The 56,078-nt window shown below is 70.3% G+C and carries 51 protein-coding genes and 4 tRNA genes (1 of these 55 running past the window's edge); 12 read left to right on the top strand and 43 right to left on the bottom strand.

The annotated features are described in order from the left end of the window. From rplC to ACZ5CZ_RS22800, 18 genes are all read right to left on the bottom strand, one after another. Nucleotides 1–345 carry the 5' portion of a 50S ribosomal protein L3 gene (gene rplC / locus ACZ5CZ_RS22885; RefSeq protein ID WP_014674369.1) on the bottom strand. Its footprint begins 300 nt before the window's first position, so 345 of the gene's 645 nt are visible here — the first part of the coding sequence; the start codon lies at nucleotides 343–345; its stop codon lies off the left edge, out of view. A gap of 16 nt (nucleotides 346–361) precedes the next feature. Further along, on the bottom strand, nucleotides 362–670 hold the full coding sequence (gene rpsJ, locus ACZ5CZ_RS22880) for a 30S ribosomal protein S10 (protein ID WP_003948644.1): 309 nt from the start codon (nucleotides 668–670) through the stop codon (nucleotides 362–364). Nucleotides 671–1,098: 428 nt separating this feature from the next. After that, the gene (locus ACZ5CZ_RS22875; RefSeq protein WP_468945508.1) at nucleotides 1,099–4,125 is read right to left on the bottom strand and encodes a glycosyl hydrolase 115 family protein; all 3,027 of its coding nucleotides are present in this window, start codon (nucleotides 4,123–4,125) and stop codon (nucleotides 1,099–1,101) included. A gap of 117 nt (nucleotides 4,126–4,242) precedes the next feature. Further along, nucleotides 4,243–5,223, bottom strand: a complete 981-nt coding sequence (locus ACZ5CZ_RS22870) for a hypothetical protein (protein ID WP_468945506.1) — start codon at nucleotides 5,221–5,223, stop codon at nucleotides 4,243–4,245. Nucleotides 5,224–5,347: 124 nt separating this feature from the next. Beyond that, entirely contained in the window at nucleotides 5,348–6,541 is a 1,194-nt protein-coding gene (gene tuf / locus ACZ5CZ_RS22865; RefSeq protein WP_385843348.1) for an elongation factor Tu, read from the bottom strand. 158 nt (nucleotides 6,542–6,699) lie between these two features. Continuing rightward, nucleotides 6,700–8,826, bottom strand: a complete 2,127-nt coding sequence (gene fusA / locus ACZ5CZ_RS22860) for an elongation factor G (protein ID WP_385843347.1) — start codon at nucleotides 8,824–8,826, stop codon at nucleotides 6,700–6,702. Nucleotides 8,827–8,865: 39 nt separating this feature from the next. After that, on the bottom strand, nucleotides 8,866–9,336 hold the full coding sequence (rpsG, locus tag ACZ5CZ_RS22855; protein WP_003998848.1) for a 30S ribosomal protein S7: 471 nt from the start codon (nucleotides 9,334–9,336) through the stop codon (nucleotides 8,866–8,868). A gap of 2 nt (nucleotides 9,337–9,338) precedes the next feature. Next, nucleotides 9,339–9,710, bottom strand: coding sequence for a 30S ribosomal protein S12 (gene rpsL, locus ACZ5CZ_RS22850; protein WP_003948652.1), 372 nt, complete (start codon nucleotides 9,708–9,710; stop codon nucleotides 9,339–9,341). A 501-nt stretch (nucleotides 9,711–10,211) separates the two neighbouring features. Beyond that, nucleotides 10,212–14,111 carry a DNA-directed RNA polymerase subunit beta' gene (locus ACZ5CZ_RS22845; RefSeq protein ID WP_385843346.1) on the bottom strand — a complete coding sequence of 1,300 codons (3,900 nt, stop codon included), beginning with the start codon at nucleotides 14,109–14,111 and terminating at the stop codon, nucleotides 10,212–10,214. A gap of 102 nt (nucleotides 14,112–14,213) precedes the next feature. Further along, nucleotides 14,214–17,699, bottom strand: a complete 3,486-nt coding sequence (gene rpoB, locus ACZ5CZ_RS22840; RefSeq protein ID WP_385843345.1) for a DNA-directed RNA polymerase subunit beta — start codon at nucleotides 17,697–17,699, stop codon at nucleotides 14,214–14,216. Nucleotides 17,700–18,269: 570 nt separating this feature from the next. Next, complete coding sequence (gene rplL / locus ACZ5CZ_RS22835) at nucleotides 18,270–18,659, bottom strand: 50S ribosomal protein L7/L12 (RefSeq protein WP_086697259.1); 390 nt, start codon at nucleotides 18,657–18,659, stop codon at nucleotides 18,270–18,272. Between the two features lie 111 nt (nucleotides 18,660–18,770). Next, nucleotides 18,771–19,301 carry a 50S ribosomal protein L10 gene (gene rplJ, locus ACZ5CZ_RS22830; RefSeq protein ID WP_385843344.1) on the bottom strand — a complete coding sequence of 177 codons (531 nt, stop codon included), beginning with the start codon at nucleotides 19,299–19,301 and terminating at the stop codon, nucleotides 18,771–18,773. A gap of 432 nt (nucleotides 19,302–19,733) precedes the next feature. Continuing rightward, nucleotides 19,734–20,687 (bottom strand): SCO4651 family lipoprotein, encoded by a 954-nt coding sequence (locus ACZ5CZ_RS22825; RefSeq protein WP_468945501.1) that lies wholly within the window; start codon nucleotides 20,685–20,687, stop codon nucleotides 19,734–19,736. A gap of 164 nt (nucleotides 20,688–20,851) precedes the next feature. Further along, entirely contained in the window at nucleotides 20,852–21,577 is a 726-nt protein-coding gene (rplA, locus tag ACZ5CZ_RS22820) for a 50S ribosomal protein L1 (RefSeq protein WP_450788705.1), read from the bottom strand. A gap of 102 nt (nucleotides 21,578–21,679) precedes the next feature. Continuing rightward, the gene (gene rplK / locus ACZ5CZ_RS22815; protein ID WP_031167035.1) at nucleotides 21,680–22,114 is read right to left on the bottom strand and encodes a 50S ribosomal protein L11; all 435 of its coding nucleotides are present in this window, start codon (nucleotides 22,112–22,114) and stop codon (nucleotides 21,680–21,682) included. Between the two features lie 169 nt (nucleotides 22,115–22,283). Then, a complete protein-coding gene (nusG, locus tag ACZ5CZ_RS22810; RefSeq protein WP_468945497.1) occupies nucleotides 22,284–23,138 on the bottom strand; it encodes a transcription termination/antitermination protein NusG in 855 nt (284 codons plus the stop codon). An 80-nt stretch (nucleotides 23,139–23,218) separates the two neighbouring features. Beyond that, on the bottom strand, nucleotides 23,219–23,506 hold the full coding sequence (secE, locus tag ACZ5CZ_RS22805; RefSeq protein ID WP_385843340.1) for a preprotein translocase subunit SecE: 288 nt from the start codon (nucleotides 23,504–23,506) through the stop codon (nucleotides 23,219–23,221). A 106-nt stretch (nucleotides 23,507–23,612) separates the two neighbouring features. Further along, a tRNA-Trp gene (locus tag ACZ5CZ_RS22800) sits at nucleotides 23,613–23,685 on the bottom strand. A gap of 262 nt (nucleotides 23,686–23,947) precedes the next feature. On the opposite strand from ACZ5CZ_RS22800, the gene ACZ5CZ_RS22795 reads away from it, so the two are divergent. Together ACZ5CZ_RS22795 and ACZ5CZ_RS22790 are read left to right on the top strand one after the other, a co-directional pair. Further along, a complete protein-coding gene (locus ACZ5CZ_RS22795; RefSeq protein WP_450788707.1) occupies nucleotides 23,948–25,171 on the top strand; it encodes a pyridoxal phosphate-dependent aminotransferase in 1,224 nt (407 codons plus the stop codon). Nucleotides 25,172–25,297: 126 nt separating this feature from the next. Next, nucleotides 25,298–26,338, top strand: a complete 1,041-nt coding sequence (locus ACZ5CZ_RS22790) for an adenosine deaminase (RefSeq protein ID WP_468945492.1) — start codon at nucleotides 25,298–25,300, stop codon at nucleotides 26,336–26,338. Between the two features lie 40 nt (nucleotides 26,339–26,378). Here the strand turns inward: ACZ5CZ_RS22790 and ACZ5CZ_RS22785 are convergent, their stop codons facing one another. Beyond that, nucleotides 26,379–26,996 (bottom strand): TetR/AcrR family transcriptional regulator, encoded by a 618-nt coding sequence (locus tag ACZ5CZ_RS22785; protein WP_385843337.1) that lies wholly within the window; start codon nucleotides 26,994–26,996, stop codon nucleotides 26,379–26,381. Nucleotides 26,997–27,139: 143 nt separating this feature from the next. Between ACZ5CZ_RS22785 and ACZ5CZ_RS22780 the strand changes: the two genes are divergently transcribed. Further along, entirely contained in the window at nucleotides 27,140–27,769 is a 630-nt protein-coding gene (locus ACZ5CZ_RS22780; RefSeq protein ID WP_468945489.1) for an NAD(P)-dependent oxidoreductase, read from the top strand. A 15-nt stretch (nucleotides 27,770–27,784) separates the two neighbouring features. On the opposite strand, the gene ACZ5CZ_RS22775 is transcribed toward ACZ5CZ_RS22780, so the two are convergent. From ACZ5CZ_RS22775 to ACZ5CZ_RS22735, 9 genes are all read right to left on the bottom strand, one after another. Then, nucleotides 27,785–28,840 (bottom strand): UDP-N-acetylmuramate dehydrogenase, encoded by a 1,056-nt coding sequence (locus ACZ5CZ_RS22775; RefSeq protein WP_468945486.1) that lies wholly within the window; start codon nucleotides 28,838–28,840, stop codon nucleotides 27,785–27,787. Nucleotides 28,841–29,081: 241 nt separating this feature from the next. Next, nucleotides 29,082–30,539, bottom strand: a complete 1,458-nt coding sequence (locus ACZ5CZ_RS22770) for an MFS transporter (protein ID WP_385843334.1) — start codon at nucleotides 30,537–30,539, stop codon at nucleotides 29,082–29,084. Nucleotides 30,540–30,622: 83 nt separating this feature from the next. Further along, nucleotides 30,623–31,192 (bottom strand): TetR/AcrR family transcriptional regulator, encoded by a 570-nt coding sequence (locus tag ACZ5CZ_RS22765; protein WP_468945482.1) that lies wholly within the window; start codon nucleotides 31,190–31,192, stop codon nucleotides 30,623–30,625. Nucleotides 31,193–31,314: 122 nt separating this feature from the next. After that, complete coding sequence (locus ACZ5CZ_RS22760) at nucleotides 31,315–31,743, bottom strand: MaoC family dehydratase (RefSeq protein WP_385843332.1); 429 nt, start codon at nucleotides 31,741–31,743, stop codon at nucleotides 31,315–31,317. A 7-nt stretch (nucleotides 31,744–31,750) separates the two neighbouring features. After that, complete coding sequence (locus ACZ5CZ_RS22755; protein WP_385843331.1) at nucleotides 31,751–32,203, bottom strand: FAS1-like dehydratase domain-containing protein; 453 nt, start codon at nucleotides 32,201–32,203, stop codon at nucleotides 31,751–31,753. 114 nt (nucleotides 32,204–32,317) lie between these two features. Next, nucleotides 32,318–32,482, bottom strand: a complete 165-nt coding sequence (gene rpmG / locus ACZ5CZ_RS22750; RefSeq protein ID WP_003948671.1) for a 50S ribosomal protein L33 — start codon at nucleotides 32,480–32,482, stop codon at nucleotides 32,318–32,320. A 90-nt stretch (nucleotides 32,483–32,572) separates the two neighbouring features. Then, nucleotides 32,573–32,645 (bottom strand) — tRNA-Met (locus ACZ5CZ_RS22745). A 46-nt stretch (nucleotides 32,646–32,691) separates the two neighbouring features. After that, nucleotides 32,692–32,764, bottom strand: a tRNA-Thr gene (locus tag ACZ5CZ_RS22740). A gap of 71 nt (nucleotides 32,765–32,835) precedes the next feature. After that, entirely contained in the window at nucleotides 32,836–32,973 is a 138-nt protein-coding gene (locus tag ACZ5CZ_RS22735) for a hypothetical protein (protein ID WP_385843330.1), read from the bottom strand. Between the two features lie 180 nt (nucleotides 32,974–33,153). On the opposite strand from ACZ5CZ_RS22735, the gene ACZ5CZ_RS22730 reads away from it, so the two are divergent. Together ACZ5CZ_RS22730 and ACZ5CZ_RS22725 are read left to right on the top strand one after the other, a co-directional pair. Then, the gene (locus tag ACZ5CZ_RS22730; RefSeq protein ID WP_468945477.1) at nucleotides 33,154–34,428 is read left to right on the top strand and encodes an amidohydrolase family protein; all 1,275 of its coding nucleotides are present in this window, start codon (nucleotides 33,154–33,156) and stop codon (nucleotides 34,426–34,428) included. A gap of 96 nt (nucleotides 34,429–34,524) precedes the next feature. Beyond that, entirely contained in the window at nucleotides 34,525–35,181 is a 657-nt protein-coding gene (locus ACZ5CZ_RS22725) for an SDR family oxidoreductase (protein ID WP_468945474.1), read from the top strand. A gap of 61 nt (nucleotides 35,182–35,242) precedes the next feature. Here the strand turns inward: ACZ5CZ_RS22725 and ACZ5CZ_RS22720 are convergent, their stop codons facing one another. Together ACZ5CZ_RS22720 and ACZ5CZ_RS22715 are read right to left on the bottom strand one after the other, a co-directional pair. Continuing rightward, nucleotides 35,243–35,455: a hypothetical protein gene (locus ACZ5CZ_RS22720; RefSeq protein WP_468945471.1), complete on the bottom strand. Its 213-nt coding sequence runs from the start codon at nucleotides 35,453–35,455 to the stop codon at nucleotides 35,243–35,245. A gap of 41 nt (nucleotides 35,456–35,496) precedes the next feature. Beyond that, nucleotides 35,497–35,721 carry a hypothetical protein gene (locus ACZ5CZ_RS22715; protein ID WP_385843326.1) on the bottom strand — a complete coding sequence of 75 codons (225 nt, stop codon included), beginning with the start codon at nucleotides 35,719–35,721 and terminating at the stop codon, nucleotides 35,497–35,499. A gap of 323 nt (nucleotides 35,722–36,044) precedes the next feature. Here ACZ5CZ_RS22715 and ACZ5CZ_RS22710 point away from each other — a divergent pair, with 323 nt between their 5' ends. Next, on the top strand, nucleotides 36,045–36,614 hold the full coding sequence (locus tag ACZ5CZ_RS22710; RefSeq protein ID WP_385843325.1) for a DUF4232 domain-containing protein: 570 nt from the start codon (nucleotides 36,045–36,047) through the stop codon (nucleotides 36,612–36,614). Between the two features lie 143 nt (nucleotides 36,615–36,757). On the opposite strand, the gene ACZ5CZ_RS22705 is transcribed toward ACZ5CZ_RS22710, so the two are convergent. Beyond that, a tRNA-Tyr gene (locus tag ACZ5CZ_RS22705) sits at nucleotides 36,758–36,839 on the bottom strand. A gap of 225 nt (nucleotides 36,840–37,064) precedes the next feature. On the opposite strand from ACZ5CZ_RS22705, the gene ACZ5CZ_RS22700 reads away from it, so the two are divergent. Continuing rightward, nucleotides 37,065–37,556, top strand: coding sequence for a YajQ family cyclic di-GMP-binding protein (locus tag ACZ5CZ_RS22700; protein WP_385843324.1), 492 nt, complete (start codon nucleotides 37,065–37,067; stop codon nucleotides 37,554–37,556). Nucleotides 37,557–37,651: 95 nt separating this feature from the next. Then, nucleotides 37,652–38,905 carry an APC family permease gene (locus tag ACZ5CZ_RS22695; protein WP_468945467.1) on the top strand — a complete coding sequence of 418 codons (1,254 nt, stop codon included), beginning with the start codon at nucleotides 37,652–37,654 and terminating at the stop codon, nucleotides 38,903–38,905. Nucleotides 38,906–38,912: 7 nt separating this feature from the next. On the opposite strand, the gene ACZ5CZ_RS22690 is transcribed toward ACZ5CZ_RS22695, so the two are convergent. The 12 genes from ACZ5CZ_RS22690 to ACZ5CZ_RS22635 all read right to left on the bottom strand — a co-directional run bounded on the left by ACZ5CZ_RS22690 (nucleotide 38,913) and on the right by ACZ5CZ_RS22635 (nucleotide 50,441). Further along, a complete protein-coding gene (locus tag ACZ5CZ_RS22690) occupies nucleotides 38,913–39,302 on the bottom strand; it encodes a YccF domain-containing protein (RefSeq protein WP_385843322.1) in 390 nt (129 codons plus the stop codon). After that, on the bottom strand, nucleotides 39,299–40,162 hold the full coding sequence (htpX, locus tag ACZ5CZ_RS22685; protein ID WP_385843321.1) for a zinc metalloprotease HtpX: 864 nt from the start codon (nucleotides 40,160–40,162) through the stop codon (nucleotides 39,299–39,301). Before htpX ends, ACZ5CZ_RS22690 begins: the two co-directional genes overlap by 4 nt. Nucleotides 40,163–40,360: 198 nt before the next feature. Continuing rightward, a complete protein-coding gene (locus tag ACZ5CZ_RS22680) occupies nucleotides 40,361–41,884 on the bottom strand; it encodes an NADH-quinone oxidoreductase subunit N (RefSeq protein WP_468945462.1) in 1,524 nt (507 codons plus the stop codon). Then, nucleotides 41,881–43,455 (bottom strand): NADH-quinone oxidoreductase subunit M, encoded by a 1,575-nt coding sequence (locus ACZ5CZ_RS22675; RefSeq protein ID WP_385843319.1) that lies wholly within the window; start codon nucleotides 43,453–43,455, stop codon nucleotides 41,881–41,883. Before ACZ5CZ_RS22675 ends, ACZ5CZ_RS22680 begins: the two co-directional genes overlap by 4 nt. A gap of 6 nt (nucleotides 43,456–43,461) precedes the next feature. After that, nucleotides 43,462–45,456 carry an NADH-quinone oxidoreductase subunit 5 family protein gene (locus tag ACZ5CZ_RS22670; RefSeq protein WP_468945457.1) on the bottom strand — a complete coding sequence of 665 codons (1,995 nt, stop codon included), beginning with the start codon at nucleotides 45,454–45,456 and terminating at the stop codon, nucleotides 43,462–43,464. Next, nucleotides 45,453–45,827, bottom strand: a complete 375-nt coding sequence (gene nuoK / locus ACZ5CZ_RS22665; RefSeq protein ID WP_385843317.1) for an NADH-quinone oxidoreductase subunit NuoK — start codon at nucleotides 45,825–45,827, stop codon at nucleotides 45,453–45,455. Before nuoK ends, ACZ5CZ_RS22670 begins: the two co-directional genes overlap by 4 nt. Continuing rightward, on the bottom strand, nucleotides 45,827–46,468 hold the full coding sequence (locus ACZ5CZ_RS22660) for an NADH-quinone oxidoreductase subunit J family protein (RefSeq protein ID WP_385843316.1): 642 nt from the start codon (nucleotides 46,466–46,468) through the stop codon (nucleotides 45,827–45,829). The genes nuoK and ACZ5CZ_RS22660 overlap by 1 nt, the downstream gene beginning before the upstream one ends. Continuing rightward, a complete protein-coding gene (locus ACZ5CZ_RS22655; RefSeq protein ID WP_385843315.1) occupies nucleotides 46,465–47,016 on the bottom strand; it encodes a NuoI/complex I 23 kDa subunit family protein in 552 nt (183 codons plus the stop codon). The genes ACZ5CZ_RS22660 and ACZ5CZ_RS22655 overlap by 4 nt, the downstream gene beginning before the upstream one ends. A 2-nt stretch (nucleotides 47,017–47,018) precedes the next feature. Continuing rightward, the gene (locus ACZ5CZ_RS22650; RefSeq protein ID WP_385843314.1) at nucleotides 47,019–47,987 is read right to left on the bottom strand and encodes a complex I subunit 1/NuoH family protein; all 969 of its coding nucleotides are present in this window, start codon (nucleotides 47,985–47,987) and stop codon (nucleotides 47,019–47,021) included. Then, nucleotides 47,984–49,441 (bottom strand): NADH-quinone oxidoreductase subunit C, encoded by a 1,458-nt coding sequence (locus tag ACZ5CZ_RS22645; protein ID WP_468945448.1) that lies wholly within the window; start codon nucleotides 49,439–49,441, stop codon nucleotides 47,984–47,986. Before ACZ5CZ_RS22645 ends, ACZ5CZ_RS22650 begins: the two co-directional genes overlap by 4 nt. Then, a complete protein-coding gene (locus tag ACZ5CZ_RS22640) occupies nucleotides 49,438–50,031 on the bottom strand; it encodes an NADH-quinone oxidoreductase subunit B (protein ID WP_385843312.1) in 594 nt (197 codons plus the stop codon). The genes ACZ5CZ_RS22645 and ACZ5CZ_RS22640 overlap by 4 nt, the downstream gene beginning before the upstream one ends. Next, nucleotides 50,022–50,441, bottom strand: a complete 420-nt coding sequence (locus ACZ5CZ_RS22635) for an NADH-quinone oxidoreductase subunit A (protein WP_385843311.1) — start codon at nucleotides 50,439–50,441, stop codon at nucleotides 50,022–50,024. Before ACZ5CZ_RS22635 ends, ACZ5CZ_RS22640 begins: the two co-directional genes overlap by 10 nt. Nucleotides 50,442–50,716: 275 nt before the next feature. On the opposite strand from ACZ5CZ_RS22635, the gene ACZ5CZ_RS22630 reads away from it, so the two are divergent. The 4 genes from ACZ5CZ_RS22630 to ACZ5CZ_RS22615 all read left to right on the top strand — a co-directional run. After that, nucleotides 50,717–51,907, top strand: a complete 1,191-nt coding sequence (locus tag ACZ5CZ_RS22630) for a sensor histidine kinase (RefSeq protein ID WP_468945444.1) — start codon at nucleotides 50,717–50,719, stop codon at nucleotides 51,905–51,907. A gap of 137 nt (nucleotides 51,908–52,044) precedes the next feature. Next, on the top strand, nucleotides 52,045–53,430 hold the full coding sequence (locus ACZ5CZ_RS22625) for a sensor histidine kinase (protein WP_468945441.1): 1,386 nt from the start codon (nucleotides 52,045–52,047) through the stop codon (nucleotides 53,428–53,430). Between the two features lie 137 nt (nucleotides 53,431–53,567). Continuing rightward, nucleotides 53,568–54,227 carry a LuxR C-terminal-related transcriptional regulator gene (locus ACZ5CZ_RS22620; protein ID WP_467546203.1) on the top strand — a complete coding sequence of 220 codons (660 nt, stop codon included), beginning with the start codon at nucleotides 53,568–53,570 and terminating at the stop codon, nucleotides 54,225–54,227. Between the two features lie 298 nt (nucleotides 54,228–54,525). After that, nucleotides 54,526–56,078: 2-oxoacid:acceptor oxidoreductase subunit alpha (locus tag ACZ5CZ_RS22615; protein WP_468945437.1), on the top strand; the 1,553-nt coding region annotated here is incomplete at its 3' end.

Below are 56,078 nucleotides of genomic sequence, written 5' to 3'. Positions count from 1 at the left end.
GCCGGTCACGTCGACCTTCACGCCGGCCTCGAACACCTCAGCGGTGATCTCCTGGCCCAGCGTGTACTCGGAGGCGTCCGCGGTGCGGATCTCGACGAGGTGGCGACGGGGGGTGACGTCGGCCTTGGCGAAGTGGCCCTTGAGGGGCTTGTTCACCTTGCGCGGGTCGATCTCGCCGAAGGCGATCTGAACGGACTCGTAGCCGTCGACGTCGTTGGTACGGACCTGGGTGACGACATTGGGGCCGGCCTTGACGACGGTGACCGGAACAACACGGTTGTTCTCGTCCCACACCTGCGTCATGCCGAGCTTCTCGCCCAGGATGCCCTTGATCTGCTTAGCCATTCTCAGCTCACCAGCCTCAGAGCTTGATCTCGATGTCGACACCGGCCGGGAGGTCGAGTCGCATCAGAGAGTCAACGGTCTTGGGGGTGGGGTCGAGAATGTCGATCAGGCGCTTGTGCGTGCGCATCTCGAAGTGCTCGCGCGAGTCCTTGTACTTGTGCGGCGACTTGATGACGCAGTACACGTTCTTCTCAGTGGGCAGCGGCACCGGGCCCGCGACCGACGCACCAGTGCGGGTCACCGTCTCGACGATCTTCTTCGCCGAGGAGTCGATGACCTCGTGGTCGTAGGCCTTGAGCCGGATGCGGATCTTCTGTCCCGCCATGGCTACTCAGTAGTCCTGTCTCTCTACAGCTCTGGAACCTGGTGTTCCTTTGACTTTCGCCGACCCACGCGGTCGGGCGTGTCGCGTTCCCGCTGACACAGATGTCCCTTGTTCGAACATCCCTTGTCTTGGGGAAGAGGTTCACCGGGTGCCTGGCCGGTGCCGCACCACACTTCCCGGAAGATTCCCGTACGTCCGCCCCAGCGCTGCCATGTGGCAGTTAAGGCGACGAGTACTGTGGGACTCGCTTCCGGTCCTCCCGGCGGGAGGCGCGCAGCATCAACACTCGACCGAGCAACTCGGACAGTCTGCCATATGGGGCACCCTCGATGCCAATCGAGCCGAAGAGATTACCCCGAGAGTGACGTAGGTCAAACCGAAGGCCGGTCCGGGCGCGGCTCGGGGTCGGCCCGGGCTCGGCCCGGGGGTCAGATCCGCCGGCTCTCGACCGGGCCCAGATACAGCTCCGGCAGCCCGCCCGTGTCGATCAGCAGCCGCTGGACCACCACCGTGGGGTCCACCATCCAGAATTTCAGCCGGTGCACGACACCCGGTCCCACCGCGTGCCGGGTGGCGGTGCGGTTGATGTTGTCCGAGGTGTTGCGGGCCCACACCGCGTTCAGGGCGCCGTCGTCCGCGCCCGCCGTGATGTCCACCGTACGGACCGGGCCGTCGTCGAGGGAGACGCCGTAGCGCAGGCCGGACACCTTGGGCACGGCCGGGTTGCGGGGGGACAGCAGGGCCCAGACGGTCACCTCGGTGTCCGGCTCCGACACCAGGCTCACCTCGTACTCCAGGCGCGGCGAGGAGCCGCCCGGGGCCCGGGAGGGGGCCGTCACCGGCCACGGGGTCATGCCCGCGCCCGTGCGGCCGATGCCCTCGATGCGGCGCCACCGCCCGACCGCCCGGTCGTAGTGGTCCGCGTCGATCGCCACATAGCCGCCGGCCTCCACGAAGCCCCGCAGGCCCCGGGCGGCCGGGCGGACGGCCACACAGCGCACCGGGACCGACGCGCCCGCGCCGCTCACCGTGAGCGTGCCTTCGGCGCGGCCGGCCGGGGCCCGGGACCAGTCGACGCGGACCTCCAGCCGGACCTGCTGCTCGACGCGGCCCGCCGGGTGGTCCACCCGCAGCCAGGGGACCGAGGAGGACACCCGGTAGTCGAAGGGGGTCCCGCCCCGGTTGAAGACCTCCAGGTACTGCTGGGGGCGGGTCTGGTACGGGCTGAACTCCGGCAGCACCGCCTCCCCCAAGGCGCCCCCCGGCCACCACTGGCCCGCGTCCTCCGCGCCGTCCACCGACACCCCCAGCCGGGCGTCCGGGGGCAGCTGGATGCGGCGTACGGCGGGGAAGAGGACGTCCGGCAGGGCCACGTTGTCCTTCTCCGGCTGCTGCCAGCCCGCGTTCGGGCCGTAGCGGTCGACGTCGCCGTAGTCGATGTGCGGCTGGGTCTGGAAGCCCTGCCATTTCCCGTTCGCCACACGGGAGTTGAAGCGGTCGGCCAGGGCGAGGTCGCGGGCGAAGGCGGCCTCCGCCCGGGCCGCGCGGTCGTTCGTCGCCGCCCGGCCCTGCCCGGCGAACAGCAGGTTCGTGAACTCCGCCGAGCGCAGCGCGTACAGGTTCGCGGTCGCCGTCACCTCGTAGCCGACCAGCTCGAACCAGGCGTCCTGCCGCTCCGGCGGCAGCCGGCGGGCGATGCGCTCGGCGCGGCCGCCCAGCTCCTGCCACTCCTCGGTCACCCGCTCCAGCTCCCGGTGCGCGAAGCGGTACGGGGTCTGCCGGTCGTCGTAGACCACCTGGCTGTCGGCGGAGAGCGTGATACGGCGGTTCAGCAGCTCCGGCTTGCGGCGGGCCTGGAGCCGGCCGTACTCCGCCAGCACCGCGGCGATGTCATGGGCCGACGCCTCGCCGAAGTTCTGCCGGGCGTAGCGCCGCTCCCACTCCCCCAGCCGTTCCAGGGGCCAGCGGTCGGGGTCCCAGGCGTAGCTCAGGAAGAACTCGGTCGGCAGCTCGTTGCCCTTGAGATCGCCGACGTTCGCCACCCACAGGCCGTGGTTGCCGTACGCGTGCGCCTGGTGGAGCTGGTCCCAGACGTTGCGGAGGTTGGCCGTGTCGACCCACTTGTAGTTGCGGCCGGCCCCGACGTAGTCGAAGTGGTAGTAGAGGCCGTAGCCGCCGCTGCGGGGGCTGTCCGGGTGCTTCCGGATGTTTCCCCAGTTGTCGTCCGTGAGGACCACCGTGACGTCGTCGGGGGCGCGCAGACCGCGGTCCCAGTAGCGCTGGACCTCCTTGTAGAGGGTCCAGACCTGCGGGGTCTCGGCGGCCGGCCGGCCGGTCACCTCCTCGATGATCCGGCGCTGGTCGTCGATGATCTGCTGCATCAGCTCGATGCCGTCGCCGTCGGGCAGGCCGATGTCGCCGTTGCCGCGCATCCCGAGGGTCACCACGCCCTCGAAGCCCTGGTCCACCATGCGCTGGATGCCGGCTCGCCAGTAGGCCCGCAGAGCGTCCGCGTTGCGGCGGTACGACCACTCCCCCGTGCCCCCGTAGGGGTCGTGGCCGGGGCCGGCGTGCCGGTTCCACTCCTCGATGCCCCGCATCATCGGCGCCTCGTGGGAGGTGCCCATGACCACGCCGTACTCCGCCGCCCTCCGGTGGTTGTCCGGGTCGTCCTCGGCGAAGGCCCGGCCCCACACCGCCGGCCAGAGGTAGTTGCCCTTCAGCCGCAGCAGGACCTCGAAGACCTTGGCGTAGAAGGCGGAGTTGAAGCCGTTGGGATATCCCGGCGCCTTGCCCGGTCCGAAGTACGCCGGGGCCCAGGTGCCGAGGGCCGGGTTCTCGTCGTTGATGAAGAAGCCCCGGTATTTCACCCGGGGGGTGCCCTGGGTGAAGCGTCCAGGGCGCACCCAGACCCCGGTGCGCCGCACCGGCGGCACGTCGTCCCACCAGTGCCAGGGCGAGACTCCGATGCCGTACGAGACGTCGTACGCCCCGAAGATCGTGCCCCGTGGATCGCTGCCCGCGACGACGAACGCCCGCTCCACCCCGGGCAGCGGATGCTCCACGACGGTCTGGAGCGAGGTCTCCCAGCCGCCCCGGACCCCGGTCACGTCCAGCTTTCCGGAGCGGACCAGGCCGTCGATCAGCGGGCTGCGGCCGATCGTGCCGAGCAGCACGGGGAAGCGGCCGATGGTGGTGCCGGGGCGGACGCCGGTCACGCGCTCGAGGTCGTCGCGGAGGTCAGATGCGACCCGTACGACGCCGGGGTGGTCGTCGGGGCTGACCACCACGGGGGCGCCGACCAGCGAGAAGGCGCCGCCGGTGAAGGAGATGTACGCCCCGGGGTCGGTCACCGTCAGGTCCGCGGCCCCTCCCTGGGCCCGGGCGGTCCCCGAGGTCAGCACGGGCACGGCGGCCAGTCCCGCCCCCAGCACCGTTCTGCGCGCCACGGACATGCGTCCCCTCCCTCTGCACGGCCTCTATTTGCCAAGTGGCATGACAAATAGTGAAGGGAGGGGGCGGTGGGGGGAATGGGTCGGCGGCGCCGAATAGTTTCGAAGCGCGGCGGCCGCTCAGGGGCCGTCCGGCACCAGGTTGTTGGCGCTGAGCAGGCCGCCGCCCGCCGGCAGCCCGATCGCGGTGCGCAGCGTGCCGACCGCCGGTTCCCGCACCGACACGGTCAGGGTGTAGGCCGGCTGCCCGGTGATGGTGTTCGAGGAGTCCGTCGGGATCCGCAGGCCCTCCGTCACCGTCTCGGCGTCGTACCCGGGGCACAGGGCCGTCAGCGGGAGGGTGATCTCGCCGCCGCCACCGTCCGTGACGTCGATGTGCTGCCGGTCGGCGCCGCCGGCCTTCCCGGGGGCGGCCCAGGTGACGGGCAGGCCGTGCGCCCCGGCGACCAGGCCGTGCGGGCCCTCGATCTCCACCGCGACGCCCTCGCCGTGCAGATCGCGGGAGAGCACCAGCGGGCGGTGGGTGCCCGGCGCGAAGAGCAGCCCGATGCCGAAGCTGCCGGGCGTCCGGCCGGACAGCTTCTCGTAGCCGTAGGAGCCGAGCGTCAGCTGCGGGCCGGGCTGTCCTTCGGCGGACTGCGGGGCGGGCGCGGAGGCGGCCGCGGGCAGCGGGAAGTAGTGGTAGCCCTGCTCGCCGCAGTGGGCGCCGTCGGTGACACCGCCGCCGGGCAGTGCGACGGCCCTGGCCGGGCCGGACTCGGCCGAGTCGCTCCCGTCGTCCCAGGAGAGCAGCCCCCACTGCCAGGCGCCGTACAGCAGTACGGCCGCGGCGACCAGCCAGGGGACCACGGCCTGGAGCACCTCGCGCGGCGACGGCCGTGCGGGGCGCCGGGGCCTCGGCCGCGCGTCGGCCGCGGACGCGGACCTCTCGCGGAGCCTGCGGGCCACCATCCGGGCGCGCGCCGACGGCTCCTTCGGCGCGGCGGACCCGTCGTCCTCGGCCGCGGCGCGCAGGAACGCGGCCCACTGCTCGTCGGGTATGGAGGACCGGAAGGAGTCCGGGCCCTCGTCGGGGCCTTCGGCGGGCGGGACGGTATTCACAGGGAGAACCGTAAGGGTTCAAGGTGACGCGGACATGCGAAGAGGCCCGTACGACCGGAGTCGTACGGGCCTCTCACAGGTCAGAAGACCTTCAGGTCAGTCAGTGACCTCAAGCAAGCGGAACTTACTTGACGATCTTGGTGACCTGGCCGGCGCCCACGGTGCGACCACCCTCACGGATGGCGAACTTCAGGCCCTCCTCCATGGCGATGGGCTGGATGAGCTGCACCGACATCTCGGTGTTGTCACCCGGCATGACCATCTCGGTGCCCTCGGGGAGGGTCACAACGCCCGTCACGTCCGTGGTACGGAAGTAGAACTGCGGACGGTAGTTGTTGAAGAACGGCGTGTGGCGGCCACCCTCGTCCTTGGACAGGATGTAGGCCTGCGCCTCGAACTCGGTGTGCGGGGTGACCGAGCCCGGCTTGATGATGACCTGGCCGCGCTCGACGTCCTCGCGCTTGATACCGCGGAGCAGCAGACCGACGTTCTCACCGGCCTGGCCCTCGTCGAGCAGCTTGCGGAACATCTCGATGCCGGTGACCGTGGTGGTGGTCTTCTCGGTCTTGATGCCGATGATGTCGACGGTCTCGTTGACCTTGAGGACACCACGCTCGATACGGCCGGTGACGACGGTGCCACGACCGGTGATCGTGAAGACGTCCTCGATCGGCATCAGGAACGGCTTGTCGACGTCGCGCTCCGGCTCCGGAATCGCGGTGTCGACGGCGTTCATGAGGTCCAGGACGGACTGGGTCCACTGGGCGTCGCCCTCGAGCGCCTTCAGCGCCGAGACCTTGACGACCGGGACGTCGTCGCCCGGGAACTCGTACTCGGAGAGGAGCTCACGGACCTCGAGCTCGACGAGCTCCAGGATCTCCTCGTCGTCCACCATGTCGGCCTTGTTCAGGGCGACGACGATGTACGGAACGCCGACCTGGCGGGCCAGGAGCACGTGCTCCTTGGTCTGCGGCATCGGGCCGTCGGTGGCGGCGACCACCAGGATCGCGCCGTCCATCTGCGCGGCACCGGTGATCATGTTCTTGATGTAGTCCGCGTGACCCGGGCAGTCGACGTGGGCGTAGTGACGCGCCTCGGTCTGGTACTCGACGTGCGCGATGGAGATGGTGATACCGCGCTGACGCTCCTCAGGAGCCTTGTCGATGTTGTCGAACGGGGTGGCCTCGTTCAGGTCCGGGTACGCGTCGTGCAGCACCTTGGTAATGGCGGCCGTGAGGGTCGTCTTACCGTGGTCGATGTGACCGATGGTGCCGATGTTGACGTGCGGCTTAGTCCGCTCGAACTTCGCCTTCGCCACTGGGGTCCTCCTGTGGAGTGGTTCTGTACGCCTTACTTCATCGGCGCCAGGTGATCTTTGCTGTAAAGGCCCGGAACCCGGGGGCATTCCGTCCGCGATTGCGGGGGAATGCCCCTGGAGGCTCCGGAGTCAAGCCTACGGCGTGGGAACGCGGAGCGTTACTCGCCCTTGGCCTTCGCGATGATCTCCTCGGCGACGTTCCGCGGAACCTCGGCGTAGGAGTCGAACTGCATCGAGTAGCTTGCGCGACCCGACGTCTTGCTGCGGAGGTCGCCGACGTAGCCGAACATCTCCGACAGGGGCACGAGGCCCTTCACGACGCGGGCACCGGCCCGCTCCTCCATGGCCTGGATCTGGCCACGGCGGGAGTTGATGTCGCCGATGACCTCGCCCATGTAGTCCTCGGGCGTGGTGACCTCGACGGCCATCATCGGCTCGAGCAGCACGGGGCTGGCCTTGCGCGCGGCCTCCTTGAAGGCCTGCGAACCGGCGATCTTGAAGGCGAGCTCGGAGGAGTCGACCTCGTGGTAGGCGCCGTCGTGGAGGATGACACGGACACCGGTCATCTCGTAGCCGGCGAGGATGCCGAACTGCATGGCCTCCTGCGCACCGGCGTCGACCGAAGGGATGTACTCCTTCGGGATACGACCACCGGTCACCTTGTTCACGAACTCGTACGAGGTGTCGCCACCCTCGAGCGGCTCGATGCCGATCTGCACCTTCGCGAACTGACCGGTACCACCGGTCTGCTTCTTGTGGGTGTAGTCGACGCGCTCGACGGCCTTGCGGATCGTCTCGCGGTACGCCACCTGCGGCTTGCCGACGTTGGCCTCGACCTTGAACTCACGGCGCATGCGGTCGACCAGCACCTCGAGGTGCAGCTCGCCCATACCGCCGATGATGGTCTGGCCGGTCTCCTCGTCCGAGTGGACCTGGAAGGACGGGTCCTCCTCGGCCAGGCGCTGGATCGCGACGCCGAGCTTCTCCTGGTCGCCCTTCGACTTGGGCTCGATGGCGACCTGGATGACCGGCGCCGGGAAGTCCATGGACTCCAGGATGACCGGGTTCTTGTCGTCGGACAGCGTCTCACCGGTGGTGGTCTGCTTCAGGCCCATGACGGCGACGATGTCGCCGGCGCCCACCGACTCGATCTCCTCACGCTTGTTGGCGTGCATGCGGTAGATCTTGCCGATGCGCTCCTTCTTGCCCTTGACGGAGTTCAGCACGGCGGTGCCGGACTCCAGGCGGCCGGAGTACACGCGGACGAAGGTGAGCTTGCCGAGGTGCGGGTCGCTCATGATCTTGAACGCCAGCGCCGACAGCGGCTCGTCGTCGGACGGCTTGCGCTTGACGACCTCCTCCGGGTCGTTGACCGCGTGGCCCTCGATGGCCTCGATGTCAACGGGGGAAGGCAGGTAGCGCACGACCGCGTCGAGCAGGGGCTGGACGCCCTTGTTCTTGAACGCGGTACCGCAGAACACCGGGGTGATGGTGGTGCCGGTGCCCTTGCCGGACGCGATGGTGATACGACGGATCGCGGCGTACAGCTGCTCCTCGGTGGGCTCCTGGCCCTCCAGGAACAGCTCCATGATCTCTTCGTCGTTCTCGGCGACGGCCTCGACCAGCTTGCCGCGCCACTCCTCGGCGGCCTCGACATGCGTGTCCGGGATGTCGACGACGTCGTACATCTCGCCCTTGGTCGCCTCGGCGGACCACACGAGCGCCTTCATGCGGACCAGGTCCACGACGCCCTTGAAGTCGGCCTCGGCACCGATCGGGAGCTGCATGACGATCGGCTGCGCGCCCAGGCGGTCGACGATCATGTCGACGCAGCGGTGGAACTCGGCACCGGTGCGGTCGAGCTTGTTGACGAAGCAGATACGCGGAACGCCGTAGCGGTCCGCCTGACGCCACACGGTCTCGGACTGCGGCTCGACGCCGGCGACGCCGTCGAACACCGTCACGGCACCGTCGAGCACACGCAGGGAACGCTCCACCTCGACGGTGAAGTCGACGTGACCCGGGGTGTCGATGATGTTGATGGTGTGGTCGACGTTCTCCAGCGGCCAGTGGCAGGTGGTGGCAGCAGAGGTGATCGTGATGCCACGCTCCTGCTCCTGCTCCATCCAGTCCATGGTGGCAGCGCCGTCGTGGACCTCACCGATCTTGTAAGACACACCGGTGTAGAACAGGATCCGCTCGGTGGTGGTCGTCTTGCCCGCGTCGATGTGGGCCATGATGCCGATGTTGCGCACCTTGGCCAGGTCAAGCGAAGTGGTAGCCATAAGGCTTCAGTCTTCTCTCGGTCTCGATGTGGACTGCGACTACCAGCGGTAGTGCGCGAAGGCCTTGTTGGACTCGGCCATCTTGTGCGTGTCCTCGCGCTTCTTGACGGCCGCACCGAGGCCGTTCGAAGCGTCGAGAAGCTCGTTGAGCAGACGCTCGGTCATGGTCTTCTCGCGACGGGCGCGGGAGTAGCCGACGAGCCAGCGCAGCGCCAGGGTGTTGGCACGGCCGGGCTTGACCTCGACCGGGACCTGGTAGGTGGCGCCACCGACACGGCGGGACTTGACCTCGAGGGTCGGCTTGATGTTCTCAAGAGCGCGCTTCAGCGTGATGACCGGGTCGTTGCCGGTCTTCTCGCGCAGGCCCTCCATGGCGCCGTAGACGATGCGCTCGGCGGTGGAGCGCTTGCCGTTCAGCAGCACCTTGTTGATCAGGGAGGTCACCAGAGGAGAACCGTAGACCGGGTCGATGATGACCGGGCGCTTCGGGGCGGGGCCCTTACGAGGCATTCTTACTTCTCCTTCTTGGCGCCGTAACGGCTGCGAGCCTGCTTGCGGTTCTTGACACCCTGGGTGTCGAGCGAACCGCGGATGATCTTGTAGCGAACACCCGGCAGGTCCTTCACACGGCCGCCGCGCACGAGCACGATGGAGTGCTCCTGCAGGTTGTGTCCCTCACCCGGAATGTAAGCGGTGACCTCGATGCCACTGGTCAGACGCACACGCGCGACCTTACGCAGGGCCGAGTTCGGCTTCTTCGGGGTGGTCGTGAACACACGCGTGCAGACGCCACGACGCTGAGGGGAACCCTCGAGTGCGGGCGTCTTGTTCTTCTCGACCTTGTCCTGCCGGCCCTTACGGACCAGCTGCTGGATCGTAGGCACTACTTCTCCGGTTTCTGTGTGCCGATAGGTACAGCTAACCTGGAACGTCGCCGACCCACGCGGTCGGGTGTGTCGAATCCGTCAGGCCCTTGCCGCCAGGCGAAAAGGGGCACGGATTACGGTGGCCGATCACGGCTCGCTGCACGGAGTGAAGGCACGCGCAAGAGCCAGGGCACACCCCAGGCACAAGGTCTGAGCGTACCTACCTCATTCGCTGCGGTCAAAACAAATGGAACCGACCCCGCGCCAGGCTGCGGCCGCTGTCAAGGGCGCGTACCTTAGTCGATCTTCGTTCCGGCCGCCCCAGCCCCTCCGGCCGCCTCAGCCCCCCGGCCGCCCCCGACGACCTCGCCGGACCTCCGGGCCGCCCTGGAGCGGCTGGAGGCTGCACAGCGGGCCGGTACGGACACCTCCTGGGCGCCCGGGAGTCCCACCGAACCCCACCGAACGCCGAAGGGCGGCCACCCCCGTACGGGAGTGACCGCCCTTCATGCTGCTCGCTTACTGGTTGTACGGACCGTAGTCGTAGTCCTCCAGCGGAACGGCCTGGCCGGAGCCGGTGCCGAACGGCGAGTAGTCGATGTCGTCGTAGCCGACGGCCGAGTACATCGCGGCCTTGGCCTCCTCGGTCGGCTCGACCCGGATGTTGCGGTAGCGGGACAGACCCGTACCGGCCGGGATGAGCTTACCGATGATGACGTTCTCCTTGAGGCCGATGAGGCTGTCGGACTTGGCGTTGATCGCCGCGTCCGTCAGAACTCGGGTCGTCTCCTGGAAGGAGGCGGCCGACAGCCAGGACTCCGTCGCCAGCGAGGCCTTGGTGATACCCATCAGCTGCGGACGACCGGAGGCCGGGTGACCGCCCTCCTGGACCACACGACGGTTCTCGGTCTCGAACTTCGAGCGCTCGACCAGCTCACCGGGCAGCAGCTCGGCGTCGCCGGACTCGATGATCGTCACGCGGCGGAGCATCTGCCGGATGATGATCTCGATGTGCTTGTCGTGGATCGACACACCCTGCGAGTTGTAGACCTTCTGGACCTCGCCGACCAGGTGGACCTGGACGGCACGCTGACCCAGGATGCGCAGCACGTCGTGCGGGTTGGTGGCACCCACGGTGAGCTGCTGGCCCACCTCGACGTGCTCGCCCTCGCGGACCAGGACCTTGGCGCGCTTCGAGATCGGGTACGCCGTCTCGTCGCTGCCGTCGTCCGGGGTGACGACGATCTTCTTGGTCTTCTCGGTCTCCTCGATCCGCACGCGGCCGGAGGCCTCGGAGATCGGGGCGACACCCTTCGGGGTACGGGCCTCGAAGAGCTCGACGACACGCGGCAGACCCTGGGTGATGTCGTCACCGGCCACACCACCGGTGTGGAAGGTACGCATCGTCAGCTGGGTACCGGGCTCACCGATGGACTGGGCGGCGATGATGCCGACCGCCTCACCGATGTCCACCAGCTTGCCGGTGGCCAGCGAACGGCCGTAGCACATCGCGCAGGTGCCGACGGCGGACTCGCAGGTCAGGACCGAACGGGTCTTGACCTCCTCGACGCCACGGGCGACCAGCTCTTCGATGAGCACATCGCCCAGGTCGGTGCCGGCCGGGGCCAGCACCTGGCCGTCGACCACGATGTCCTCGGCGAGGCAGCGCGCGTACACGGAGGTCTCGACGTCCTCCGCCTTGCGCAGCACGCCGTCCTCGTCGCGCCCGGCGATGCGCAGACGCAGACCACGGTCGGTGCCGCAGTCCTCCTCGCGGATGATGACGTCCTGGGAGACGTCGACCAGACGACGGGTGAGGTAACCCGAGTCGGCGGTACGCAGAGCGGTGTCCGCCAGACCCTTACGGGCACCGTGCGTGGAGATGAAGTACTCCAGCACGGACAGGCCCTCACGGAAGGACGCCTTGATCGGACGCGGGATGGTCTCGTTCTTCGCGTTCGACACCAGACCACGCATACCGGCAATCTGACGCATCTGCATCATGTTGCCTCGGGCACCCGAGTTCACCATCATCGAGACCGGGTTGGTCTTCGGGAAGTTCGCGTTCATGGCCTCGGCAACCTCGTTGGTCGCCTTGGTCCAGATCGCGATGAGCTCCTGGGTGCGCTCTTCCTTGGTGATCAGACCGCGCTCGTACTGCTTCTGGACCCGCTCGTCCTGCGCCTCGTAGCCGCGGACGATCTCCTTCTTCGCGTCGGGGACGACGACGTCGGAGATGGCCACGGTGACACCGGAACGGGTGGCCCAGTAGAAGCCGGCCGCCTTCAGGTTGTCGAGCGTCGCCGCCACGATGACCTTCGGGTAGCGCTCGGCGAGGTCGTTGACGATCTCGGAGAGCTGCTTCTTGCCGACCTCGTAGTCGACGAACGGGTAGTCCTCGGGCAGCAGCTCGTTGAAGAGCGCGCGGCCCAGCGTGGTGTTCAGGCGGAAGCTGTCACCCTGCTGCCACTCCGGCTCGCCCTCCTCGCGCACCGGCGGGGTCCAGCCGCGCGGCGGGATGGTGCCCACCGGGAAGCGGATGTCCACGCGCGACTGGAGCGACAGCTCGCCGGCGTCGAACGCCATGATCGCCTCGGCCACGGACGCGAACGAACGGCCCTCGCCCTTGACGTTGCGCATCTCGCCGTCGGTGGTGAGGAAGAACAGACCGAGGACCATGTCCTGGGTCGGCATCGTCACCGGACGGCCGTCGGCCGGCTTGAGGATGTTGTTCGAGGACAGCATCAGGATGCGGGCCTCGGCCTGCGCCTCCGCGGACAGCGGCAGGTGCACGGCCATCTGGTCACCGTCGAAGTCCGCGTTGAACGCGGTGCAGACGAGCGGGTGGATCTGGATGGCCTTGCCCTCGACCAGCTGCGGCTCGAAGGCCTGGATGCCGAGGCGGTGCAGGGTGGGCGCACGGTTCAGCAGCACCGGGTGCTCGGCGATGACCTCTTCGAGGACGTCGTACACCACGGTGCGGCCGCGCTCGACCATGCGCTTGGCCGACTTGATGTTCTGCGCGTGGTTCAGGTCGACCAGGCGCTTCATCACGAACGGCTTGAAGAGCTCCAGCGCCATCGCCTTCGGCAGACCGCACTGGTGCAGCTTCAGCTGCGGACCGACGACGATCACGGAACGCGCCGAGTAGTCGACACGCTTACCGAGCAGGTTCTGACGGAATCGACCCTGCTTACCCTTCAGCATGTCGCTGAGGGACTTCAGCGGACGGTTGCCGGGGCCCGTGACCGGGCGGCCGCGGCGGCCGTTGTCGAAGAGCGCGTCCACGGCCTCCTGGAGCATGCGCTTCTCGTTGTTCACGATGATCTCGGGCGCACCGAGGTCGAGAAGGCGCTTCAGGCGGTTGTTGCGGTTGATGACACGGCGGTACAGGTCGTTCAGGTCGGAGGTCGCGAAGCGGCCACCGTCCAGCTGCACCATCGGACGCAGGTCCGGCGGGATGACCGGGACGCAGTCCAGGACCATGCCCTTGGGGCTGTTGGACGTCTGGAGGAACGCGGAGACGACCTTCAGCCGCTTGAGGGCACGGGTCTTCTTCTGGCCCTTGCCGGTGCGGATGATCTCGCGGAGCTTCTCGGCCTCCTCCTCGAGGTCGAAGGACTCCAGGCGCTTCTGGAGCGCCGCGGCACCCATCGAGCCGTCGAAGTACGTGCCGAAGCGGTCGCGCAGCTCGCGGTAGAGCAGCTCGTCGCCCTCGAGGTCCTGGACCTTGAGGTTCTTGAACCGGTTCCACACCTCGTCGAGGCGGTCGATCTCGCGCTGCGCACGGTCGCGCAGCTGCTTCATCTCGCGCTCGGCACCCTCGCGCACCTTGCGGCGCACGTCGGCCTTGGCGCCCTCGGCCTCCAGCTCGGCCAGGTCGGACTCGAGCTTCTTGGCGCGGGCCTCGAGGTCGGCGTCGCGGCGGTTCTCGATCTGCTGGCGCTCCACCGAGACATGCGCCTCCAGGGAGGGCAGGTCGCGGGTACGGCGCTCCTCGTCGACGTACGTGATCATGTACGCCGCGAAGTAGATGACCTTCTCCAGGTCCTTCGGGGCGAGGTCCAGCAGGTAGCCCAGCCGGGACGGGACGCCCTTGAAGTACCAGATGTGGGTCACGGGAGCGGCCAGCTCGATGTGGCCCATCCGCTCACGGCGCACCTTGGCGCGCGTGACCTCGACGCCACAGCGCTCGCAGATGATGCCCTTGAAGCGGACACGCTTGTACTTGCCGCAGTAGCACTCCCAGTCCCGGGTAGGACCGAAGATCTTCTCGCAGAAGAGTCCGTCCTTTTCGGGCTTCAGGGTGCGGTAGTTGATGGTCTCGGGCTTCTTGACCTCGCCGTGGCTCCACTGACGGATGTCGTCAGCGGTGGCCAGGCCGATCCGGAGCTCGTCGAAGAAGTTGACGTCGAGCACTATGCGTCAATCCCTCTCAGGGTCGAAAGTCTGTGGTCTGAAACGGGGGCCTGGGGGTCGGCGGGGGCCTCACACGGTGGCGAGGCCCCTACCGGACTCCCGTCAGACCTCTTCGACGCTGCTCGGCTCGCGCCGGGACAGGTCGATACCGAGCTCCTCCGCAGCGCGGAAGACGTCCTCGTCGGTGTCGCGCATCTCGATGGACATACCGTCGCTGGACAGCACCTCCACGTTCAGGCAGAGCGACTGCATCTCCTTGATGAGCACCTTGAAGGACTCGGGGATGCCGGGCTCGGGGATGTTCTCGCCCTTGACGATGGCCTCGTAGACCTTCACGCGGCCGGTGACGTCGTCGGACTTGATGGTCAGCAGCTCCTGGAGGGCGTACGCGGCGCCGTAGGCCTCGAGGGCCCACACCTCCATCTCACCGAAGCGCTGGCCACCGAACTGCGCCTTACCACCCAGCGGCTGCTGGGTGATCATCGAGTACGGACCGGTCGACCGGGCGTGCAGCTTGTCGTCGACCAGGTGGTGCAGCTTCAGGATGTACATGTAGCCGACCGAGATCGGGTCCGGGAACGGCTCACCGCTACGGCCGTCGAACAGCCGCGCCTTGCCGGACGGGAGCACCATGCGCTCGCCGTCGCGGTTCGGGATGGTGTGCTGCAACAGACCCGCCAGCTCGTCCTCGCGGGCACCGTCGAAGACCGGGGTCGCGACGTTGGTGCGCGGGGCGACCTTGTCGGCGCCGATCGCCTGGAGGCGCTGGGCCCACTCGTCCGCGAGGCCGGAGACGTCCCAGCCGCGGCTGGCGAGCCAGCCGAGGTGGATCTCCAGGACCTGTCCCGGGTTCATTCGGGACGGCACACCCAGCGGGTTGAGGATGATGTCGACCGGGGTGCCGTCCTCCAGGAACGGCATGTCCTCGATCGGCAGGATCTTGGAGATGACACCCTTGTTGCCGTGACGGCCGGCGAGCTTGTCACCGTCGGTGATCTTGCGCTTCTGCGCGACGTAGACGCGGACCAGCTGGTTCACGCCCGGCGGCAGCTCGTCGCCCTCCTCGCGGTCGAAGACGCGGACGCCGATGACCTTGCCGGTCTCGCCGTGCGGCACCTTCAGCGAGGTGTCACGGACCTCACGGGCCTTCTCACCGAAGATCGCGCGCAGCAGGCGCTCCTCGGGGGTCAGCTCGGTCTCACCCTTCGGGGTGACCTTGCCGACGAGGATGTCGCCGGCGATGACCTCGGCACCGATGCGGATGATGCCGCGCTCGTCGAGGTCGGCGAGGACCTCCTCGGAGACGTTCGGGATGTCCCGGGTGATCTCCTCGGGGCCGAGCTTGGTGTCACGGGCGTCGACCTCGTGCTCCTCGATGTGGATCGAGGAGAGGACGTCGTCCTGCACGAGGCGCTGCGACAGGATGATCGCGTCCTCGTAGTTGTGACCCTCCCACGGCATGAACGCCACGAGCAGGTTCTTGCCGAGGGCCATCTCGCCGTTCTCGGTGGCCGGGCCGTCGGCCAGTACCTGGCCGGTGATGACGCGGTCGCCCTCGTTGACGATGACCTTCTGGTTGACCGAGGTGCCCTGGTTGGACCGGGAGAACTTGGCCAGGCGGTACGTGATGTACGTGCCGTCGTCGTTGGCGGTGGTGATGTAGTCCGCGGAGACCTCCTGGACCACACCGTCCTTCTCGGCCTTGACCACGTCGCCGGCGTCGACCGCGGAGCGGTACTCCATGCCGGTGCCGACGAGCGGGGCCTCCGACTTAATCAGCGGCACGGCCTGACGCATCATGTTCGCGCCCATGAGGGCACGGTTGGCGTCGTCGTGCTCGAGGAAGGGGATCATGGCGGTCGCGACCGACACCATCTGGCGCGGCGAGACGTCCATGTAGTCCACGTCCTCGGGGCCGACGTAGTCGACCTCGCCGCCACGGCGGCGGACCAGCACGCGGGCCTCGGCGAAGTGGAGCTCGTCCGTCAGCGGCGCGTTGGCCTGCGCGATGACGAAGCGGTCCTCCTCGTCGGCGGTCAGGTAGTCGACCTCGTCGGTGACGACACCGTCGACGACCTTGCGGTACGGCGTCTCGATGAAGCCGAAGGGGTTGATCCGGCCGTACGAGGCGAGCGAGCCGATCAGACCGATGTTCGGGCCTTCCGGCGTCTCGATCGGGCACATGCGGCCGTAGTGCGAGGGGTGCACGTCACGGACCTCGAAGCCGGCCCGCTCACGGGAGAGACCACCCGGGCCGAGGGCGTTCAGACGACGCTTGTGCGTCAGCCCCGACAGCGGGTTGTTCTGGTCCATGAACTGGGACAGCTGGCTGGTGCCGAAGAACTCCTTGATGGAGGCGACGACCGGCCGGATGTTGATCAGGGTCTGCGGCGTGATCGCCTCGACGTCCTGGGTGGTCATGCGCTCGCGCACGACGCGCTCCATACGGGCGAGACCCGTACGGACCTGGTTCTGGATCAGCTCGCCGACGTTACGGATACGACGGTTGCCGAAGTGGTCGATGTCGTCGGTCTCGACCATGATCGTGCGACCGCTGGCGGTCACCGTCTCGGTCTCGCCGGCGTGCAGCTGCACCAGGTACTTGATGGTGGCGATGATGTCGTCGGTGGTGAGCACACCGGCGTCCAGCGGCTCGTCCGCACCGAGCTTCTTGTTGACCTTGTAGCGGCCGACCTTGGCCAGGTCGTAGCGCTTCGGGTTGAAGTACAGGTTCTCCAGCAGCGTCTGCGCGGCCTCACGCGTGGGGGGCTCGCCCGGACGCAGCTTGCGGTAGATGTCGAGCAGCGCGTCGTCCTGGCCCTGGGTGTGGTCCTTCTCCAGGGTGGCGCGCATGGACTCGTACTCGCCGAACTCCTCGAGGATCTGCTCGGTGGTCCAGCCGAGCGCCTTCAGCAGAACGGTGACCGACTGCTTGCGCTTGCGGTCGATGCGGACACCGACCATGTCGCGCTTGTCGATCTCCATCTCCAGCCAGGCACCCCGGGACGGGATGATCTTGGCGGAGAAGATGTCCTTGTCGGACGTCTTGTCGATGGAGGAGTCGAAGTAGACACCGGGGGAACGGACCAGCTGCGACACCACGACACGCTCGGTGCCGTTGATGACGAAAGTGCCCTTGTTCGTCATGAGCGGGAAGTCGCCCATGAAGACCGTCTGGGACTTGATCTCACCGGTCTCGTTGTTGGTGAACTCGGCGGTGACGAAGAGCGGGGCGGCGTACGTGAAGTCGCGCTCCTTGCACTCGTCGATCGAGTTCTTCGGCGGCTCGAAGCGGTGGTCCCGGAACGTCAGCGACATCGACCCCGAGAAGTCCTCGATCGGGGAGATCTCGTCGAAGATCTCCTCCAGACCGGACGTGGTGGGGACGTCCTGACCGTTCTCCAGAGCCTCCTCGACCCGACTCTGCCAGGCGGTGTTGCCGAGCAGCCAGTCAAAGCTCTCGGTCTGCAGCGCGAGCAGGTTCGGAACCTCGAGAGGCTCCTTGATCTTTGCAAAGGAGATGCGCAGCGGGGCGGTGCTGGCGCCGTTGTTCGTATTCGCGGTCGAGGCAGTGCGCGAGGCGGCCAAGAGGGGGTCCTTCCGAGGGCTCGGACTCACTACGCGCGTACCGGTCCCTCTCCCGTACGCAGAGACGGAAACCCCAGGTCAGAGGTGCTTCGGTCGTCTGTGCTCGAGTGAGGGCAGACCCCTGGTGACGGGCAGGGGACAGCTAACAGGCAGCGCAAAGGGTCAGTGTAGCCACTTGGCACACTGATGTCCAGTGCGGGTTTTCGAGACCCCTCGTCGTGCTCACCGCTGTTGTCAACGCCCTCCGGCCTGCTGCCCTCAACGCACGTTGATACTGCCCTCTCCGTCGTCGATCCATGCCTCGGATTCGGATCCTTGTGACGACGCGTCCTGAGAATTGCGCGCTGCGTGCGGTTCGTCAAGGGCCCCCAGCCGGAACCGCGCCGTCCGGAGACACGACGAAGATCACCATACCCCTCGCCGCAGCGAGCGCAAGGCAACCGCGGTCGGCCTCCCCGAGACGCCGAAGAGCGACCACCCGGATGGATGATCGCTCTTCGGTGCGTCCGCGTTACAGCCCGGCAGGGCCGATCTCAGCGCGCAGTCGAGTCCCTGGGGACCCGGAAGGTGTTACTTGACCTCGACGGAGGCGCCGGCGCCCTTGAGGGCCTCGGCGGCCTTGTCAGCGGCCTCCTTGTTGACCTTCTCGAGGACCGGCTTCGGGGTGCCGTCGACGAGGTCCTTGGCCTCCTTCAGACCCAGCGAGGTCAGCTCACGCACGACCTTGATGACCTGGATCTTCTTGTCGCCGGCGCCGGTGAGGATGACGTCGAACTCGTCCTTCTCCTCCTCGGCCTCGGCGGCGGCGCCACCAGCGGCACCACCGGCGACGACGACCGGCGCGGCAGCGGCGGCGGTGACGTCGAACTTCTCCTCGAAGGCCTTCACGAACTCGGAGAGCTCGATGAGGGTCATCTCCTCGAACTGGGCAAGCAGCTCGTCCTGGGACAGCTTCGCCATGATGGCGGTCCTTCCACTCAAATCGGCAGGTGCCGGATGTACTGGGTAAGGCGGGCGTACGTCGGCCCGCTGCGACCCGAGCCGTAGGGCCGGGTCAGAAAGCGAGCCGAATTACTCGGCACCGCCCTGCTCGGCCTGCTTGGCGCGCAGCGCGTCCACGGTGCGGACGAGCTTCGACGGCAGCGCCTGGAAGACGGAGGCAGCCTGGGACTGCTTCGCCTTGAAGGCACCGGCCAGCTTGCTGAGCAGAACCTCGCGGGACTCGAGGTCCGCAAGCTTCTTGATCTCGTCGGCGGAGAGGGCCTTGCCCTCGAGCACACCGCCCTTGATGACGAGATTCGGGTTTTCCTTGGCGAAGTCACGGAGACCCTTCGCCGACTCCACCGGGTCACCGGTGACGAAGGCGACGGCCGTCGGGCCAGCGAAGAGCTGGTCCTCCAGCGTGATCCCGGCCTCCTGGGCCGCGATCTTGGTCAGCGTGTTCTTCACCACGGCGTACTGGGCGTTCTCACCGAGAGAACGGCGCAGCGTCTTGAGCTGCGCCACGGTGAGACCGCGGTACTCGGTCAGCACGGCGGCGTTCGAGTTGCGGAACTTGTCCGTCAGCTCGGCAACCGCGGCAGCCTTGTCGGGCCTCGCCATAGAGCCTCGGCCTCCTTCCGGGTGATTCGGACCGCGCGGACCCGAAGGAGGACTGGGTAAAACGAAACGCCCCGGCGCAGGCGCTCGGGGCGGACTCGACCGGCCGTACACGCGCTGAGGCGCGCACTCCGGGAGTTCTTCCACTGACACCTGCGCGGGTCGCCCACTTTTCAGCGGATCCTTCGGCCACCGCACCCTCATTCGAGCGCACGGCAACGACCAGCGGTCTTTGGCTTCGGGAAGGAGACTACGGGACCGCCCCACCCCAGAGCAAATCGGGCCCTACGGCCCTACGGCGCTACGGCACAGGTCGGTCGGCAGCTGCGGTCGGCGGGCGGCCCGGGAAGGTGCCCAGGAGGTCATGGGACGGCCCGTGCGGGCGCGGGAAGGCGCCGGCACGGGCCGCTCTGCGATGCGCCGGGGCGCGGCGGCTCAGGAGCTGAGACCGGTGCCGCCCGCGGTGGTGCCGGCCGTGCCGCTGCTGCCGCCCGCCGTCATGCCGCCGGACTTCATCAAGTCGGCGAAGTCCATGGTGTCGCCGGCCGGCGGGGCCTCGGCGCTGACCTTGACGCCGTAGTCGCTGTAGTAGGCGGTGTTGACCATGGTGCCCTGAGTCATGTCCGCCTTCTCGGTCTTCTTGACCAGCAGGTTCTGGTCGTTGATCCAGATGTCGACCGTGTCGGTGGTGACGCCCGCCTGGGTCAGCTGCTTCTTCAGGGCCGCCAGCTGGTCGGGCTTGAGGTTGCTGGACTTGCCCGCCAGGTCGGCCACGTTCACCGTGCCGGAGTAGTGCGTGGTGTGGACGCCGGAGAGCGTCTCCTCGCCGACCTTCTTGACGTCCCCGGAGGCCAGCAGCATCTTCACGGACTGGTTCGGCGTGGCGGTGCGCAGCTGGTCCTTCATGTACGAGCCGGAGGCGCCGCCGAACTTGGCGAGGTCGTCGTACGAGTACTTGAGCCAGTGCTTGCCGCCGGTCTGCCGGGCGAAGGCGTCGCTCATCTTCGCGTAGTAGGCGTCCGGCAGATAGCGGGCCTGCATCGACGTGTTGCCGGACTTCTTCATCATCTCGGCCATCTGGCCGCCGGTGTACGTCAGCGTGAGGTTGCCGGTCAGGCCGTGGCCCCAGGTGAGGGAACCGGTCGAGGAGATCGACATGAGGTTGCCCACGGACATGGTGGAGCGCACCTTGGCCGAGTCGGCCTTGTCCGTGGACTGCTCGGCGGAGCGCAGGGCGGCGATGGGGCTGACGTTGATGACGGTGTCGCCGGCCGCCTTGTCGCCCTTGGCGCCCTTCCCGGAGCCGGAGGTGCCGCAGGCGGCCACCCCGGTGAGCGCGGCGACCACCGCGATGGACAGGGTCATCCGGCGCACGGTCGTGCTCTTCATTCTTGTCCCACCCCTATTGCGAGTCCTGTGCCTGCACCGTAACCCAGGCCGCTGACAGTCGTACGAAAGGTCGCACAAAGAAAGGACGGACCCCGCAACCGGAAGGTTGCAGGGCCCGCCCTTTCTTACGCGTTCCTGACGCGGCTACCGGGTGAGCGCAGGGCTCAGACGGCGGCCGGGTCCTCCTCGACGAGGAGGTTGCGGGTGCGGTTCGGGTCGACCGGGATGCCGGGGCCCATCGTGGTGGTGATGGCGGCCTTCTTGATGTAGCGACCCTTGGCGGCGGACGGCTTCAGACGGAGGATCTCCTCCAGCGCGGCGCCGTAGTTCTCCACCAGCTTGTCGTCCTCGAAGGACGCCTTGCCGATGATGAAGTGCAGGTTCGAGTGCTTGTCGACGCGGAACTCGATCTTGCCGCCCTTGATGTCGGTGACGGCCTTGGCGGTGTCGGGGGTGACGGTGCCGGTCTTCGGGTTCGGCATCAGACCACGGGGGCCGAGGACGCGGCCGAGGCGGCCGACCTTGCCCATGAGGTCCGGGGTGGCGACGACGGCGTCGAAGTCCAGACGGCCCTTCGCCACCTCGTCGATCAGCTCGTCGGCGCCGACGATGTCGGCGCCCGCGGCACGCGCGGCCTCGGCACGGTCGCCGGTCGCGAAGACCAGGACCCGGGCGGTCTTACCGGTGCCGTGCGGAAGGTTCACGGTGCCACGGACCATCTGGTCGGCCTTGCGCGGGTCGACACCCAGACGGAAGGCGACCTCGACGGTGGCGTCGAACTTGGTCGTGGAGGTCTCCTTGGCGAGACGGACGGCCTCGAGCGGGGCGTACAGCTTCTCCCGGTCGACCTTGGCGTCCGCAGCGCGGAGAGCCTTGCTGCGCTTGCTCACAACTTGCTCCTGTGTGTTCTGAAAGGAGTCGTGGTCCCTGGGCCGAGCAGGCCCTGCCACGTGCGACCGGCTACGGCCGCATGACTGCTACGAGGTTTGAGGTCAGCCCTCGACCGTGATGCCCATGGAACGGGCGGTGCCGGCGATGATCTTCGACGCGGCGTCCAGGTCGTTGGCGTTGAGGTCGGGCATCTTGGTCTGGGCGATCTCGCGGACCTGCGCCTCGGTGATCTTGGCGACCTTGGTCTTGTGCGGCTCGCCGGAGCCCTTCTCGACGCCAGCGGCCTTGAGGATCATCTTCGCGGCCGGCGGAGTCTTGGTCACGAAGGTGAAGGAGCGGTCCTCGTAGACCGTGATCTCCACCGGGATGACCCAACCACGCTGCGACTCGGTCGCCGCGTTGTAGGCCTTGCAGAACTCCATGATGTTGACGCCGTGCTGACCGAGCGCGGGGCCGACCGGCGGGGCCGGGTTCGCCGCACCGGCGTTGATCTGGAGCTTGATGAGCCCCGTGACCTTCTTCTTCTTGGGAGGCATAGCTCTCCGGGTCCTTTCATTCGGGTCCATGCCCGCGCACGGATCGCGATCCAGACGCAGGCATACCGCACAACGATAACGGGTATAGATGCGCGGCTAAAAACCGAGCAGGTCAGGCGCCCGGTGACGGCCTGCCTGACCTGCTCGGAAGCACGAAGTCCAGCGGAAACTAGTTCTTCTGGATCTGGTCGAAGGAGAGCTCGACCGGCGTCTCGCGGCCGAAGATCTCCACCAGGCCCTTGACCTTCTTCGAGTCGGGGTTGATCTCGTTGATGGTCGCCTGGAGGGTGGCGAACGGGCCGTCGGTGACGGTGACCGAGTCGCCGACCTCGAAGTCCAGCACCTGGACCTCGACCTTGCGCTGCGGGGCGGGCTTGCCCTCGGCCTCGGCGGCCTCGCGGGCGGCCTTCTCCTCGGCCTCCGGGGCGAGCATCTTGACGATCTCGTCCAGGGTCAGCGGGTACGGGTCGTAGGCGTTGCCGACGAAGCCGGTGACGCCCGGGGTGTTGCGGACGACGCCCCAGGACTCGTTGGTCAGGTCCATGCGGACCAGGACGTAACCCGGCAGCTTGTTCTGCTTGATCGTCTTGCGGTCGCCGTTCTTGATCTGGACGACCTCTTCCTGCGGCACCTCGGCCTGGAAGATGTAGTCCTCGACGTTCAGCGAGACGGCGCGCTGCTCCAGGTTGGTCTTCACGCGGTTCTCGTAACCGGCGTAGGTGTGGATGACGTACCACTCGCCGGGCAGCGAGCGGAGTTCCTCGCGCAGGGCCTCGATGGGGTCGACGGGCGCGGCCGGCTCGGCCTCGGCGGCGGCCTCCTCGGCCTCCTCCTCGGCTGCCTCGGGCTCCTCGGCGCTCTCGTCCTCGTCCTCGACGTGCAGGGCGGCCTCTTCGGCCGGCTCGCCCGACTCGGCCTCGGCAGCCTCGAACTCGTCCTGCTCGTCCGCGCCCTCGACGATGTCGAGCTCGTCGTCCACCATCTCGTCCGGCTCGATGGCGTCGTTCAGGTTCGGGTCAGACACGATGGCTGCTTCTTCCTGGATACATAGGGGTGGAACATGCGAAAAGGGGCGCCGGTACCACGGCGCCCTTCGCTCTTGGCTCAGCCGAAAACGTACTTGGCCGCGTGGTTGAGCCCATAGTCAATCACGGTCACCAGCGCGATCATGATGGCGACGAAGAAGATCACCACGGTGGTGTACGACGTCAGCTGGTTGCGAGTCGGCCAGACGACCTTGCGGAGTTCCGCGACGATCTGGCGGTAGAAGGTGGCGAGGCGCTTCAGCGGGCCCTTCTTGGCGCGCTTGCCGCCCTTGCGGGCCTTCTTCTTGGACTCGGGCAGCTCGTCCTGGGCGTCAGGCGTGTCGATGGAGCCCACGGCGTCCGTCATAATCCTCACCTGATCCCGGGTCGTGGCCGTGCCGCGCCCGGTTTCTGAGCCGCACGGCGGTGCATTGCTGTACGTACATGCGCACACATCCTGGCGGTGTGTGTAGCAGGGCCGGAGGGACTTGAACCCCCAACCGCCGGTTTTGGAGACCGGTGCTCTACCAATTGAGCTACGACCCTTTGTGTGTCCCCCAACGTACCGCATCCGACCGGGTGCGGGGTGTGCACCGGTTCCGGCAGCGGCTGTTGGTGGCCAACGAGGTGAGAGTGTACGTGGTCCGCGGCCCTGCGTCGAACAGAAAGCGCCCGCCAGGGCGGTGCCGGGCGAAGATCGTCCTGGCCGGGGCCCGGATTCGGACCCGTGTTCACGCATTGACCCCTGGCTGCTCAGTCCGTGAAACCCGTGTGCCGGGGACATTTCCGGTCTGGAACGATGGGCCGCATGAGCGCTGCAACCCCACCCACCGAGCGCCGGGTCTCCGCCCGAGTCGGCGCGATCTCCGAGTCCGCCACCCTCGCCGTGGACGCCAAGGCCAAGGCCCTGAAGGCAGCCGGGCGTCCGGTGATCGGCTTCGGCGCCGGTGAGCCCGACTTCCCGACCCCGGACTACATCGTCGAGGCGGCCGTCGAGGCCTGCAAGAACCCGAAGTACCACCGCTACACGCCAGCCGGCGGCCTGCCCGAGCTGAAGGCCGCGATCGCCGCGAAGACGCTGCGCGACTCCGGCTGGGAGCCCGACGTCTCCCAGATCCTCGTCACCAACGGCGGCAAGCAGGCCATCTACGAGGCGTTCGCCGCGATCCTGGACCCGGGCGACGAGGTCATCGTCCCGGCGCCGTACTGGACGACGTACCCCGAGTCGATCCGGCTCGCGGGCGGTGTCCCGGTGGAGGTCGTGGCCGACGAGACGACCGGTTATCGGGTCTCGGTGGAGCAGCTGGAGGCGGCCCGCACGGAGAGGACGAAGGTCGTGCTCTTCGTCTCCCCGTCCAACCCGACCGGCGCGGTCTACAGCGAGGCCGAGACCGAGGAGATCGGCCGCTGGGCCCTGGAGCACGGCCTGTGGGTGCTCACCGACGAGATCTACGAGCACCTGGTCTACGGCGACGCCGCCGCCGTCTCCCTGCCCGCCCTGCTGCCCGAGCTGCGCGACAAGTGCATCGTGGTCAACGGTGTGGCGAAGACGTACGCCATGACCGGCTGGCGGGTGGGCTGGGTCATCGGCCCCAAGGACGTCGTCAAGGCCGCGACCAACCTCCAGTCGCACGCCACCTCGAACGTCTCCAACGTGGCCCAGGCGGCCGCCCTGGCCGCCGTCTCCGGCGACCTGGAGGCCGTGGCGAAGATGCGTGAGGCCTTCGACCGCCGGCGCAGGACGATCGTGCGGATGCTCAACGAGATCGACGGCGTGTTCTGCCCCGAGCCCGAGGGCGCCTTCTACGCCTACCCGTCGGTGAAGGCCCTGCTCGGCAAGGAGATCCGCGGCAAGCGCCCGCAGGACACCGTCGAGCTGGCCGCGCTGATCCTGGAGGAGGCCGAGGTCGCGGTCGTCCCGGGCGAGGCCTTCGGCACGCCGGGCTATCTGCGGCTGTCGTACGCGCTCGGTGACGAGGACCTCGTCGAGGGCGTGAGCCGCATCCAGAAGCTGCTGGCCGAGGCGCGGTAGATCCACCGCCCACGCGCGCGTGCGGGCCGTTTCCCTCCGGGGAGGCGGCCCGCTCGTGTGTGCGAGCAAGACCACGTCCGGGGAAACGGCTACCGGGACGGCAGGGGCGTACGGCAGGATCTGGGAATGGAGCCTGTACGTGATGTCTCTGAACTGCCGAAAGCCCATCTGCACCTGCACTTCACCGGCTCGATGCGGCCGGCAACCGTCCTGGAGCTCGCCGACAAGTACGGCGTACGGCTGCCCGAGGCGCTGACGGACGCGCTGGTCAGCGGGGAGCCGCCGCGGCTGCGGGCCACGGACGAGCGCGGCTGGTTCCGCTTCCAGCGGCTCTACGACGCGGCGCGCTCCTGTCTGCGCACCCCGGAGGACATCCAGCGGCTGGTCCGGGAGGCGGCCGAGGAGGATCTCCGGGACGGCTCGGGCTGGCTGGAGATCCAGGTGGACCCGACGTCGTACGCGCCCCGGCTGGGCGGGCTGATCCCGGCGCTGGAGGTCATCCTGGACGCGGTGGAGACGACCTCCCGGGAGACCGGACTCGGTATGCGCGTCCTGGTGGCGGCGAACCGGATGAAGCACCCGCTGGACGCGCGCACGCTGGCCCGTCTCGCGGTGCGGTACGCGGACCGGGGCGTGGTCGGCTTCGGGCTCTCCAACGACGAGCGGCGGGGCATGGCGCGCGACTTCGACCGGGCCTTCCACATCGCGCGCGAGGGCGGCCTGCTGTCGGCGCCGCACGGCGGCGAGCTGACCGGCCCGGCCTCGGTCCGCGACTGCCTGGACGACCTGCACGCCGCGCGGATCGGGCACGGGGTGCGCGCGGCGGAGGACCCACGGCTGCTGAAGCGGCTCGCTGACCGGGGCGTGACCTGCGAGGTGTGCCCGGCGTCGAACGTGGCGCTCGGCGTCTACGAGAAGCCGGAGGACGTCCCGCTGCGCACGCTCTTCGAGGCGGGGGTGCCGATGGCGCTGGGCGCCGACGACCCGCTGCTGTTCGGCTCGCGGCTGGCCGCCCAGTACGAGATCGCCCGGCACGCCCACGACTTCACGGACGCCGAGCTGGCCGAGCTGGCCCGCCAGTCGGTACGCGCCTCGGCGGCCCCGGAGGACGTCAGGAGGCGGCTGCTGGCGGGCATCGACGACTGGCTGGCCCACCCGGCCGCCTGACACGGCCGCGCGGCGGATACGGCGTCCTACGGCGTCGGGATCACGCCCCGCCGTCCGGTGCCGCGGCCGAGATTCCGCTCAGCAGTGTCCTGGCGAGGCGGGCGGCGAAGGTGTCGACGGGCGGGCGTTCGCCGCTGTCGGTGGCGTCGTAGGCGAAGGCGCGCTGGGCGCAGGCGCCCAGGAGCAGGGAAGCGGCGGCGAAGGTGTCGGCGTCGGCGCGGACCCGGCCGACGGCCTGCTCGGCGCGGAGGTAGGCGTCCAGGTCCTCGATGGGGCGGTGCGGGCCGGAGCCGAGCCCGCGGAGCACGTCGTCGTTGCGGCGTTTGAGCTGCGGCTCGGCGTACAGGGACGCGGCGATCGGGAAGCTCTGCTCGTAGAAGAGGGCGGCCTGGCGGGCGATGTGGGTGAGGTTCTCCTCCAGGGTGCCCTGGCCGGGCTCGGCGGCGAGGCTGCCGAGCAGCGGGGTGAGGCGGGGCAGCCGTTCGGCGAGGACGCGGACGAACAGCTCCTCCTTGCTGGCGAAGTACTTGTAGAGGGCCGCCTCGGAGCAGCCGGCCGCGCGGGCGATCTCCTTGGTGGTGGCGCGGGCGAGGCCGACGGTGAGCATCAGCTCGTGTGCGGCGTCGAGGATGCGGACGCGGGCCGGTCTGGTCTGCACGGGTCGTCCTCTCGGGCGTGGCGGGTGGCTCCGGGCTGGGCCGGCGGCCTGCCGGACTTGACGGGTGAGTGAATGCTTACCCACTCTAGATGCCATGGGGTGAGTGAACACTCACCCACCTCTTCGCAACAGGGGGCGAGGTCATGAAGCTCACCGTTTTCGGCGCCACAGGCGGGGTCGGCAGGCAGCTGGTCCGGCAGGGCCTGGACGCCGGGCACGAGGTCACCGCCGTCGTACGGGACCCGGCCCGGCTCACCGTCACCGGCGACCGTCTGGAGGTCGTCCGCGCCGACCTGACCGACCCGGAGCAGGTGCGCCCCGCGGTCCGGGGCCGGGACGCGGTCCTGTCCGGCCTGGGCGCGCGCAGCACCAAGGACGCCGGGGTGGCCACCCGGCTGACCCGTACGGTCCTGCGGGCCATGGAGGCGGAGGACGTCCGCCGGCTGCTGGTCGTCAGCGCCGCTCCGGTCGGTCCGGCGGCCGAGGACGGCCTGCTGGACCGCGCGCTGCGCGGCGTGGTCTCGGCCATCCTCAAGGACGTCTACGCCGACCTGCGCGCGATGGAGGCCGAGCTGGCCCGCAGCAGCACGGACTGGACCTCGGTACGGCCGCCCCGGCTCCAGGACAAGCCGGTGACCGGCCGCTATCGCACGGTCATCGGCGGCTTCCCACCCAAGGGGCGCTTCCTCGCGCGCGCGGACGTCGCGCACGCCATGCTGTCGATGATCGACGACATGGCGACGGTGAAGCAGGGCGTGGGCGTCGCCTACTGACCGCGCCGGTACGCCTCAGAGGCTGACGCCGACCGTGACCGGCTCGTTGACCAGGGTGATGCCGAAGGCCTCGCGCACCCCGGCGACGACCTCCCGTGCCAGTGCAAGGAGGTCTTCGGTGGTGGCCTCGCCCCGGTTGGTGAGCGCGAGGGTGTGCTTGGTGGAGATGCGAGCGGGCCCGCTGCCGTAGCCCTTGGTGAAGCCCGCCTTGTCGATGAGCCAGGCCGCGGAGGTCTTCGTACGGCCCTCCCCCGCCGGGTAGGCGGGCGGCTCGACGCCCTCCCCGAGCCGCTCGCGCACGCGCGCGTGGAAGGCGGCGAACTGCTCGTCGGTGAGGATCGGGTTGGTGAAGAAGGACCCGGCCGACCAGGTGTCGTGGTCCTCGGGGTCGAGGACCATGCCCTTCCCCGCGCGCAGCTTCAGCACGGTCTCCCGGGCGGCGGCCAGCGGCACGCGCTCGCCGGGCTCGACACCGAGCGCGCGGGCCGCCTCCGCGTACCTGATGGGCGCGGACAGGCCGTCGGCGTCCTCCAGCCCGAAGCGGACGCGCAGCACGACATAGCGCTCGGGGTCGGCCTTGAAGCGGCTGTGCCGGTACGAGAAGCCGCACTCCTCGTTCGTCAGCGTGACGGTCTCGCCGGCGCGCCGGTCGTAGGCGACGACCTCGGTGATGGTGGAGGAGACCTCCTGGCCGTAGGCCCCGACGTTCTGGATCGGGGTGGCGCCGGCCGAGCCGGGGATGCCGGCCAGGCACTCGATCCCGGCGAGCCCGGCCTCGACGGTGCGGGCGACGGCGTCGGTCCACACCTCGCCGGCCGCCAACTCCAGGGTGCTGCCGCGCAGCTCGACACCGCGGGTGGCGATGCGCAGGGCGGTGCCGTCGAAGCCCTTGTCGCCGATGACGAGGTTCGAGCCGCCGCCGATGAGCAGCAGTGGCGTCCCGTGGTCGTCGGCCTCGCGCACGGCGGCGATCACCTCGGCGTCGGTCACGGCGGTGACGAGCCGCACCGCGGGACCGCCCAGCCGGAAGGTGGTCAGCGGGGCAAGGGGGGCATCGTGAAGTACCTGCACGGCCCCAAGCCTACGAGACCCCTCGGACACCGCCCGCACAGCCGCCGACAGGCCGCGGGCGGTCACGCTAGCTCACGCCAGCTGCGGGCGGTCGTGCCGCTGGGGCGATGGGGGTACCCCCTGCTCGAGCGAAGCCGAGAGCTTGGGGGAGGCACCCGGCCGGCGCCGGCACGCGAAACGCCCCCGGCCCACACCAACGCCATGGCCACCGCAGTACCGACACGCATGCCGCCCCGCACCCTCAACGGGACACGGCCTCCGCAACCGGCGCGGGCGCCGCCTCGGCCACCACGGCGGGCCGCACCGTCCGCCGCCCCGGTATCAGCAGCGCCGCGACCGCCGCGAGAGCGACCACCCCCGCCCCCGTCACGAGCGCCGGCCGCAGGCCGTCCACGAAGTTCTGCGGACTGGCGTACCCGCCCTGCGCGGAGAAGATCGACGACATGACGGCGATCCCGAGCGCCCCGCCCACCTCGCGCAGCGCGTTGTTCGCGCCGGACGCGATGCCCTGCTCCTCGGGGCGCACGCTGGACATCACCAGGTTGGCGGCCGGCGCGAAGAACAGGGCCATGCCGACACCGTTGACGATCAGGGCGGGCAGCTGGACGGCGTAGGAGGCGTGCGCGGTGGCCACGGCGGCCATCCAGGCGAGACCGGTGGCCTGCAGGAAGAGTCCCGCGGCGACGACCGGGCGGCCGCCGATGCGGTCGGACAGCATCCCGGCGACCGGCGCGACCAGCATCGGCATACCGGTCCACGGCAGCATCCTCAGCCCCGCCTCGGTGGGCGAGTAGCCGAGCACGCCCTGCATGTACTGACTCAGCAGGAAGATCGAGCCGAACATGCCCACGAACATCAGCAGGCTGGCCGTGTTGATCCCGGAGAAGGCGCGGGAGCGGAACAGCCGCATGGGCAGCATGGGCTGGGCCGCGCGGGTGCTGTAGAGGACGAATCCGACGAGCAGCGCGCCGCCCGCGAACAGCGAGGTCAGCACGGTGGTGTCGGTCCAGCCGTCGGCGGGGCCGCGGACCAGGCCGTAGACGACCCCGAAGAGACCGCCGCTGGCGAGCAGCGTGCCGGGCAGGTCGAGGCGGGCGCCGGTGCCGTGGGACTCGGCGAGACGCAGCCGGGCGAGCGGCATCGCGACCAGGCCGAGCGGAACGTTCAGCCAGAAGATCCAGTGCCAGGAGACATGCTCGGTGAGGCTGCCGCCGATGAGCGGCCCGGAGGCGACGGCGAGGCCGTTGACGGCGCCCCAGATGCCGTACACCATGCCGCGCCGGGCGGCGGGCACGGCGGCCGTGAGCAGGGTGAGCGTGAGCGGCATCATCACGGCCGCGCCCACGCCCTGCACCGCGCGGGCGGCGATCAGGGTCCCGATGCCGGGTGCCAGGGCCGCGGCGGCGGAGGCGCCGGTGAAGACGGCGAGCCCGGCGATGAAGAGCCGGCGGCGGCCGAAGCGGTCGCCGAGCGCGGCGCCGGTCATCAGCAGGACGGCGAAGGTGAGCGTGTAGGCGCTCACGGTCCATTCGAGGTCGTCCAGCGCCCCGCCGAGATCCTTGCGGATGGAGGGCAGCGCGGTCGTGACGACGAGGTTGTCGAGGGCCGCCATGAACCCGGCGACGCTGGTGATGGCCAGGGCCCACACGGCTCTGGCCCGGCTCGATCCGGTGGACGGTACTTCGGTCGGATGCGACATCGCTCCCCCAAGAGTGCATCTGATTAGTTATTGATTACTAACTTCCATGGGCAGGAAAAGGCGCCACGCCTTCCCGGCCTCCGCTACGCCTCGCGGCCCTCCTTGGCCCGGGCCGGCGAGTCCAACCCCTGCCACACCCGGTGCCCGGGCGGAAAGCCCATGGCGACCAGACAGTTGATGAGCATGCCGTACGCCAGGAACGTGGTCGTGTCGTTGACGTCGGCGCCGAGCGGCACATGCACGGTGTCCCACAGCCGCATCCAGCCGGCCCGGACCTGCTCCCCGAACTCCCGGTCGCACTCCTGCTCGGCGGCCGCCACGGCGATGTACGTCTGCATCTGCATCAGCAGCACTTCCGGCCGCTCCGCGATGACCTTGGTGTACGCCTCGGCCATGGAGTGCAGGGCCGCTTCGCCCCGCAGTCCCTGTGAGGCTTCCTCGAAGATGCGGATGATGTCCTCCACGCAGCGGTCCGCCGCCGCGAGGAAGATCGCCTTCTTGCCCGGGAAGAGCCGGAAGAGGTACGGCTGCGAAACCCCCACGCGTCTGGCGATGGCCTCGGTGGAGGTGCCGTGGTAGCCACCGCGGGCGAACTCGGCGGTCGCCGCGCGGATGACACTCTCGCGTCGCTCCGCTGCACTCATCCTGGGCATGCGGCCAAGTTAGTACTCAATCACTAACTCGGCAACCAGGTTCCTGCGACGGCAGATGTAAGGGGCGCTCCGCCATGGAGAACGCCCCTTACCCGCACTCCGCAGGGCCACCGGCCGTGCCGTCAGGCCAGCCGTACGACGGCCCGGGACATGCCGAGCACCTTCTGGCCGGCGCTGGTCGCCACCAGGTCCACCCGCACGGTGTTGTCGTCCAGCTTGGCCGCGACCTTGCCGGCGACCTCGATCAGCGCACCCGTGTCGTCGTTCGGGACGACGACGGGCTTGGTGAAGCGGACGCCGTACTCCACGACCGCGCCGGGGTCGCCCAGCCAGTCGGTGACCACGCGGATCGCCTCGGCCATGGTGAACATGCCGTGCGCGATGACGTCCGGCAGGCCCACCTCCTTGGCGAACTTCTCGTTCCAGTGGATCGGGTTGAAGTCCCCGGAGGCTCCCGCGTAGCGCACCAGCGTCTCGCGGGTCACCGGAAAGGTCTGGGCCGGCAGTTCCGTGCCGACCTCGACGTCGCTGTATGCGATCTTCGCCGTCATCGGTTCCTCACGCCTCCCCGGCCGCGCGGGCCACGAGCTTCGTCCAGGCGGTCACGACGTGCTCGCCCGCCTCGTCGTACACCTCACCGCGGATGTCCAGGATGTCGTTGCCCGCGAGGCTCTTGATCGCCTCGATGGTCGAGGTGACCGTGAGCCGGTCGCCGGCGTGGACGGGGCGCTTGTAGGCGAACTTCTGGTCGCCGTGCACCACCCGGCTGTAGTCCAGGCCGAGCTGCGGGTCCTGCACGACCTGCGCGCAGGCACGGAACGTGATGGAGAACACGAAGGTCGGCGGGGCGATCACATCGGGGTATCCGTACGCCTTGGCGGCCTCGGGATCCGTGTACACCGGGTTGGTCTCGGCGACCGCCTCGACGAACTCGCGGATCTTCTCCCGGCCTACCTCGTAAGGGGCGGTGGGCGGGTAGGTCCGTCCCACAAAGGACTGGTCGAGCGCCATGGCCCGGCACCTCCTGGATGTTTGCTGTGACGGCCCCAAATTAGCCGGAAGCCGACCGGTGAAACGCCGCGAGGCCGCCCCCTCGGAAGGGGACGGCCTCGCGAACGAGCCTTTTTATCGCGTTTCGCGGTGCGCGGTGTGCGCGTTGCAACGCGGGCAGTGCTTCTTCATCTCAAGACGGTCCGGGTTGTTACGCCGGTTCTTCTTGGTGATGTAGTTCCGCTCCTTGCACTCCACGCAGGCCAGCGTGATCTTCGGGCGGACGTCGGTGGCAGCCACGTGAGTGCTCCTAAGACGAACGGGTGGACTGATTCAACGCAAGAAAGAGTAGCCGATTGAAGGACCGACCCCGCAATCGGCTACTGTCAGTAGCGGTGACCGGACTTGAACCGGTGACACAGCGATTATGAGCCGCTTGCTCTACCGACTGAGCTACACCGCTTTGATGAGATCAGTCCCCGCCTTGCGGCGGGAACCTCTCACACCAGAGCCCCAAAACGGAATCGAACCGTTGACCTTCTCCTTACCATGGAGACGCTCTGCCGACTGAGCTATTGGGGCGAGCGAGGAAGACATTACACGGTCCGCAGCCGTACACCCAAATCCGTATCCCGGCCCGGCCCGCATCACGATCACCGGCCCTCCCGGCGGCCCCTCGCGCCGCGCCGGACGTCCCGGAATCCCGCGGCGCGGCCGCCCGGGCCGGCGTCCACGGAGGCGGTGTGCGCCGCGTCCACGGAGGCGGTGCGCACCACGCGCGCGGGCGACACGTGTACCGCCTGGGGCGGACCACACCGGTACGACTATTGCGCTCCTACGGGCCCCGCACGGCTCGCCACCCTAGGCTCGACTCGCTCTGCGTGATCTTGGGCGGCGCACAGGCTCGCATCCCTCAGGCCGCCGCCGTCCCGAGCCGTCCCGAACCAGCCCCGGCCCCACCCTGGAGCGCGATGCCCGACAGCCAGCCACAGCCGCAGCCGCCGTCGAACCCGTCGGGCTCCTCCGGTTTCCCGGGCCCGTCCGAGCAGAGCGCCCTGTTGTTGTGCGGGGCGCGGCTCAACGACGGCCGGACGGTGGACGTACGGCTGGGCGGCGGGCGCATCGAGGCCGTCGGCACGGCCGGCAGCCTCGCGCCGGGCCCGCTGCGCACCGGCGCCTCCCGGGTGGACCTGAGCGGCTATCTGCTCCTGCCGGCCCCGGCCGAACCCCACGCCCACGGCGACACCGCCCTGTCCGCCGAGCACCCCGGCCCGGTCTCGTACGCCCCCGAGGACGTCCAGCGGCGGGTCACGGAGGCCGCGCTGCTCCAGCTGGGGCACGGCGCGACGGCGGTACGCGCGCACGTGCGGGTGGGCGACGTCCAGGGGCTCGGCGCCCTGGGCGCGGTTCTCCAGGCGCGGCGGTCGCTGCGGGGGCTCGCGGAGCTGACCACGGTGGCGATGCCGCGGCTGCTGACCGGGGTGGCCGGGGCCGACGGGCTCGCGGTGCTGCGGGACGCGGTGAAGATGGGCGCGTCCGTGGTGGGCGGCTGCCCGGACCTGGACCCGGATCCGACCGGCTATGTGGAGGCGGTGCTGGAGGTGGCCTCCGAGCACGGCTGCCCGGTCGACCTGCACACGGACGCCGCCGACCCGGCCCGGCTGTCCCGGCTCGCGGCCATGGCGGGGGGCCTGCGCCCCGGCGTGACGATCGGGCCCTGCGCCGGTCTCGCGCGCCTGCCCGCCGAGGCGGCCGCGCGCCTCGCGGACCAGCTGGCGGCCGCCGGCGTGACGGTGGTGTGCCTGCCCCAGGGCGGCTGCTCCGGCACGGACCGGCGGGGCACGGCTCCGGTACGGCTGCTGCGCGCCGCCGGGGTCCGGGTGGCGGCCGGCAGCGGCGCCCTGCGCGATGCCTCGAACCCCGTCGGCCGCGCCGACCCCCTGGAGGCGGCCTACCTCCTCGCCTCCGCCCACGGCCTGCGCCCCGAGGACGCCTACGACGCCGTGAGCGCCTCCGCGCGGGCGGCGCTGGGGCTGCCGGACGTACGGCTGGAGGCGGGCTTCCCCGCCGAGCTGCTGGCCGTCCGCGGCGACCGCCTGGCCGGCGCCCTCTCCCTGGCCTACAGCCGGATCGTGGTGCACCGGGGCCGCGTGGTGGCCCGCACGAGCGCGGTCCGGGAGTACTGCAACTCGACGACGACAGCAGAACTGGGCCTCCCCCGCCAGGGCCGCGGCGAGCCGTCGTAGGCGGGGCGGGAGGTCGTGAGCGGGATTTCTGCGCCCTCCGGTCACGGCGATCAAGTCATGCGGCGAATGCGGCCATTCGGGCGTACGGTCGGAAACATGCGCATTGTCATCGCTGGTGGTCATGGTCAGATCGCGCTGCGGCTGGAGCGTCTGCTCTCCGCGCGCGGGGACGAGGTCGCGGGGATCATCCGCAAGCCGGAGCAGGGCGACGATCTGCGGGCGGCCGGGGCCGAACCGGTCCTGCTCGACCTGGAGTCCACCACGGTGGAGGGGGTCGCGGCGTACCTCCAGGGCGCGGACGCGGCGGTCTTCGCGGCCGGCGCCGGTCCGGGCAGCGGCACGCACCGCAAGGAGACGGTGGACAAGGGCGCGGCGGTGCTGTTCGCGGACGCGGCCGTACGCGCGGGCGTGCGTCGCTTCGTCATCGTGTCCTCCATGGGCGCGGACCCGGCACACCAGGGCGACGACGTGTTCGACGTGTATCTGCGGGCGAAGGGCGAGGCGGACGCCCATGTGGCCCGCCAGCAGGCTCTGGACTGGACGATCCTGCGTCCGGGTTCGCTGACGGACGAGGCGGGGACCGGCCTGGTCCGGCTGGAGGCGCACACGGGGCGCGGCGAGGTCAGCCGGGACGATGTGGCGGCCGTTCTCGCGGAGCTGGTGGACACGCCGGCGACGGCGGGGCTGACGCTGGAGCTGATCGGCGGCTCGACGCCGGTGTCGGTCGCGGTGAAGTCGATCGCCGGGAACTGAGGGCGGCCGTCGGCCGTTGCACGGGTAGGCCCCCGCTGCCGGCCCGGCGGGGCGTCAGATGTCAGAACAGCGGCAGCTGTCCGGGGAATTCGGGCACGACGTATCCGTCCAAGGACGGCTGGACCGCACCCAGTTGTGCCTGCCGTCGGGACCCGGCGCAGGAGACGAGTTCGCCGTGTTCCCGCGCCCCGGGCGGGTCGTGCCGTGCGAAGCGGCCCGCGACGACGGCAATGTCTCGGCGGCACACGGGGCAGGTTCGGCGTCGGGAGGACATGCCGCCAGTGTGCCCCGTACCCGCGCGCGGGTGAACCGCCGTCAGGTCCGCGTCTCCGCTTCCCATCGGTCCGGCCCCACCCCGCGCCAGTCGATCAGGGGCGAGTCGGCCACCTGTTCCGGCTCGATCTCCAGCCCGGCCCGGCGCAGGAATTCGACCAGGTCCCGCACGTTGTGGGCCAGGCCGAGGATCTCGCCGTCCACCCGGACCCGACGGCCGCCGCTCGAGGAGGGCAGGTGCACGACGATCGGACGTTTCCCGGCCATGGCTCCAGCATCGTCCGGACCGCCCGGCCTCGCACCCGGGCGGTCCGGACGAAGAGCCCCGGCACGGTGTCCGGCCGGCGCGACTCGGCGCACCTTCGGCGCGCGGGCGGGGAAGGACGGTGGCACGCTGGAAGTGCTTCTGCGTGCCCTGACGGCCCTCTGCACAGGTGCGGTCTCTCGTCACCGTTCTGTCACAAGCAGCCGCCGCACGAAACGCCGCCGCTCTCCCACCCTGTCTGGACTCACGTACCACGACCACCCATACCGCGGGCGACAACCAACGACCGAAGCCCGCGGACGACATGACTCAGGGGGACGACACCATGCGTTACAGCAACGGCATCCGCAGGGCGGCTCTGGCGACGACGGCGGCCGCGGGCGTCGCGGCGGCGGTGACCGGCATCCTGCCCGGCACCGCCATGGCGGCGAGCACCACCTCCACCCCGCCGCCCGCCTGCTCGGCCTCCGCCCTTCAGGTCAGCGCCTGGCAGGCCGCCCACCGGCCCGTCGGGACCGGGGTCGGGGCGGCGGTCGTGCAGTTCACCAACGTCTCCCGGACGACGTGCACCCTGAAGGGCCACCCGACCGTCGCGGGCGCCGGCAACGGCTCCCCCGACCACAACGCCCCGCTCAAGGTCACCCCCACCGGCAAGGCGACCACCGTGACGGTCAAGCCGCACGGCAAGGCGTGGCTGAAGCTGACCTTCGTCCAGGTCCAGGGGGAGGCCGACGGCTACTGCGTGTCGGGCGCGAAGCCGGTGGCGTACCCGACGATGGTCATCGGGCTGCCGCACACCGGGAAGCACCAGGTCGGCCTGAAGGACGGGGGGCTGTGGGCCGAGTGTGACAACAAGGTGACCGCCACCGCGGTCTCGTCGGTCAAGCCTTCCTGACCCACCGTCCATCAGCGCAGGTCGGCGACTCGGTGCACCTTCGGTGTGCCGAGTCGCCGCCTGTGCTGATCCAACTCCGGACACGGACAACGACAAAGGCCCCGTGACCTGCTCTCGCAGGTCACGGGGCCTTTGTTCCCGTGTGGCGGCGCCAGGATTCGAACCTGGGAAGGCTGAGCCGGCAGATTTACAGTCTGCTCCCTTTGGCCGCTCGGGCACACCGCCGGGTTTTGCTGCCAGTCGAACCCGCTTTCGCGGTGTTCCCCGGCAACGACGTAAACAATACCCGATGCAGAGGGGTGCTTCGCCACCCGGTTGATCTCCGCCTCACGGGTCGCGGGGTGGCTAGGCTGGTGCGGATGCGGACCGGCATGTCGCCGGGCTCGGCGACTGCCGCCGCGCACGCCGGACCGCACCCGATACACACCCCGATACAAGGAGCCACAGGACATGGCCGACTCCAGTTTCGACATCGTCTCGAAGGTCGAGCGGCAGGAGGTCGACAACGCCCTCAACCAGGCCGCCAAGGAGGTCTCGCAGCGCTACGACTTCAAGGGCGTGGGCGCCTCGATCGCCTGGGTCGAAGGCGACAAGATCCTGATGCAGGCGAACTCCGAGGAGCGGGTCAAGGCGGTCCTCGACGTCTTCCAGTCCAAGCTGATCAAGCGCGGTATCTCGCTGAAGGCGCTGGATGCGGGCGAGCCCCAGGTCTCCGGCAAGGAGTACAAGATCTTCGCGTCGCTCCAGGAGGGCATCTCCCAGGACAACGCGAAGAAGGTGGCGAAGATCATCCGCGATGAGGGCCCCAAGGGCGTCAAGGCGCAGGTCCAGGGCGATGAGCTGCGGGTCAGCTCCAAGAGCCGTGACGACCTCCAGACCGTGATCGCCCTGCTGAAGGGCAAGGACTTCGACTTCGCGCTTCAGTTCGTGAACTACCGCTAGCCGACGCCGCCGGTTCGGCAAGGGCGGCCGCCCCGGTCCGGGTGGGCGCCCTCCTCCTGCTCCGGCCGGTTGCGCCGCTCAGTAGGGTGCAGGCCATGTCAGCGACCGAGAACGGCCTGCGCCGCACCCTGGGCCTGCGCGACGCCGTCGTCGTCGGCCTCGGCTCGATGATCGGCGCCGGGGTCTTCTCCGCGTTCGGGCCGGCCGCGCACGCGGCCGGTTCGGGCCTGCTGCCCGCGCTCGCGGTCGCGGCCGTGGTGGCCTACTGCAACGCGATGTCCTCGGCCCGGCTCGCCGCCCGCTATCCGGCCTCCGGCGGGACCTATGTGTACGGGCGGGAACGGCTCGGTGCCTTCTGGGGCTATCTCGCCGGCTGGGGGTTCGTGGTCGGCAAGACGGCCTCCTGCGCGGCCATGGCGCTCACGGTGGGCAGCTATGTGTGGCCGGGGCAGGCGCACGCGGTGGCGGTCGCGGCCGTGGTCGCGCTGACCGCCGTGAACTACGGCGGCATCCAGAAGTCTGCGTGGCTGACGCGCGTGATCGTGGCCGTGGTGCTGGCGGTTCTCGCCGCCGTGGTGGCCGTCTGCCTGGCCTCCGGGCAGGCGGACGCGGGGCGGCTGGACATCGGGCTGTCGTCCGGAGCCGGCGGGGTGCTCCAGGCGGCCGGGCTGCTGTTCTTCGCGTTCGCCGGGTACGCGCGGATCGCAACCCTCGGCGAGGAGGTGCGGGATCCGGCGCGCACCATCCCGCGCGCGATTCCGCTGGCCCTGGGGATCGCCCTGGTGGTGTACGCGTGCGTGGCCGTCGCGGTGCTCGGCGTCCTCGGCGCGGGACGGCTCGGGCAGGCGTCGGCGCCGCTGGCCGACGCGGTGCGCGCGGCCGGGGTTCCGGGGCTCGTGCCGGTGGTGCGGGCGGGGGCGGCGGTGGCGGCGCTGGGTTCGCTGCTGGCGCTGATCCTGGGCGTGTCCCGTACGACGCTCGCCATGGCCCGGGACGGGCATCTGCCGGGCGCGCTGGCAGCCGTACATCCGCGTTTCCAGGTGCCGTACCGGGCGGAGTTGGCGGTGGGCGCGGTGGTCGCCGTACTGGCCGCGACGGTGGACGTGCGCGGCGCGATCGGCTTCTCCTCCTTCGGGGTGCTGGCCTACTACGCGGTCGCCAACGCCTCCGTGTGGACGCTGAGTCCGGCCCCGGCGTCCCGGGTGGTTCCGGTGGCGGGGCTGCTGGGCTGCGCCACGCTGGCGTTCGCCCTGCCGACGGTCTCGGTGGCCGTCGGCGCGGGTGTGCTGGCGCTGGGTGCGGCGGCCTACGGCGTACGGCGGTGGCGGGCGGGCCGGCGCGGGCGCTGACGCGTCCTCAGCCCGCGAACGGCTGGTCCGTGCGGACGATGTCGCGGCCCAGCGGCAGCAGCGAGACCGGGATCAGCTTGAAGTTGGCGATGCCGAACGGGATGCCGATGACCGTGATGCACAGGGCGATGCCGGTGACGATGTGGGTGAGCGCCAGCCACCAGCCGGCCAGGACCAGCCACAGGACGTTGCCCAGGCAGGACGGGGCGCCCGCGTCCCGGCGTTCGACCGTGGTGTACCCGAAGGGCCACAGGGCGTAGACGCCGATGCGGAAGGCGGCTATGCCGAAGGGGATGCCGATGACCGTGATGCACAGCAGGACACCGGCGAGGAGATAGCCGAGGAAGAGCCAGAAGCCGCTCAGGACGAGCCAGATGAGGTTCAGGATGGTCTTCACTGGTAACCACCTGCCATTTTCTCGAGCCGGGCGATGCGGTCCGCCATCGGCGGGTGCGTGGAGAACATCTTCGACAGCCCCTGACCCGCGCGGAACGGGTTGGCGATCATCATGTGGCTCGCGGTCTCGATGCGGGGCTCTGGCGGCAGCGGAAGCTGCTGGGTGCCCGTCTCCAGTTTGCGCAGGGCGCCGGCGAGGGCGAGCGGGTCGCCGGTGAGCTGGGCGCCCGAGGCGTCCGCCTCGTACTCGCGGGAGCGGCTGATGGCCAGCTGGATGAGGCCGGCCGCGAGCGGGCCGAGGATCATGATCAGGAGCATGCCGAGCAGGCCGGGGCCGTCGTCGTCGTCCGAGCGGCCGACCGGGATGAGCCAGGCGAAGTTCACCAGGAACATGATCACCGAGGCGAGGGCGCCGGCGACCGAGGAGATGAGGATGTCGCGGTTGTAGACATGGCTCAGCTCGTGGCCGATGACGCCGCGCAGCTCGCGCTCGTCCAGCAGGCGCAGGATGCCCTCGGTGCAGCACACGGCCGCGTTGCGCGGGTTGCGGCCGGTCGCGAAGGCGTTGGGCGCCTCCGTCGGGGAGATGTACAGCCGGGGCATGGGCTGGCGGGCCTGTGTGGACAGCTCGCGCACCATCCGGTAGAGCGCCGGCGCCTCGAACTCGCTGACCGGGCGGGCGCGCATCGCGCGGAGCGCCAGCTTGTCGCTGTTCCAGTACGCGTACGCGTTCGTGCCGAGGGCGATGAGGACCGCGACGATCAGTCCGGCGCGTCCGAAGAAGCTGCCGATGACGATGATGAGCGCCGACAGTCCCCCGAGGAGGACTGCGGTCCTGAGCCCGTTGTGCCGGCGGTGCACGGTACGCCCTCCAAGTGGTGCGGCAGGGGACCCTCTGCCTGCGGATGTGCTTGCTCGGGTCGCGTTGCTCGTGTCCTTGGCCCACCGGTGCCGTGGTGCCGACTCCAGTGGACCCTCCCGCAATGGTCAACGCCAGGCGGGCGGCGCGAGTTCCCTGGTGCGGGCGGTGCCGTGGCTCGGCCGTACGGGTGAGGCGGCTCAGAACAGGCCGGTGGCCGCGAAGCGCAGGACCAGCTGGGGGGCTCCGGACAGGACGACGCCGAGGACGCCGGTGAGGGCGATCGCGGCCGTCAGCGGGGCCGGGACGCGGTGCCGGGCGGCCTCCCCCTCGGGCGCGCGGAACAGCAGGGCCGTCCACTGGAGGTAGTAGAACAGCGCGATCACCACGTTGACGGCCATGACGACGGCGAGCCAGCCGAGGCCCGCGTCGACGGCCGCCGAGAAGACGGTGACCTTCGCGAACAGGCCGATGACGCCCGGCGGCAGCCCGGCCAGGCAGAGCAGGAAGAAGGCCAGCAGCAGCGCCGTCAGCGGGTTGGTGGCGTACAGGCCGCGGTAGTCGCTGATCCGGTTGAGCGCGCGGCCGCGGCCCACCACGGCGGCGACCGCGAAGGCACCGAGGTTCACGGCGGCGTACATCAGGGCGTACGCGACGGTGGAGCCGACCGCCTTGTGGGGGTCCTTGGCGTATCCGGCGGCGGCGATCGGCACCAGCAGGTAGCCGGCCTGGCCGACGGAGGACCAGGCGAGCAGCCGTACGGCGCTGTACGCGCGCGTGGCCTGCTGGCGCAGGGCGCCGAGGTTGCCGACGGTCATGGTGAGCGCGGCCAGGGCGGCGAGCGCGGGCCCCCAGACGTCGGCGTACGACGGGAAGGCGACGACGGTGACCAGGATCAGCCCGGAGAAGCCGACCGCCTTGCCGACGACCGACAGATAGGCGGCGACGGGCAGCGGCGCGCCCACATAGGTGTCGGGCACCCAGAAGTGGAAGGGCACGGCTGCCGTCTTGAAGGCGAAGCCGACCAGGGTGAGGACGACGCCGGTCTGGGCGAGGGTGTGCAGCTGTCCGTCGACGTGCGGCAGCCGCTGGGCGACCTGGGTGAGGTAGAGGGTGCCGGTGGTGGCGTAGACGAAGCTGATGCCCATCAGGCTGACCGCGGTGGCGGTGACCGAGGACAGGAAGAACTTCAGCGCGGCCTCGGAGGAGCGCTTGTCGCCGTGCCGGATGCCGACGAGCGCGAAGGCGGGCAGGGAGGCGACCTCCAGCGCGACGACCAGGGTGGCCAGGTCGCGGGAGGCGGGCAGCAGGGCGGCACCGGCGGCGGAGGACAGCAGCAGGAACCAGAACTCGCCCGCGGGGACGCGGCGCCGGTCGTCGGCGAGGTTCGTGACGGACAGCAGGGCGGCCAGCAGGGCGCCGCCGAGGACCAGGAACTGGATGACGAGCGTGAAGTGGTCGGCGGTGTAGCTGCACGCGCGCGCGTGGCCGCCGGTGCAGAAGGTGCTGCGGTCGCCGTGCAGGAGGGGCAGCAGCAGCAGCGCGGCCACGGCCAGTCCGGCGACCGAGACCCAGCCGAGGACGGCCTTGCGGGCCTCGGGCAGGAACAGGTCGGCAACGAGGACGGCGAGCGCCACGACAGCGGCGACGGTGGGCGGGGCGATGGCGAGCCAGTCGACGGACTGGACCGCCGAGGCGGCCAGCGGCTGGGCCAGGGCGCTCATCGGGTGCCTCCTGCGAGGAGCTGGTGCACGGCCGGGTCGGTCAGGCCGAGCAGGGCCCGGGGCCAGAGTCCGGCGACGAGGGTGAGGGCGACGAGCGGGGTCCAGGCCGCGAACTCGTACCCGTGGACGTCGGCGAGTGCCGGGACCTCCCGCTCCGCGCCGCCCATGCAGACGCGGCGGACCACGATCAGCATATACGCGGCCGTGAGCAGGGTGCCGAACGCGCCGATCGCCATGAAGGTGAGGAAGGCGGGCCGGCTGAGGTCGGCGGCGGGCTTGAACGCGCCGAACAGGGCCAGCATCTCGCCCCAGAACCCGGCGAGCCCGGGGAGGCCGAGCGAGGCGACCGCGCCGAAGGCGAGCAGCCCGCCGAGCCGCGGGGCCCTGCCGTACAGCGCGGCGCCCGACTCCTCGGCCAGCGTGTCCAGGTCGGTGCTGCCGGTGCGGTCCTTGAGGGCGCCGACCAGGAAGAACAGGAGGCCGGTGATGAGGCCGTGGGCGATGTTGGCGAACAGGGCGCCGTTCACACCGGTCGGGGTCATGGTGGCGATGCCCAGCAGGACGAAGCCCATGTGGCCGACGGAGGAGTAGGCGATCAGCCGCTTCAGGTCGCCCTTCGCGCCCCGCTTGGCCAGGGCGAGACAGGCCAGGGACCCGTAGATGATCCCGACCACGGCGAAGGCCGCGAGGTACGGCGCGAAGGTGTGGAAGCCGTCGGGCGCCACCGGCAGCAGAATCCGGACGAACCCATACGTACCCATCTTCAACAGGACACCGGCCAGCAGGACCGAGCCGACGGTCGGCGCGGCGGTGTGGGCGTCGGGCAGCCAGCTGTGCAGCGGCCACATCGGGGTCTTGACCGCGAGCCCGATCCCGATCGCCAGAACGGCGATGACCTGCACGGACGTGGTCAGCGACCGGCCGTTGTCAGTGGCGAGTGCCACCATGTCGAAGGTGCCCGCCTTGATTCCGATCAGGAGCAGGCCGAGCAGCATGACGACGGAGCCGAGCAGCGTGAAGAGGATGAACTTCCACGCGGCCCGGGTCCGCCCCTCGCCGCCCCAGCGGGCGATGAGGAAGTACATCGGGATGAGCACCGTCTCGAACGCCAGGAAGAACAGCAGCAGATCGAGGACGGCGAAGGTCGCGAGGGTGCCGGACTCGAGCAGGAGCAGCAGCGCGACGAACGCCTTCGGGGACGGGCCCGTGGGCGGCTTGAAGTAGGAGTACAGCGCGCACAGGAAGGTCAGCAGCGCGGTCAGGACCAGAAGGGGGAGGGAGATGCCGTCGATGCCGAGGTGGATCCGCACATCGAGTGCGGGGATCCAGCTGATGTCGGTCGTGGCCTGCATCTTCGACGGATGGTCGTGGTCGAAGCCGAGCGCCAGGGCGATCGCGGCGGCGAGGATCACGCCGGTCACGGTGACACCGTGCCGCAGCACGGCCTGGTCGGGCGACTTCCCCTTCAGCCCGGGCGGGGCGGGGAGCAGAGCGGCGGCGGCGCCGAGGAGCGGGCCGACGACGACGAATGCCAGAAGGAACTGCATCACGGACTCGTTGATATCGATCACGCCTGCTCACGCTCCCGTGGCGACGAGGACGACGGCGACCGCCAGGACGACGGTGCCGGCGAGCAGCGCGCTCACATAGGTCTGCACATTGCCGGTCTGCGCGCGCCGCACCGCGGCCCCGAGCAGCCGGGGCAGGGCGGCGGCCCCGCGGACGTAGGTGTCGACGACCTCGCGGTCGAGGAACCGGACGAGACTCGCCCCGGCCTGGACCGGGCGGACGAACAGCGCCGTGTACACCGCGTCCAGGTGGAAGCCGGCGGCCGCGTGCCGGTGCAGCGGGCCGAGCAGCAGCCGTGCGGGGTCCGCCGGGTCGGGGGCGTAGGCGATGTCGCCGTAGGCCGGCTCGTGGGTGGCGATGGCCTCGGCCTCGACCAGGCCCGCGTCGCCCTCCGGGTGGGCGGCGACCGCGCCGAGCGGGGCGCGGGCGGCGAGCCCGCTGGTCCGCTGCCAGGCGCCGTAGGCGAGCAGTCCGCCGACCAGGGCGAGGCCCGTGCCGAGGATGGAGGTGAGCAGTGTCGGGGTGAGGTCGCGGCCGTCGAACCAGTCGGGCAGCGCGCGGTAGGCGAGCCCGCCGAAGGCCAGGGAGGGCACCGCGAGGACCCACAGGACGACGGTCATGGTCAGCGGCTGGCGGCCGTGGTCCGGGGCCTCGGCGCCCCGGCCGCGGAAGGCCAGCAGCCACAGCCGGGCGGCGTACGCGGCGGTCAGCAGGGCGGTGACCAGGCCCGCGACGAGGACGATCCAGCCGGCGGCGCCCGGCACCCCGGCGGTGTGCCCGTGGGCCGCCTGCTCGGCGGCGCCCAGGACGGACTCCTTGGAGAAGAAGCCGCTGAAGGGAGGGATCGCGGCGAGCGCGAGCAGCGCCACGGTCATCGTCCAGTAGGCGTCCGGGATGCGGTCGCGCAGGCCGTGCATGCGGGACATGGCGGCCAGCGAGTTGGTGCCGGCGGCGTGGATGATCACGCCGGCCGCGAGGAAGAGCAGCGCCTTGAAGGCGCCGTGGGACAGGAGGTGGAAGACCGCGGCACCCCGGTCGCCGGCGGCGAGGGCGCCGGTCATGTAGCCGAGCTGGCCGATCGTCGAGTAGGCGAGGACGCGCTTGATGTCGTCCTGGGCGAGCGCGGCGAGACCGGAGCCGGCCATGGTCACGGCGGCCATCACGGCGAGGACGATCATCGCGGCCGCGGAGGCCTCGAAGACGGGAAGGAGCCGGGCGACGAAGTAGACACCGGCGGCGACCATCGTCGCGGCGTGGATCAGCGCGGAGACGGGCGTCGGGCCCGCCATCGCGTCCGGGAGCCAGGTGTGCAGCGGGAACTGCGCCGACTTGCCGGCCACGCCCGCGAGCAGCAGCAGCGCGATCAGCGTCGGCTGGTGCAGCTGGCCGCTCGCGACGGCGCCGAGGACCCGGGTGATGCGGAAGGAGCCGGCGGCGGTGCCGAGGGCGAACAGGCCGATCAGGAACGGCACGTCACCGAGCTTGGTGACGAGGAAGGCCTTCAGGGAGGCGGCGCGGGCCTCGGGGGTCTCCCAGTAGTGGCCGACCAGGAAGTAGGAGCAGATGCCCATGACTTCCCAGCCGACCAGCAGCACGATCAGGTCGCCGGAGTAGACGACCAGGAGCATCGCGGAGGTGAACAGGGACACGAGCGCGGCATAGGAGGGGTAGCGCGGGTCGTCGCGCAGATAGCCCGTCGAGTAGATCTGCACGCAGGTCGCGACGAAGGCGACCAGGATCGCCACGAGCGCGGCGAAGCCGTCGATGTGCAGGGCCAGCTCGATCGGCACCGAGCCGGTGGGGGTCAGCTCCGTGTGGGCGTCCACGGCCCGGCCGCCGCCCTGGTGGACGGCGACCAGGGCGGCCAGGACGAGCGAGACCAGCGGCGGCAGCACGGCGAGCGGCCGGACGAAGCCGGGGGCGGTGCGGCCGAGCAGCAGGCCCGCCGCGGCACCCAGGAACGGCAGAAGGGGGACGAGGACGGCGAGAGTGGTCGTGGTCACGCGGTGGCCTCAGCCTTCTCGGCCGCGGAGGTGCCGGGACCCTCGGTGCCGGGGCCCTCGGCGGTGTCGCGGAGCTTGTCGATGTCGGAGGTGCCGCGGTTGCGGTAAACGGCGAGCACGATCGCCAGGCCGATGCCGATCTCGGCGGCGGCGATGGCGATGGTGAACAGGGTCAGCGCCTGGCCGGAGTGCAGGGTCTCCCGGGCGGCCCGGCTGAGCCAGACGTCGAAGGCGACCAGGTTGAGGTTGACGGCGTTGAGCATCAGCTCGACCGACATCAGGACCAGGATCGCGTTGCGGCGGGCGAGGACGCCGTACAGGCCGGTGCAGAACAGGAGGGCGGAGAGTACGGCGGGGTAGGCGAGGTGCATCAGCGGGCGCCTTCCTGATCACCGGACGGGGAGTCACCGGACGGGGCAGTGCCGTTCGCACCGACCGTCGTCCCGGCCGCCGTCTCGGCCTTCGCCTTGCGGGACAGCACGATCGCGCCGACCAGGGCCGCGAGGAGCAGCACGGACAGCGCCTCGAAGGGCAGCACCCAGTGCCGGAACAGGCTCTCGCCGGTGACCCGGGTGCTGCCCGCGGCCGGGCCGTCCAGATTGATCCAGGTGGTGCGGAAGGCGTCGACGACCACCCAGACCAGGGCGACCGCGGCGGCCACCGCGACGGTCAGGGCGGCCCAGCGGTTGCCGGAGTCGGCGTCCGGGGAGCGGCCGATGGGGGCCTTGGTGAGCATCAGACCGAACAGGAGGAGGACGACGACGGAACCGACGTAGATCAGGACCTGCACCCAGGCGATGAACTCGGCCGTGAGCAGCAGGTACTCCACGGCGAGCCCGCCGAGCGCGACCACCAGCCACAGGGCGGCGTGCACCAGCTGCCGGGTGGTCACGGTGACGAGGGCGGCGCCGAAGGTGGCCAGGCCGACCAGGACGAAGGCGATCTCGACGCCGGTCGGGGACAGGAAGCCGGGCTGGGCCGCGGCGAGGCTCACGGTCGCGGCGGGGCTCACGGGGCGCCCTCCTGGGGTTCTGCCTGGGCCGCCGCCAGCTTCTCGGCGGTCTTGCGGGCGGCGGCGATCTCCTTGGGCTCCTCCGCCGCGGGGTCCAGGGCGGGCGGGGCCGGGACGGTCCACATCCACTCGCGGAGCTTGTCCCGCTCATGGGTCAGCTCGCGGATGTCGGTCTCGGCGTACTCGAACTCCGGCGACCAGAACAACGCGTCGAAAGGACAGACCTCGATGCAGATACCGCAGTACATGCACAGCGAGAAGTCGATCGCGAACCGGTCGAGGACGTTGCGGCTGCGCTCGCGGCCGCCCGGGGTGGCGGGCGGGACCGTCTCCTTGTGGGAGTCGATGTAGATGCACCAGTCCGGGCACTCGCGGGCGCACAGCATGCAGACCGTGCAGTTCTCCTCGAACAGGCCGATCACACCGCGGGTGCGGGGCGGCAGCTCGGGCAAGGTGTCCGGGTACTGCTCGGTGACCGTCTTCTTCGTCATCGTGCGCAGGGTGACGGCCAGGCCTTTGGCGAGGCCGGAGCCGGGGATGGGGGCCATGGTTAGCCGATCACCACCTTGACGATGCCGGTGAGGGCGATCTGGACGAGTGAGAGGGGGACGAGAAGGGTCCAGGACAGCTTCTGGAGCTGGTCCTCGCGCAGCCGCGGATAGGTCACGCGGAGCCAGATGACGACGAACGCGAGGAGCGCGGTCTTCAGCAGGGTCCAGACCCAGCCAAGGCCGTCGGCGCCCCACGGGCCGTGCCAGCCGCCCAGGAAGAGGACGGTGGTCAGGCCGCACAGGACCACGATCCCCGCGTACTCGGCGAGCAGGAAGAGGGCGAAGCGCAGACCGGTGTACTCGGTGTAGGCGCCGAAGATGATCTCCGAGTCGGCCACCGGCATGTCGAACGGCGGGCGTTGCAGCTCGGCGAGTCCGGCGACGAAGAAGACGAAGGCGCCGATGAGCTGCCAGGGCACCCACCACCAGTGGAAGGCGTGCAGCACGCCGGGCAGTGAGACGGTGCCCGCCGCCATCGCGACCGAGGCGGCGGCGAGCAGCATCGGCAGTTCGTAGGCGAGCAGCTGGGCGGCGGTGCGCAGGCCGCCCAGCAGGGAGAACTTGTTCGCGCTGGCCCAGCCGGCCATGAGGGAGCCGAGCACGCCGACCCCCATCACCGCGAGCACGAAGAACACGCCCGCGTCGACGACCTGGCCGACGGCACCCTCGCCCGGGCCGATCGGGATGGCGAGCAGCACGAGGAGGTACGGCAGCAGCGCCACGGCGGGGGCGAGCTGGAAGATCCGCCGGTCGGCGCCGGCCGGGACGATGTCCTCCTTCTGCGCGAACTTCACGCCGTCCGCGACGAGCTGGGCCCAGCCGTGGAAGCCGCCCGCGTACATCGGACCGAGGCGGCCCTGCATATGGGCCATCACCTTGTGCTCGGTCTGGCCGACGATCAGCGGGAAGGTGAGGAAGACGACGAAGACGATCAGAAGTCGCAGGGCGACGTCCAGCGCGCCGTTCACTGCGGGCCTCCTGCGGGGTCTTCGGGGGTGGGGTCGGGGGCGGACTCCGGGGCCGGCTCGGGGGTGGACGCCTGGTCCTTGTCGGGGGCGGATTCCGGGGCCGAGTCGGGGGCGGACTCCTGGGCCTTGTCGGGGGCGGACTCCTGGGCCGAGTCGGGGGCGGACGCCTGGGCCGAGTCGGGGGCGGACTCCTGGGCCGAGTCGGGGGCGGACTCCTGGGCCTTGTCGGGGGCGTCCCCGGCGGGGCCGGGCTCCGGCTCGTCGAAGGCCGGGCGGGCGTGGTGCCAGGGGGCGTCCGAGCTGCGCGGGGCCGGGCTCCGGCGGGCGGGACGGTCGGTGCCCTCCCCCTCCGTGGGCTCGGCGGGGGCCGGCTCCGCCGCCTGCCTGCGCTGGGAGGCGGAGCCCTGCGAGGCGCTGCGCGCGCGGCGCGGAGGTGCGGCCGACGGTGCCGGGCCGGGCTCGTGCGCGACCGAGGCCTCGGCGGCGGGTCCCTCCTGGGGGGCCGCTGCCGCGGTCCGGGTCGCGTCGCCCTCGGTGGCGGCCTGCCGGAGGTCCGCCGCGTCCTCGGCGCCGGACGCCGCCGTCTGGCTCACCGAGCCCTGACTCGCGGTCCTCGCCCGACGCGGACGCGCGGGGGCAGCGGCACCAGCCACCTCCGGCGTGCCGGCAACATCGGCACCGGCAGTACCGGCGGCACCGGCGGCAGCCCCCTCGGGCGTCTGGCTCGCCGAGCCCTCCGCCGCCGTACGGGTGCGCCGTACCGGACGCTCCCCGGCCGCGCGCGCCGCCGCACCAGCGGCACCCGCCGCACCAGCCGCACGCCCGGCGCCCGCCGCACCCGCCGCGCGGGCCGGACGCGCCGGGCGGGCCGGGGCCGGGGGCAGCTGGCCCTTGAGGGGGCCCCATTCGTTCGGGTCCGGGACGCCGGGCGGCAGCATCTGGCGGCGCTTGGGGCCGCCGTGGTCGGACTCGCCGGGCTCCTTGGCGCCGGGCCAGGCCTTGGCGACCCGGGCGGCGAGGACGAAGTCCTTGCGCAGCGGGTGGCCCTCGAAGTTCTCGGGGAGCAGCAGATGCTCCCGGACGTTCGGGTGGCCCTCGAAGACCACCCCGAACATCTCGTGGGTCTCGCGCTCGTGCCAGGCCGCGCCCGCGAAGACGCCGACGGCGGACGGCAGGGCCGGCGCCGTGTGCGGGACCGTCGTACGGACGAGCAGCCGGCGGACCGGGGACAGGGCGACCAGGTGCGCGGAGACGCGGAAGCCCGTGCCGGGTTCGTCGACCGCGCTCAGCCAGTCGAAGTAGGTGCAGGACAGGGTCGTGCGGGCGGTCTCCAAGGCGGTGAGCCAGGAGGACGGCGGGACGTCCACGGTCAGCAGCTCGTACGACTCCTCGGCCGTGGCGTCCGGGCCGAAGAGTTCCTCGGCGGGGGCGGGCAGCCAGCCGGTCGCGCTCATCGGGAGCCCTCCCCGGCCGGCGGCTTCACCAGGCCGCTCTGGAGGGCGGCCGCGGAGGGGCGGGCCGCGGGGGTGCCGTACCGCTCGCCCAGGGACTCGCGGGCGATCTTCTCCTGGAGCTTGAGGATGCCCTGGAGGAGCGCCTCGGGCCGGGGCGGGCAGCCGGGGACGTACACGTCCACCGGGATGATCTGGTCGACGCCCTTGGTGACCGAGTAGGAGTCCCAGTAGGGGCCGCCGCAGTTGGAGCAGGCGCCGAAGGAGATGACGTACTTCGGCTCGGGCATCTGCTCGTACAGGCGCTTCACGGCCGGGGCCATCTTGTCCGTCACCGTGCCGGACACCACCATCAGGTCGGCCTGGCGCGGACCCGGGGCGAACGGGATGACGCCGAGCCGGATGAAGTCGTGGCGGGCCATCGACGCGGCGATGAACTCGATCGCGCAGCAGGCGAGGCCGAAGTTGAAGACCCAGAGCGAGTAGCGGCGGCCCCAGTTCAGGACCACCTTCATCGGCTCCGGGGCCAGCCTGGCGAGCGCGCCCAGCCGCTTGGGCTCCGGCAGGTAAACGGGATCCGGGTTCACGTCCATGCCAGGACGCCCTTCTTGTATGCGTACAGCAGGCCGACGGCGAGGAAGCCGAGGAAGACGAACATCTCCACGAGGGTCGTCGCGCCGTAGCCGGGGGCGGCGAAGACCGTCGCCCAGGGGAACAGGAAGATCGAGTCGACCGCGAAGATCACGTACAGGAAGGCGTAGACGTAGTAGCGGACCTGGGTGTGGGCCCAGCCCTCGCCGACGGGGTCGACGCCGCACTCGTAGGTCAGCAGTTTCTCGGGTGTCGGCACGACCGGGCGCAGCAGCCGGCCGGCACCGAAGGCGACCGCGACGAACAGCACGCCGACGAGGGCGAGCAGTCCCACGGCCGAGTAGGACCGGAAGTAGCCGGCCGCGATGACGTTCGCCGCGGCGCTCGTCGAGTCCCCCAACGTCTCCCGCACCGTCCGTCCCTCGCTCCCTGACCTCGTGACTTTAGTGAACCCCGTGACGCGCTGATTCGGGGATCTGTACGGACGGGAGTCTAGGCCCTGATAAAGAAGCGGTAAGCAGCCAGTCACGGCGTGAGACAGCCGGGCGGGCCGCGTGAGACGGCCGGGCGGGCCGGAGGAGCCCCCAGGGGAAGCCCTAGGGAGAGTTCGGGGTGGGGGTTTCCCCACCGGCGGAGGGCGGCATACCGCATGGCGCGAAGGACGCGGCACACGGCACGCTGACCGGCATGACCGTTCTCCGCTCCGCCACCGGCGCCGATCGCACCGACGGCGGCCCCGCCGCCCCGCCGCCGCCCCGGTTCGCCTACGACACGCGCACCTGGAAGGAGATCGCGCATCTCCTGCTGAACCTGCCGGTGACGGTGTGCGGCTTCATTTACGCGGTCACGGTCGTGGTCACCGGCGGGATCCTCAGCATCACGGCGATCGGCCTGCCGCTGCTCGCGGTCAGTCTGCTCGGCTCCCGGCAGCTGGGCAAGCTGGAGCGGGCCCGGGCCCGGTGGCTGCTCGGGGTGCGCGTGGAGGAGCCGACGCCGCTGCCCCTGACGAAGGCCGGGAGTCCGGTCCAGCGGCTGTGGCTGGCGCTGAAGGACCCGGTGGGCTGGCGGACCCTGCTCTACGACGTGATCCGGCTGCCCTGGGGCATCCTCACCTTCTGCACGGTCCTGACCTCGCTGTTCGTGCTGTGGCCGGTGCTGCCGTACCTCGCGCGCGGGATGGCGAACGTGGACCGGGCCATGGTGCGCGGCCTGCTGTCGCCCTCCGACGAGCTGGAGCGGCGGATCGCCGAGCTGGAGTCGGACCGCGGGATCGTGGTGGACACGGCGGCGGCCGACCTGCGGCGCATCGAGCGGGATCTGCACGACGGGGCGCAGGCCCGCCTGGTCAACCTGGCCATGGGGCTCGGCCTGGCCAAGGAGAAGCTGCTGGAGGATCCGGACGCCGCCGCGGAGATGGTGGCGGAGGCGCACGGCGAAGTGAAGCTGGCCCTCCAGGAGCTGCGCGATCTGGCGCGGGGCATCCATCCGGCGGTCCTCACCGACCGGGGTCTGGACGCCGCGCTGTCCTCGGTCGCCGCCCGCTGCACGGTGCCGGTGCGGGTGACCGTGGAGCTGGCCGCCCGGCCGGCCCCGGCCATCGAGGGCATCGCCTACTTCACCGTCTCCGAGCTGCTCCAGAACATCAGCAAGCACAGCGGGGCCCGGTCCGCGTCGGTGGACGTGTGGCGCTCCGCGGACCGGCTGCTGATGCAGGTCCGGGACGACGGCCGGGGCGGGGCCCGGCTGGACGGCGGCAGCGGCATGCGGGGCCTGGCGGACCGGCTCGGCGCGGTGGACGGCCTGTTCGCGGTCGACTCACCGGACGGCGGCCCGACGGTGATCACGGCGGAGCTGCCGTGGCGGGACCGCACGGAGTAGCGGAGTGGGGAGGGGAGGTGGGGAAAACCCCCCTTCCGAGACGCCGACGGTCTCCATGGCCCGGGCCCGCCGCGCCGCACGATCCTGGGGACACGGCCGAACCGCCGCCGGACGAGGAGAGACGGGGACGACATTCCATGCCCAGCACCTACCAGCACGAGGACGGACAGCCGTACCGGGACCTCGGACGGACCCGAACCCGGACCGGAAGCGGAACCGGAACCGGAACCGGCTCCGGCCCCCGGCTGCCGCTCGCGCTCCGGACCCCCCTGGAGGCACGCAGCTGGCGCGAGTTCGGCTATGTCCTGCTGAGCCTGCCGGTATCGATCGCCCTGTTCAGCTGGGCGGTGACCATGGTGTCGCTCGGGGCGGGCCTGCTGGTGACCTTCCTGGGCGTCCCGGTGCTGGCGGCGGCGCTGGCCGGCTGCCGCGGCTTCGGCGCGCTGGAGCGGGCCCGGGCGCGCGGGCTGCTGCGGCTGGACGTGGCCGAGCCGGAGCCGCTGCGCCCGCGCAAGCGGAGCGTGGCGGCCTGGATGGGCGCGGTCCTGCGCAGCGGCACCTCCTGGCGGCAGCTGCTGTACGCGCTGGTGCAGTTCCCCTGGGCGGTGTTCTCCTTCTCGGCGGCGGTGACCTTCTGGACGACCGGCTGGGCGCTGCTGACGTATCCGCTGTGGTGCTGGGCCTTCCCGATGTACGGCGGCCAGGGCGGCCTTCAGCTGTACGGCGACGAGCACCACCGGATCTATCTCGACAACCCCTTCGAGATCACCGTGACCGCGCTGGTCGGACTGCTGTTCACGCTGGTCGCGCCGTGGCTCGTACAGGCTCTGACGACCGTGGACCGGGTGCTGGTGCACGGGCTGCTGGGGCCGTCGCGGCTGTCGGCGCGGGTGGTGGAGCTGGAGTCGGACCGGGGGGTCGTGGTGGACACGGCGGCGGCCGACCTGCGGCGCATCGAGCGGGATCTGCACGACGGGGCGCAGGCCCGGCTGGTCGGTCTCGCCATGGATCTGGGGCTGGCGAAGGAGAAGCTCCGGGAGGACCCGCGGGCGGCGGCGCGGATGGTGGAGGAGGCGCACGGCGAGGTGAAGACCGCGCTCCAGGAGCTGCGCGATCTGGCCCGGGGTATCCATCCGGCCGTCCTCACCGACCGGGGCCTGGACGCCGCGCTGTCCTCGGTCGCCGCCCGCTGCACGGTTCCGGTGACCGTCGAGGTGGACCTGCCGGGCCGCCCGGCGCCGGCCATCGAGGGCATCGCCTACTTCACCGTCTCCGAGCTGCTCCAGAACATCAGCAAGCACAGCGGGGCCCGGTCCGCGACGGTGGACGTGTGGCGCTCCGCGGACCGGCTGATGCTCCAGGTCACCGATGACGGGGTGGGCGGTGCGGACGCCTCCGGCGGCTCGGGACTGGCCGGGCTGGCCGGCCGGCTGAAGGCCGTGGACGGCATCCTCGTGATCGACTCCCCGGCGGGCGGCCCCACCCGGGTCACCGCGGAACTGCCCTGGCGCACCGCCTTGTGAGCCCTGGCGCACCGCCATGTGATCCGCGCGGCGCCCCCCGCCCCCGTGGAATGCTGGTCCCGCGCAGACAGCAACGGACAGCGAAGGACGCCGGCACGGGCGGCGGGGGACGGGGGATCGTGGAGAACAGGGTGCGGGTGCGGGTCGTCATCGCCGAGGACTCGGTGCTGCTCAGGGAGGGCCTGACCCGGCTGCTGACGGACCGCGGGCACGAGGTGGTGGCCGGTGTCGGGGACGCCGAGGCGCTGCTCAAGACCATCGCCGACCTGGACGCGCAGGGCGAGGTGCCGGACGTCGTGGTGGCGGACGTACGGATGCCGCCGACCCACACCGACGAAGGCGTCCGGGCCGCCGTACAGCTGCGCAGGACGCATCCGGGACTCGGGGTGCTGGTGCTCTCGCAGTACGTGGAGGAGCGCTACGCCACCGAGCTGCTGGCCGGTTCCAGCCGGGGCGTGGGCTATCTGCTGAAGGACCGGGTCGCGGAGGTCCGCGAGTTCGTGGACGCGGTGGTGCGGGTCGCCGAGGGCGGTACGGCGCTCGACCCGGAGGTCGTCGCGCAGTTGCTGGGCCGCAGCCGCAAGCAGGACGTGCTGGCGGGGCTCACCCCGCGGGAGCGCGAGGTGCTCGGTCTGATGGCCGAGGGCCGTACGAACTCGGCGATCGCCCGGCAGCTTGTGGTCAGCGACGGCGCCGTGGAAAAACACGTCAGTAACATCTTCTCGAAGCTGGGGCTGGCTCCGAGCGACGGCGACCACCGGCGGGTTCTGGCCGTTCTGACGTATCTGAACTCCTGAACTCTCACCGTCACCCGGGTACTCGGCCGAAGAGGACGCACGGAAAGACGCACGGAAACGTGCCGGACCACAGAGGCCGGGGCACGACGGGGGAACGCGCGACGGATTCTTGATCGGAATTTCAGCGGCGCGGGCCCCCGGTGAGGGACAGTGAGAAGCAGCGCGACAGGCCATCCCGAAACGCCGCCCAATCTTCGGATCGGCTCGGGAAGGCGACCCTAACCGACGTAGGGTTGATCCAGGGATGGTCCGTGGTACGACCACCCACGGACAGCCGCCTCGAAGGAGGTCCAGTTCAGTGACCAGCCAGGTCAGCAGCCCAACGGAGCAGACCGACGGAACGGTCGTCGGAGAGCAGCGGAAGCCCGGCGGCGCGAAGGACGTGCGGCGTCTGGACCGGGTGATCATCCGGTTCGCGGGGGACTCGGGTGACGGTATGCAGCTCACCGGTGACCGGTTCACCTCGGAGACCGCTTCTTTCGGCAACGACCTTTCCACCCTGCCGAACTTTCCCGCCGAGATCCGCGCCCCCGCCGGCACCCTGCCCGGTGTCTCCAGCTTCCAGCTGCACTTCGCCGACCACGACATCCTCACCCCCGGCGACGCCCCGAACGTGCTCGTCGCGATGAACCCGGCCGCACTCAAGGCCAACACCGGCGACCTGCCCCGCGGCGCGGAGATCATCGTCAACACCGACGAGTTCACTCCCCGCGCGCTGCAAAAGGTCGGCTACAGCGCCGACCCGCTCCAGGACGGCTCCCTGGACGGCTACCACCTCCACCCCGTGCCCCTGACCACCCTCACGGTGGAAGCGCTCAAGGACTTCGACCTGTCCCGCAAGGAAGCCGAACGCAGCAAGAACATGTTCGCGCTCGGCCTGCTCTCCTGGATGTACCACCGGCCCACCGAGGGCACCGAGACCTTCCTGCGGCAGAAATTCGCGAAGAAGCCTCAGATCATGGCGGCGAACATCGCCGCGTTCCGCGCGGGCTGGAACTTCGGCGAGACCACCGAGGACTTCGCCGTCTCCTACGAGGTCGCCCCCGCCACCACCGCCTTCCCCGTGGGCACCTACCGCAACATCTCCGGCAACCTCGCCCTGGCCTACGGCCTGATCACCGCCTCCCGCCAGGCCGACCTGCCCCTCTACCTCGGCTCCTACCCCATCACCCCCGCCTCCGACATCCTCCACGAACTGTCCAAGCACAAGAACTTCGGCGTGCGCACCTTCCAGGCCGAGGACGAGATCGCCGGCATCGGCGCCGCCCTCGGCGCCGCCTTCGGCGGCTCCCTCGCCGTCACCACCACCTCCGGCCCCGGCGTGGCCTTGAAGTCGGAGACGATCGGGCTGGCGGTCTCCCTGGAACTGCCGCTTTTGGTGGTGGACATCCAGCGCGGCGGGCCCTCCACCGGCCTGCCCACCAAGACCGAACAGGCCGACCTGCTCCAGGCCATGTTCGGCCGCAACGGCGAAGCCCCCGTCCCCGTCATCGCCCCACAGACCCCGGCGGACTGCTTCGACGCCGCCCTGGAAGCCGCCCGGATCGCGCTGACCTACCGCACCCCCGTCATGCTCCTGTCCGACGGATACCTGGCCAACGGATCCGAGCCCTGGCGCATCCCCGACCTGACCGAACTGCCCGACCTGCGCGTGCAGTTCGCCACCACCCCCAACCACACCCTCGCCGACGGCACCGAAGTCTTCTGGCCCTACAAACGCGACCCCCACACCCTCGCCAGGCCGTGGGCGATCCCCGGCACCCCCGGCCTGGAACACCGCATCGGCGGCATCGAGAAACAGGACGGCACCGGCAACATCTCCTACGACCCGGCCAACCACGACCTCATGGT

The sequence above is a fragment of the Streptomyces sp. NPDC031418 genome (assembly GCF_055581605.1).
This window is presented reverse-complemented; position numbering and strand designations above follow the sequence as displayed.

Excerpts from the sequence above, each read along its gene's own strand:
- rpsJ (WP_003948644.1), bottom strand. The coding sequence starts at position 670 with ATGGCGGGACAGAAGATCCGCATCCGGCTCAAGGCCTACGACCACGAG.
- ACZ5CZ_RS22875 (WP_468945508.1), bottom strand. The coding sequence starts at position 4,125 with ATGTCCGTGGCGCGCAGAACGGTGCTGGGGGCGGGACTGGCCGCCGTG.
- fusA (WP_385843347.1), bottom strand. The coding sequence starts at position 8,826 with ATGGCTACCACTTCGCTTGACCTGGCCAAGGTGCGCAACATCGGCATC.
- rpsG (WP_003998848.1), bottom strand. The coding sequence starts at position 9,336 with ATGCCTCGTAAGGGCCCCGCCCCGAAGCGCCCGGTCATCATCGACCCG.
- rplL (WP_086697259.1), bottom strand. The coding sequence starts at position 18,659 with ATGGCGAAGCTGTCCCAGGACGAGCTGCTTGCCCAGTTCGAGGAGATG.
- rplJ (WP_385843344.1), bottom strand. The coding sequence starts at position 19,301 with ATGGCGAGGCCCGACAAGGCTGCCGCGGTTGCCGAGCTGACGGACAAG.
- ACZ5CZ_RS22825 (WP_468945501.1), bottom strand. The coding sequence starts at position 20,687 with ATGAAGAGCACGACCGTGCGCCGGATGACCCTGTCCATCGCGGTGGTC.
- rplK (WP_031167035.1), bottom strand. The coding sequence starts at position 22,114 with ATGCCTCCCAAGAAGAAGAAGGTCACGGGGCTCATCAAGCTCCAGATC.
- secE (WP_385843340.1), bottom strand. The coding sequence starts at position 23,506 with ATGACGGACGCCGTGGGCTCCATCGACACGCCTGACGCCCAGGACGAG.
- ACZ5CZ_RS22795 (WP_450788707.1), top strand. The coding sequence starts at position 23,948 with ATGAGCGCTGCAACCCCACCCACCGAGCGCCGGGTCTCCGCCCGAGTC.
- ACZ5CZ_RS22790 (WP_468945492.1), top strand. The coding sequence starts at position 25,298 with ATGGAGCCTGTACGTGATGTCTCTGAACTGCCGAAAGCCCATCTGCAC.
- ACZ5CZ_RS22780 (WP_468945489.1), top strand. The coding sequence starts at position 27,140 with ATGAAGCTCACCGTTTTCGGCGCCACAGGCGGGGTCGGCAGGCAGCTG.
- ACZ5CZ_RS22770 (WP_385843334.1), bottom strand. The coding sequence starts at position 30,539 with ATGTCGCATCCGACCGAAGTACCGTCCACCGGATCGAGCCGGGCCAGA.
- ACZ5CZ_RS22765 (WP_468945482.1), bottom strand. The coding sequence starts at position 31,192 with ATGCCCAGGATGAGTGCAGCGGAGCGACGCGAGAGTGTCATCCGCGCG.
- ACZ5CZ_RS22760 (WP_385843332.1), bottom strand. The coding sequence starts at position 31,743 with ATGACGGCGAAGATCGCATACAGCGACGTCGAGGTCGGCACGGAACTG.
- ACZ5CZ_RS22755 (WP_385843331.1), bottom strand. The coding sequence starts at position 32,203 with ATGGCGCTCGACCAGTCCTTTGTGGGACGGACCTACCCGCCCACCGCC.
- ACZ5CZ_RS22730 (WP_468945477.1), top strand. The coding sequence starts at position 33,154 with ATGCCCGACAGCCAGCCACAGCCGCAGCCGCCGTCGAACCCGTCGGGC.
- ACZ5CZ_RS22725 (WP_468945474.1), top strand. The coding sequence starts at position 34,525 with ATGCGCATTGTCATCGCTGGTGGTCATGGTCAGATCGCGCTGCGGCTG.
- ACZ5CZ_RS22720 (WP_468945471.1), bottom strand. The coding sequence starts at position 35,455 with ATGTCCTCCCGACGCCGAACCTGCCCCGTGTGCCGCCGAGACATTGCC.
- ACZ5CZ_RS22715 (WP_385843326.1), bottom strand. The coding sequence starts at position 35,721 with ATGGCCGGGAAACGTCCGATCGTCGTGCACCTGCCCTCCTCGAGCGGC.
- ACZ5CZ_RS22710 (WP_385843325.1), top strand. The coding sequence starts at position 36,045 with ATGCGTTACAGCAACGGCATCCGCAGGGCGGCTCTGGCGACGACGGCG.
- ACZ5CZ_RS22700 (WP_385843324.1), top strand. The coding sequence starts at position 37,065 with ATGGCCGACTCCAGTTTCGACATCGTCTCGAAGGTCGAGCGGCAGGAG.
- ACZ5CZ_RS22695 (WP_468945467.1), top strand. The coding sequence starts at position 37,652 with ATGTCAGCGACCGAGAACGGCCTGCGCCGCACCCTGGGCCTGCGCGAC.
- ACZ5CZ_RS22680 (WP_468945462.1), bottom strand. The coding sequence starts at position 41,884 with ATGAGCGCCCTGGCCCAGCCGCTGGCCGCCTCGGCGGTCCAGTCCGTC.
- nuoK (WP_385843317.1), bottom strand. The coding sequence starts at position 45,827 with ATGCACCTCGCCTACCCCGCCGTACTCTCCGCCCTCCTGTTCTGCACC.
- ACZ5CZ_RS22655 (WP_385843315.1), bottom strand. The coding sequence starts at position 47,016 with ATGGCCCCCATCCCCGGCTCCGGCCTCGCCAAAGGCCTGGCCGTCACC.
- ACZ5CZ_RS22645 (WP_468945448.1), bottom strand. The coding sequence starts at position 49,441 with ATGAGCGCGACCGGCTGGCTGCCCGCCCCCGCCGAGGAACTCTTCGGC.
- ACZ5CZ_RS22640 (WP_385843312.1), bottom strand. The coding sequence starts at position 50,031 with ATGGACGTGAACCCGGATCCCGTTTACCTGCCGGAGCCCAAGCGGCTG.
- ACZ5CZ_RS22630 (WP_468945444.1), top strand. The coding sequence starts at position 50,717 with ATGACCGTTCTCCGCTCCGCCACCGGCGCCGATCGCACCGACGGCGGC.
- ACZ5CZ_RS22625 (WP_468945441.1), top strand. The coding sequence starts at position 52,045 with ATGCCCAGCACCTACCAGCACGAGGACGGACAGCCGTACCGGGACCTC.